This is a genomic window from Vibrio sp. 1069 (genome assembly GCF_033340555.1).
On sequence record NZ_JAWOWP010000006.1, the window covers coordinates 165,733 to 223,403 of the forward strand.

At 45.0% G+C, this 57,671-nt stretch carries 50 protein-coding genes and 2 pseudogenes (1 of these 52 running past the window's edge); 8 read left to right on the forward strand and 44 right to left on the reverse strand.

The window, feature by feature from the left end; genetic code table 11:
• From R7040_RS12255 to guaB, 5 genes are all read right to left on the reverse strand, one after another.
• Positions 1-573: the 5' portion of an acetate uptake transporter gene (locus tag R7040_RS12255; RefSeq protein WP_005381682.1), read on the reverse strand. Its footprint begins 18 nt before the window's first position; 573 of the gene's 591 nt are visible here — the first part of the coding sequence; its start codon is at positions 571-573; its stop codon lies off the left edge, out of view.
• Positions 574-755: 182 nt separating this feature from the next.
• Positions 756-2,438: a chitinase gene (locus tag R7040_RS12260; RefSeq protein WP_318081404.1), complete on the reverse strand. Its 1,683-nt coding sequence runs from the start codon at positions 2,436-2,438 to the stop codon at positions 756-758.
• A 212-nt stretch (positions 2,439-2,650) separates the two neighbouring features.
• Positions 2,651-4,174 carry a Na+/H+ antiporter NhaC family protein gene (locus R7040_RS12265; protein WP_064353653.1) on the reverse strand — a complete coding sequence of 508 codons (1,524 nt, stop codon included), beginning with the start codon at positions 4,172-4,174 and terminating at the stop codon, positions 2,651-2,653.
• Positions 4,175-4,339: 165 nt separating this feature from the next.
• Positions 4,340-5,893 (reverse strand): glutamine-hydrolyzing GMP synthase, encoded by a 1,554-nt coding sequence (guaA, locus tag R7040_RS12270; protein ID WP_005381685.1) that lies wholly within the window; start codon positions 5,891-5,893, stop codon positions 4,340-4,342.
• A 99-nt stretch (positions 5,894-5,992) separates the two neighbouring features.
• Positions 5,993-7,459 (reverse strand): IMP dehydrogenase, encoded by a 1,467-nt coding sequence (gene guaB / locus R7040_RS12275; RefSeq protein WP_042521181.1) that lies wholly within the window; start codon positions 7,457-7,459, stop codon positions 5,993-5,995.
• A gap of 231 nt (positions 7,460-7,690) precedes the next feature.
• Here guaB and xseA point away from each other — a divergent pair, with 231 nt between their 5' ends.
• On the forward strand, positions 7,691-9,022 hold the full coding sequence (gene xseA / locus R7040_RS12280; RefSeq protein WP_136976154.1) for an exodeoxyribonuclease VII large subunit: 1,332 nt from the start codon (positions 7,691-7,693) through the stop codon (positions 9,020-9,022).
• Positions 9,023-9,035: 13 nt separating this feature from the next.
• On the opposite strand, the gene R7040_RS12285 is transcribed toward xseA, so the two are convergent.
• From R7040_RS12285 to trmJ, 20 genes are all read right to left on the reverse strand, one after another.
• Complete coding sequence (locus R7040_RS12285; RefSeq protein WP_031780210.1) at positions 9,036-9,260, reverse strand: zinc ribbon domain-containing protein; 225 nt, start codon at positions 9,258-9,260, stop codon at positions 9,036-9,038.
• A 309-nt stretch (positions 9,261-9,569) separates the two neighbouring features.
• The gene (locus R7040_RS12290; protein ID WP_136976160.1) at positions 9,570-10,445 is read right to left on the reverse strand and encodes an alanyl-tRNA editing protein; all 876 of its coding nucleotides are present in this window, start codon (positions 10,443-10,445) and stop codon (positions 9,570-9,572) included.
• A gap of 59 nt (positions 10,446-10,504) precedes the next feature.
• Positions 10,505-12,001, reverse strand: a complete 1,497-nt coding sequence (gene der / locus R7040_RS12295; RefSeq protein ID WP_005381694.1) for a ribosome biogenesis GTPase Der — start codon at positions 11,999-12,001, stop codon at positions 10,505-10,507.
• Between the two features lie 167 nt (positions 12,002-12,168).
• Positions 12,169-13,329 carry an outer membrane protein assembly factor BamB gene (bamB, locus tag R7040_RS12300; protein WP_064353652.1) on the reverse strand — a complete coding sequence of 387 codons (1,161 nt, stop codon included), beginning with the start codon at positions 13,327-13,329 and terminating at the stop codon, positions 12,169-12,171.
• A gap of 12 nt (positions 13,330-13,341) precedes the next feature.
• Complete coding sequence (locus R7040_RS12305; RefSeq protein WP_005381697.1) at positions 13,342-13,956, reverse strand: YfgM family protein; 615 nt, start codon at positions 13,954-13,956, stop codon at positions 13,342-13,344.
• 126 nt (positions 13,957-14,082) lie between these two features.
• Positions 14,083-15,351 carry a histidine--tRNA ligase gene (hisS, locus tag R7040_RS12310; protein WP_005381698.1) on the reverse strand — a complete coding sequence of 423 codons (1,269 nt, stop codon included), beginning with the start codon at positions 15,349-15,351 and terminating at the stop codon, positions 14,083-14,085.
• A 26-nt stretch (positions 15,352-15,377) separates the two neighbouring features.
• Positions 15,378-16,496 (reverse strand): flavodoxin-dependent (E)-4-hydroxy-3-methylbut-2-enyl-diphosphate synthase, encoded by a 1,119-nt coding sequence (ispG, locus tag R7040_RS12315; protein ID WP_005381699.1) that lies wholly within the window; start codon positions 16,494-16,496, stop codon positions 15,378-15,380.
• Between the two features lie 6 nt (positions 16,497-16,502).
• Complete coding sequence (rodZ, locus tag R7040_RS12320; protein ID WP_005383707.1) at positions 16,503-17,453, reverse strand: cytoskeleton protein RodZ; 951 nt, start codon at positions 17,451-17,453, stop codon at positions 16,503-16,505.
• 435 nt (positions 17,454-17,888) lie between these two features.
• A complete protein-coding gene (locus R7040_RS12325; protein ID WP_017633913.1) occupies positions 17,889-19,016 on the reverse strand; it encodes a bifunctional tRNA (adenosine(37)-C2)-methyltransferase TrmG/ribosomal RNA large subunit methyltransferase RlmN in 1,128 nt (375 codons plus the stop codon).
• Positions 19,017-19,389: 373 nt separating this feature from the next.
• Positions 19,390-19,815 carry a nucleoside-diphosphate kinase gene (gene ndk / locus R7040_RS12330; protein WP_005381702.1) on the reverse strand — a complete coding sequence of 142 codons (426 nt, stop codon included), beginning with the start codon at positions 19,813-19,815 and terminating at the stop codon, positions 19,390-19,392.
• Positions 19,816-19,910: 95 nt separating this feature from the next.
• Positions 19,911-21,209, reverse strand: a complete 1,299-nt coding sequence (pepB, locus tag R7040_RS12335) for an aminopeptidase PepB (RefSeq protein ID WP_017633915.1) — start codon at positions 21,207-21,209, stop codon at positions 19,911-19,913.
• A gap of 161 nt (positions 21,210-21,370) precedes the next feature.
• Complete coding sequence (iscX, locus tag R7040_RS12340) at positions 21,371-21,565, reverse strand: Fe-S cluster assembly protein IscX (protein ID WP_005381711.1); 195 nt, start codon at positions 21,563-21,565, stop codon at positions 21,371-21,373.
• 44 nt (positions 21,566-21,609) lie between these two features.
• Positions 21,610-21,948, reverse strand: coding sequence for an ISC system 2Fe-2S type ferredoxin (gene fdx, locus R7040_RS12345; RefSeq protein WP_005381713.1), 339 nt, complete (start codon positions 21,946-21,948; stop codon positions 21,610-21,612).
• Positions 21,949-21,961: 13 nt separating this feature from the next.
• A complete protein-coding gene (hscA, locus tag R7040_RS12350) occupies positions 21,962-23,815 on the reverse strand; it encodes a Fe-S protein assembly chaperone HscA (RefSeq protein WP_053302969.1) in 1,854 nt (617 codons plus the stop codon).
• Positions 23,816-23,836: 21 nt separating this feature from the next.
• Positions 23,837-24,352: a co-chaperone HscB gene (gene hscB, locus R7040_RS12355; protein WP_005381716.1), complete on the reverse strand. Its 516-nt coding sequence runs from the start codon at positions 24,350-24,352 to the stop codon at positions 23,837-23,839.
• A 55-nt stretch (positions 24,353-24,407) separates the two neighbouring features.
• Positions 24,408-24,731 (reverse strand): iron-sulfur cluster assembly protein IscA, encoded by a 324-nt coding sequence (gene iscA / locus R7040_RS12360; protein WP_005381717.1) that lies wholly within the window; start codon positions 24,729-24,731, stop codon positions 24,408-24,410.
• Positions 24,732-24,801: 70 nt separating this feature from the next.
• On the reverse strand, positions 24,802-25,185 hold the full coding sequence (gene iscU, locus R7040_RS12365; RefSeq protein WP_005381718.1) for a Fe-S cluster assembly scaffold IscU: 384 nt from the start codon (positions 25,183-25,185) through the stop codon (positions 24,802-24,804).
• A gap of 38 nt (positions 25,186-25,223) precedes the next feature.
• The gene (locus R7040_RS12370; RefSeq protein ID WP_005381719.1) at positions 25,224-26,438 is read right to left on the reverse strand and encodes an IscS subfamily cysteine desulfurase; all 1,215 of its coding nucleotides are present in this window, start codon (positions 26,436-26,438) and stop codon (positions 25,224-25,226) included.
• Between the two features lie 28 nt (positions 26,439-26,466).
• Positions 26,467-26,973, reverse strand: coding sequence for a Fe-S cluster assembly transcriptional regulator IscR (gene iscR / locus R7040_RS12375; RefSeq protein ID WP_005381720.1), 507 nt, complete (start codon positions 26,971-26,973; stop codon positions 26,467-26,469).
• Positions 26,974-27,098: 125 nt separating this feature from the next.
• The gene (gene trmJ / locus R7040_RS12380; protein WP_017633919.1) at positions 27,099-27,818 is read right to left on the reverse strand and encodes a tRNA (cytosine(32)/uridine(32)-2'-O)-methyltransferase TrmJ; all 720 of its coding nucleotides are present in this window, start codon (positions 27,816-27,818) and stop codon (positions 27,099-27,101) included.
• Between the two features lie 231 nt (positions 27,819-28,049).
• On the opposite strand from trmJ, the gene suhB reads away from it, so the two are divergent.
• Positions 28,050-28,853 carry an inositol-1-monophosphatase gene (gene suhB, locus R7040_RS12385; RefSeq protein WP_005381722.1) on the forward strand — a complete coding sequence of 268 codons (804 nt, stop codon included), beginning with the start codon at positions 28,050-28,052 and terminating at the stop codon, positions 28,851-28,853.
• 70 nt (positions 28,854-28,923) lie between these two features.
• Here the strand turns inward: suhB and R7040_RS12390 are convergent, their stop codons facing one another.
• From R7040_RS12390 to R7040_RS12425, 8 genes are all read right to left on the reverse strand, one after another.
• Positions 28,924-29,235, reverse strand: coding sequence for a hypothetical protein (locus R7040_RS12390; protein WP_017633920.1), 312 nt, complete (start codon positions 29,233-29,235; stop codon positions 28,924-28,926).
• Positions 29,236-29,376: 141 nt separating this feature from the next.
• On the reverse strand, positions 29,377-29,793 hold the full coding sequence (locus R7040_RS12395; RefSeq protein WP_017633921.1) for a hypothetical protein: 417 nt from the start codon (positions 29,791-29,793) through the stop codon (positions 29,377-29,379).
• 164 nt (positions 29,794-29,957) lie between these two features.
• Complete coding sequence (gene secF, locus R7040_RS12400; protein ID WP_005383689.1) at positions 29,958-30,905, reverse strand: protein translocase subunit SecF; 948 nt, start codon at positions 30,903-30,905, stop codon at positions 29,958-29,960.
• Between the two features lie 14 nt (positions 30,906-30,919).
• Positions 30,920-32,776: a protein translocase subunit SecD gene (gene secD, locus R7040_RS12405; protein ID WP_080960089.1), complete on the reverse strand. Its 1,857-nt coding sequence runs from the start codon at positions 32,774-32,776 to the stop codon at positions 30,920-30,922.
• 21 nt (positions 32,777-32,797) lie between these two features.
• On the reverse strand, positions 32,798-33,127 hold the full coding sequence (gene yajC, locus R7040_RS12410; protein WP_005381725.1) for a preprotein translocase subunit YajC: 330 nt from the start codon (positions 33,125-33,127) through the stop codon (positions 32,798-32,800).
• A gap of 177 nt (positions 33,128-33,304) precedes the next feature.
• On the reverse strand, positions 33,305-34,441 hold the full coding sequence (gene tgt, locus R7040_RS12415; RefSeq protein WP_005381727.1) for a tRNA guanosine(34) transglycosylase Tgt: 1,137 nt from the start codon (positions 34,439-34,441) through the stop codon (positions 33,305-33,307).
• A 147-nt stretch (positions 34,442-34,588) separates the two neighbouring features.
• Positions 34,589-35,641: a tRNA preQ1(34) S-adenosylmethionine ribosyltransferase-isomerase QueA gene (gene queA / locus R7040_RS12420; RefSeq protein WP_005381728.1), complete on the reverse strand. Its 1,053-nt coding sequence runs from the start codon at positions 35,639-35,641 to the stop codon at positions 34,589-34,591.
• A 268-nt stretch (positions 35,642-35,909) separates the two neighbouring features.
• A complete protein-coding gene (locus tag R7040_RS12425; protein WP_017820563.1) occupies positions 35,910-37,076 on the reverse strand; it encodes a trypsin-like serine protease in 1,167 nt (388 codons plus the stop codon).
• A 312-nt stretch (positions 37,077-37,388) separates the two neighbouring features.
• Here R7040_RS12425 and R7040_RS12430 point away from each other — a divergent pair, with 312 nt between their 5' ends.
• Positions 37,389-37,838 carry a CBS domain-containing protein gene (locus R7040_RS12430; RefSeq protein WP_017820562.1) on the forward strand — a complete coding sequence of 150 codons (450 nt, stop codon included), beginning with the start codon at positions 37,389-37,391 and terminating at the stop codon, positions 37,836-37,838.
• Between the two features lie 123 nt (positions 37,839-37,961).
• Here the strand turns inward: R7040_RS12430 and aceA are convergent, their stop codons facing one another.
• The 3 genes from aceA to R7040_RS12445 form a co-directional block, all read right to left on the reverse strand.
• Positions 37,962-39,275 (reverse strand): isocitrate lyase, encoded by a 1,314-nt coding sequence (gene aceA / locus R7040_RS12435; protein ID WP_005381733.1) that lies wholly within the window; start codon positions 39,273-39,275, stop codon positions 37,962-37,964.
• A 120-nt stretch (positions 39,276-39,395) separates the two neighbouring features.
• The gene (aceB, locus tag R7040_RS12440; protein ID WP_256913784.1) at positions 39,396-41,024 is read right to left on the reverse strand and encodes a malate synthase A; all 1,629 of its coding nucleotides are present in this window, start codon (positions 41,022-41,024) and stop codon (positions 39,396-39,398) included.
• A gap of 606 nt (positions 41,025-41,630) precedes the next feature.
• Complete coding sequence (locus R7040_RS12445; RefSeq protein ID WP_005383681.1) at positions 41,631-42,536, reverse strand: hydrogen peroxide-inducible genes activator; 906 nt, start codon at positions 42,534-42,536, stop codon at positions 41,631-41,633.
• A 199-nt stretch (positions 42,537-42,735) separates the two neighbouring features.
• Here R7040_RS12445 and R7040_RS12450 point away from each other — a divergent pair, with 199 nt between their 5' ends.
• The 3 genes from R7040_RS12450 to ppk2 all read left to right on the forward strand — a co-directional run bounded on the left by R7040_RS12450 (position 42,736) and on the right by ppk2 (position 45,221).
• Positions 42,736-43,347, forward strand: coding sequence for a peroxiredoxin C (locus tag R7040_RS12450; RefSeq protein WP_005381738.1), 612 nt, complete (start codon positions 42,736-42,738; stop codon positions 43,345-43,347).
• 283 nt (positions 43,348-43,630) lie between these two features.
• A complete protein-coding gene (locus R7040_RS12455) occupies positions 43,631-44,374 on the forward strand; it encodes a copper homeostasis protein CutC (protein ID WP_395240857.1) in 744 nt (247 codons plus the stop codon).
• A 70-nt stretch (positions 44,375-44,444) separates the two neighbouring features.
• The gene (gene ppk2, locus R7040_RS12460; RefSeq protein WP_053306543.1) at positions 44,445-45,221 is read left to right on the forward strand and encodes a polyphosphate kinase 2; all 777 of its coding nucleotides are present in this window, start codon (positions 44,445-44,447) and stop codon (positions 45,219-45,221) included.
• A 62-nt stretch (positions 45,222-45,283) separates the two neighbouring features.
• On the opposite strand, the gene phoU is transcribed toward ppk2, so the two are convergent.
• The 5 genes and pseudogenes from phoU to R7040_RS12480 all read right to left on the reverse strand — a co-directional run bounded on the left by phoU (position 45,284) and on the right by R7040_RS12480 (position 50,742).
• Positions 45,284-45,982: a phosphate signaling complex protein PhoU gene (gene phoU, locus R7040_RS12465; RefSeq protein ID WP_005381744.1), complete on the reverse strand. Its 699-nt coding sequence runs from the start codon at positions 45,980-45,982 to the stop codon at positions 45,284-45,286.
• A 30-nt stretch (positions 45,983-46,012) separates the two neighbouring features.
• A complete protein-coding gene (pstB, locus tag R7040_RS12470) occupies positions 46,013-46,831 on the reverse strand; it encodes a phosphate ABC transporter ATP-binding protein PstB (RefSeq protein WP_005381745.1) in 819 nt (272 codons plus the stop codon).
• A 2-nt stretch (positions 46,832-46,833) separates the two neighbouring features.
• Positions 46,834-48,210: pseudogene (gene pstA / locus R7040_RS12475) on the reverse strand (phosphate ABC transporter permease PstA); the annotation flags it as partial.
• Between the two features lie 65 nt (positions 48,211-48,275).
• A pseudogene (locus R7040_RS30615) lies at positions 48,276-48,507 on the reverse strand (phosphate ABC transporter, permease protein PstA); the annotation flags it as partial.
• Between the two features lie 30 nt (positions 48,508-48,537).
• Positions 48,538-50,742, reverse strand: a complete 2,205-nt coding sequence (locus R7040_RS12480) for an ABC transporter permease subunit (RefSeq protein ID WP_318096877.1) — start codon at positions 50,740-50,742, stop codon at positions 48,538-48,540.
• Between the two features lie 207 nt (positions 50,743-50,949).
• Here R7040_RS12480 and ppk1 point away from each other — a divergent pair, with 207 nt between their 5' ends.
• A complete protein-coding gene (ppk1, locus tag R7040_RS12485; protein ID WP_005381748.1) occupies positions 50,950-53,040 on the forward strand; it encodes a polyphosphate kinase 1 in 2,091 nt (696 codons plus the stop codon).
• On the forward strand, positions 53,024-54,529 hold the full coding sequence (ppx, locus tag R7040_RS12490; protein WP_033905789.1) for an exopolyphosphatase: 1,506 nt from the start codon (positions 53,024-53,026) through the stop codon (positions 54,527-54,529). Before ppk1 ends, ppx begins: the two co-directional genes overlap by 17 nt.
• 34 nt (positions 54,530-54,563) lie before the next feature.
• Here the strand turns inward: ppx and R7040_RS12495 are convergent, their stop codons facing one another.
• The 3 genes from R7040_RS12495 to phoB are packed head-to-tail and all read right to left on the reverse strand — an operon-like array spanning position 54,564 to position 57,551.
• Positions 54,564-55,523, reverse strand: coding sequence for a PstS family phosphate ABC transporter substrate-binding protein (locus R7040_RS12495; RefSeq protein WP_025768852.1), 960 nt, complete (start codon positions 55,521-55,523; stop codon positions 54,564-54,566).
• Positions 55,523-56,821: a phosphate regulon sensor histidine kinase PhoR gene (phoR, locus tag R7040_RS12500; protein WP_005383667.1), complete on the reverse strand. Its 1,299-nt coding sequence runs from the start codon at positions 56,819-56,821 to the stop codon at positions 55,523-55,525. Before phoR ends, R7040_RS12495 begins: the two co-directional genes overlap by 1 nt.
• Before the next feature lie 40 nt (positions 56,822-56,861).
• Positions 56,862-57,551 (reverse strand): phosphate regulon transcriptional regulator PhoB, encoded by a 690-nt coding sequence (gene phoB, locus R7040_RS12505; protein WP_005381752.1) that lies wholly within the window; start codon positions 57,549-57,551, stop codon positions 56,862-56,864.
• Positions 57,552-57,671 lie beyond the last annotated feature (120 nt).

Sequence of the window (57,671 nt, forward strand, 5' to 3'; positions counted from 1 at the left end):
AACTTTACGAGCGATTTTTGCTTTACCTACAGGTAACACTTCACGACCAAATTCGTTGTTCAGTACTTGTGCCATTGCGAAGTAAATTGCACTTGCGCCACAGAAGATACCCTCGAAGCCAGCGATAGCACCGATCACTTCGCTACCAGTGAAATCACGAGCAGCAAGCAAGAAGAACAGGATAGTTAGAGAGCCAAATACCACTTGCTTCGCTGTTGGGTAACATAGAGAACCAATGAACATGAAACCAGTGAAGATGCCCCAAAGCGCTAGGTACCAACCCATAAAGCTTGCAGGGCTTGCAGGAAGACCCATGTGAGGCATTACGATTAGACCAACCAATGTTAGCCAAAATAGACCGTAAGAAGTAAACGCAGTTGTGCCGAATGTATCACCGCGTTTAAAGCACATGATGCCAACGATTACTTGGCTAAGGCCACCGTAAAAGATGCCCATCGCTAGAATCATAGAGTCAATTGGGAAAAATCCTGCATTATGAATATTGAGCAGAATAGTGGTCATACCGAAACCCATAAGACCTAGCGGTGCTGGGTTAGCCAGTTTTGTCGACATGTACAAATACCTTTTTTCAAAAATGTTGATAAAAAATGCGCGCGAATTTTAATGGGCTCCAGAACAAAAGAGAAAAGCTGTTATTGAAAACTTAGATTCCATAAATAAACCACTACATATATAAAAAAAGACCCTGCAAAAAAGCAGAGTCTTTATAGATGGTTAGGTTGTTTTTTACTCGATCACTGACAAGAAATCTCGTCCCAGAACCAGTTGCTTTGCGTTGGGCTTTCCCACACTCCTGAGCCATTTTTCGCAACAAAACATTTGTTTTGGTACGTCACTTTATCGCCGTTAGCGACTTGCGTTACACCCGGCTCCCACTGAATAAAATTGCCTGTCACTGGTGGTTCTGGCTCGGTTACTGGCGGCTCTGGCTCAGTCACCGGTGGTTCAGGTTCCGTTGTAGGCGGCTCCGTAGGAGTGCCTGAAACCAGCTTCCAAGGGTCTCCTTTCGTTGGCTCATTACCTTGTGACCACCATTTCGCTTCGTAAACAGCACCTTGGTAAGAAACTTGATCACCCGTGTTATATACTTTGCCAGAATCCCAAGCTGCCACACCACCTACAGGCGGATCGACCGGATCCACTGGGTCTAACTTGTCAACTACACGAACTTCTGGCCAACCCGCATGAGATTGGTAGAAGTTAGTTACACATTTCTCATAATCACCCGCAACTAGCGCAGAGTAAGCCGTTTGGAAACCAACAAGTTCACATTCAAAAGAGTGGCCTCCCGGACGATCTGAGTAGTATTTCCAGTTTCCATCCCAGTTGGTGTACAACACGTCTGTCGCACCATTCAGATTTAAGCTACCGTAAGGCGTCTGCTGCCAACAGGTATTGGTCTCATCGGCTTCAATTGGAATTTGATAATGGGCGGCAAGACCTTCCCAATAACGAATACGGTTAACAGGTTGACCTTTATCCTTGTTTTGCTCACCACACTCAATACCACCATTGATCACGTTGATGGTGGTACCAAAGCCGTAACCAATGCCAGCATCAAGCTCACGCTGTGAAGGCACCCAAGTACGGTCAATCACATGTAGCATTGCAGGTTTCGGTGCTTGTGGGGTTAGGAAGAACCAGATAGCCGATGCTAAGTTCAGCCACGAATCCGCAACCAAGCCTGGATTTTTTAGCAATACAGATGCATCACCATCAAACATCACTTCAGAGAACGCGCCATAGTTAAAATGGTAAGAAAGCTGTTTTGCACCACGTCCAAAGTAACCTTGTCCAGGTTCACATGGCCAGCGTTTGTTTTGCCAGTCATTTTGACCACAACCTGTTGTGTAACCTTCTTGCCCTTCAGACCATCCCATTTCTCGCACATGAACCAAAGCTTGCTGCCACTCTTCCAACCCTAGCGGATTATCCGATACGTTATCGATCGAAATATGGCCACCGGTTTCTTGTGCAAAGTGAGCAAACGCTGTCATGATCGATTTTTTACAAATTGCATCCGAATCACGACCGTCTGTGTACTCACCACAGAATGCAGGGAACTTACCAATTGCACGTAGGAAACGCGTGTAAGTGTATTCAGGTGCCGCCATTTGAGTCAGGAAGTCCCACTCACTTTCGGGGAATACACGCTCTACACGCTTCACGTTTTCTGGGTTGGTTGTCGCCCTTGGAACAATCGCTTCAACTACTGAGTTCGGGCGTGTCTCTAATGCTTGTGACCAAATGGCATACATAGGATCAGAAGTTTTGCTTTGCTCTACGGCTTGAACGTCACCACGAGCAATAACATAACCATTCGGATTTTGCGGATCGGGCTGAATATTCATACTCGCATTCACTTGTGCTGCTAAGACACAACTCAATGCAAGAGGAAGATGTTTGAGTGCAAACATGTCTAGTCTCCGGATTTCAACAATACAATATACGAGGAATAACTAGACATATAGTGGATCATATATACGAAACACCGAGCCAAGTACGTTGATTCTGCGAGACAAAATGAATAAATAGGTCCTCACACACATTTTGTCACAAGAAAAATGTTACCTTGACTCAAAAGAAAAGCGGAGACCCTGTGAGCCTCCGCTTTGTGATGTTTCTCTCTTTATTGATCTGCCGAAACCACCTCTAGCTTCGCGGTTGACTTTTGTTTAGACAGCACAAAATAAACCACACACTGAGAAATAATTGCGGCAAGCACAATCACTGGTGAGGCGTTGATTCCAGCTAAAAGAAAACACCCCAATGCGATCATTCCATTGAGTAATGCGTAAGGTAATTGTGTACGGAAGTGCTCATACTGTTCACACCCCGCTCCTGTCGACGACAAAATCGTAGTTTCAGAGATGGGAGAACAGTGATCGCCAAACAAGCCACCAGATAATACCGCACCAATACAAACCAACAGTGGTGCATCAATCGCGACGGCAGTTGGGATCACTAATGGCATCATGATGGCAAACGTCCCCCAAGATGATCCCGTAGCGAACGAGATAATACCGGCCAGTAAAAACGCAACCGCTGGCAATAACCAGTAAGGGAAACCGGCTTGAGCTTGTTCAGCAATGTATGCAGCTGCACCTAATTCTTTCCCAACCGAGCTAAGCGCCCAAGCCAATACCAGAATCACCGCCACTGACATCATGTTTGACATCCCTTTCAGATAAACCTGAATACCATCCGAAAGCTTTCTTACGCCATAAAACGCCATCAGCGCAATTAAAGTGAAGGCCGCGAAGAAATATGCAGAAGAAAGTGCAGCCCTAAACGTTGATCCTGCCACTTTTTGAAATGGAAAACCGTGTGGCACGAGGATGGTACATAGAACCACCAGCATAACGAGCAAAGGTGCCCATACAAAACTAGATTTTGCATTTTTATGCGTAAACACATTCATGGACTCCTGCACTTTCCCAAAGTCGGAGCCCTGCTCTGCTAGTTGCTCAGCCTTCGCCATCGGTCCGAAATCTAATTTGAAGAAAGAGACAATCGGCACAATCGCGATCGCAAGAAAGGCGTAAAACTGATACGGGATCGCACCAATGAAAGCATCCCAATCACTCATACTGACATTCAGGGCAGTAAACTCTTTTTGAATCAATCCCATGATGTAAACGCCCCATCCGATAAAAGGGATCAAGATTGCGACGGGAGAGGAAGTAGAGTCGATAATAAAAGCTAATTTTTGGCGTGATACTTTTAACTTATCAAATAAAGGGCGAAAAACAGGGCCAACAATCAGTGGTGTACCAAGGTCTGAGAAGAAAATAACCACACCACCGAACCATGCGGACAGTTGAGCTTGGCATTTACTCGCAACCCATTGAGTAACCTTTTTAGCAAACGCCACACCACCGCCAGATTTCTCCATCAAGGCAACAAAGCCACCAATAAAGACCAAGAGCAAAATGACGCCCGCATTGTAGCTGTCAGTTAATTGCGGCAGTAGATAGCTTTTCATCAATGCACTAAACGAGTCTAGTGGCCCTTTTTCGACAAATGTCCCTTCGAGCATAGCGACACCACTCACCACACCGGCGAATAAACCAACAACGACATTTCTTGTGGTCAGCGCGAGGAAAAGAGTAATAAGGATGGGAATGAGAGAGGTAACGTCAGCCTGTTCCATAGCAATACCATTTATGATAATCAAACAATTAAAATGAATATATATTTAATTTAACCGCATGTATATATCTCTCACGAAAAAGTTGAGCCTCCTCTTCACAAACTTGAAGTACAAAAAAACCAGCCCGAAGGCTGGTTCTTATAAACTCAACTGTCTAGAGGAAAATTATTCCCACTCGATAGTCGCTGGTGGCTTACCTGAAATGTCGTAAACAACACGAGAAATGCCATCAACTTCGTTGATAATACGGTTAGAAACCTTACCTAGGAAGTCATATGGTAGGTGTGCCCAATGAGCAGTCATGAAGTCGATAGTTTCTACCGCACGTAGAGACACAACCCAATCGTACTTACGACCATCGCCCATTACACCAACAGAACGTACAGGTAGGAATACCGTGAACGCTTGAGATACTTTGTTGTATAGATCAGCTGCGTGCAGTTCTTCAATAAAGATAGCATCAGCACGGCGTAGCAAGTCACAGTACTCTTTCTTGATTTCACCAAGAACACGAACACCTAGACCAGGACCTGGGAATGGGTGGCGGTAAAGCATGTTGTAAGGCAGGCCTAATTCTAGACCAATCTTACGAACTTCATCTTTGAACAGCTCACGTAGTGGCTCAACAAGACCCATTTCCATGTCATCTGGAAGACCGCCCACGTTGTGGTGCGATTTGATCACGTGCGCTTTACCAGTCTTAGATGCAGCTGACTCGATTACATCAGGATAAATCGTACCTTGAGCTAGCCATTTCGCGTTTTTCAGCTTCTTAGACTCTTCATCGAATACATCTACGAATACGTGACCGATAGTCTTACGCTTCTCTTCTGGGTCAGACTTGCCTTCAAGTGCTTTGAGGAAGCGTTCTTCAGCGTCAACTTTGATGATGTTCAAACCAAATTGGTCGCCGAACATATCCATTACTTGTTGACCTTCGTTTAGACGCAGTAGACCGTTATCAACAAATACACACGTTAGCTTGTCGCCGATTGCACGGTGAACCAGCATCGCAACTACCGATGAATCAACACCACCAGATAGACCTAGGATAACTTCGTCGTCACCCACTTGCTCTTTAATGCGAGCAACCGCGTCTTCGATGATAGATTCCGAAGTCCATAGACGCTCACAGCCACATACGCCAAGAACAAAGTTCTCAAGCATTTGTAGGCCACCTTTTGTGTGTGTCACTTCTGGGTGGAACTGAACACCGTAGTATTTCTTCTCTTCGTTCGCCATCGCAGCGTAAGGACAAGTGTCTGTCTCACCAACTTTTACGAAATCGGCTGGGATCTCTACTACTTTGTCGCCATGGCTCATCCAAACGTCTTGAGTTGCTTCAAGATCTTTAAATAGAGCACATTCACCAGAAACTTTAACCTGAGCGTAGCCAAACTCACGTTCGTTAGAGCCCGCCACTTTGCCTCCTAGCTGTTCCGCCATGGTTTGCATGCCGTAACATACGCCAAGCAAAGGAACACCAGAATCAAACACATATTGAGGCGCGCGTGGAGAGTTCTCTTCCGTTACGCTTTCTGGACCGCCAGATAGGATAATGCCATCTGGGTTGAATTCGCGAATATCCGCTTCTTCTACATCCCAGCTCCATAGTTCACAGTAAACGCCGATTTCACGTACGCGGCGTGCTACTAATTGAGTGTACTGAGAACCGAAGTCCAAGATCAGAATACGTTGGTCATGGATATTTTTAGTCATTTTGAGCAGTCTTTTTAAGGCTAAGTGATTAAAACCGAGGCGAGTGTACTCGCCTCTTCTTAATGCTTCAAGGAAAAAGCAAACGTTTCCGTTGGGTAATTAGTTCCCTAGACGGTAGTTCGGCGCTTCCTTAGTAATTTGAACATCGTGTACGTGAGATTCTTGCATACCTGCACCAGAGATACGTACAAATTCAGCTTTCGTACGCATATCTTCGATAGTTGCAGAACCAGTTAGACCCATGCTTGAACGTAGACCACCCATTTGTTGGTGTACGATCTCTTTTAGACGGCCTTTGTATGCGATACGACCTTCAATACCTTCTGGTACTAGCTTGTCCGCTGCGTTGTCAGACTGGAAGTAACGGTCAGAAGAACCTTGAGACATAGCACCAAGAGAACCCATGCCGCGGTAAGACTTGTAAGAACGGCCATTGTATAGAATCACTTCACCCGGCGCTTCTTCAGTACCAGCAAACATAGAACCAACCATCACACATGATGCGCCAGCTACGATTGCTTTACAGATATCACCTGAGAAACGGATACCACCGTCAGCAATAACCGGAATACCATAATCATTAGCCACTTCTGCCGCATCTGCGATTGCAGTGATTTGTGGAACTCCTACACCCGTTACAATACGAGTTGTACAGATAGAACCAGGGCCGATACCAACTTTCACTGCGCTTACGCCAGCTTCGATTAGTGCTTTAGCACCAGCACCTGTTGCTACGTTACCACCGATGATGTCTAGATCTGGGTAAGCTGCACGTGTTTCGCGAATGCGGTTTAGAACACCTTCAGAATGTCCGTGTGAAGAGTCGATAAGTAGAACGTCAACGCCTGCTTCAACTAGAGCAGCAACACGCTCTTCGTTACCAGCGCCAGCACCAACGGCTGCGCCAACACGTAGGCGACCACGCTCATCTTTACATGCGTTTGGTTTACGTTCTGCTTTGTGGAAGTCTTTCGCAGTAATCATACCGGTTAGTTGGAACTCATCATTCACAACCAATACTTTCTCTACACGAGCTTCGTGCATTTTCTCTTGCACTTCTTCTCGTGTTGCACCTTCTTTAACTGCTGCCAACTTCTCTTTTGGCGTCATTACTGAAGATACTTTCTTAGAAAGGTCCGTCACAAAACGAACGTCACGACCAGTGATAATACCAACAAGCTCATTGCTCTCAGTGACAACAGGGAAACCTGCAAAACCATGTTTTTCAGTGAGTGCAACAACATCAGCGATGGTCGCGTCAGGGTTTACAGTAACCGCGTCAGTCACCATACCAGCTTCGAACTTCTTAACTTTACGAACTTCGGCTGCCTGCTGCTCAATAGACATGTTCTTGTGGATAAAGCCAATGCCACCCTCTTGCGCTAGCGCAATCGCTAGACGAGCTTCAGTAACAGTGTCCATAGACGCTGAAATCATTGGGATGTTTAGGGTGATGTTCTTAGTCAACTGAGTGCGAAGATCAGCTGTGTTTGGGAGAACGGTGGAGTGAGCTGGCACGAGTAGTACGTCATCGAATGTCAGCGCTTCTTTGGCAATTCTTAGCATTTGCAATATCTCACAATTAGAGGAGTAAAAAGACAATCCAATCTCATCGTTTCGCATAATGAGGGTAACCAGTTTTAGGTTGTTGGCTACATTTGGATTAGATATTGCGGAGGGATTATACGGTTAACGCAATCGCTTGACCACAAGTTTTTTAATTTTTTTCTTGCAATTACCCCTTTGATATGTATTATATTGCCGCTAATTTCCATACTCACGTCTAAGAGATTAGCTGTGCTCTCCAAGACCAATCAAAACATCTTTACTGTTTCTCGTCTCAACGCAGAAGTTCGTTTACTCCTTGAAAACGAAATGGGGATCGTTTGGCTCGTCGGAGAGATATCCAACTTTTCAGCTCCTGTCTCTGGTCACTGGTACCTCACTCTTAAAGACTCTCGCGCTCAAGTTAAATGTGCCATGTTTCGTGGTAACAATCGCCGCGTTACTTTCAAGCCCGCTAACGGTAATCAAGTTCTAGTAAAAGCTCGTCTTTCTCTTTATGAGCCTCGCGGTGACTACCAATTGATCATCGAAAGCATGCAACCGGAAGGTGACGGCCGTCTTCAGCAAGAGTTTGAAGAGCTGAAAATGAAGCTTGCAGCAGAAGGGTTGTTCGCGCAAATCAATAAGCAATCTTTGCCTGAGCACCCTAAACGTGTTGGCGTCATCACATCGAAAACTGGTGCCGCGCTTTACGATATCTTAGACGTATTGAAACGTCGTGATCCTTCCCTACCTGTTGTGATTTATCCGACAGTGGTACAAGGTGAGGACGCAGCCATTCAAATTGCACAAGCCATTGGTCGCGCTAACAGCCGTGATGAATGTGATGTGCTAATTGTGGGCCGAGGTGGTGGTTCATTAGAAGACTTATGGTGCTTTAACAACGAGATATTAGCTCGCACGATTGCAGCAAGCCAAATTCCTATTATTAGCGCCGTTGGACATGAAGTTGACGTGACAATAGCTGATTTTGTCGCCGACGTACGCGCGCCTACTCCATCAGCAGCCGCTGAGCTAGTAAGCCGTGATAACAGCCACAAAGATCAAGCTTTAGTTACCCGCCAGCATAAGTTAGCGAGCGCGATGCGTTACTACCTAGCACAACAAAAGCAGCAATCTGCTCAATTAGTGCACCGTCTAGAGAGACAGCACCCAAGCTATCGCTTGCAACGTCAGACGCAACAGTTAGATGAGTTGGACATGCGCTTAAAGCGAGCGATGAGTCGTTTTATTGCCTTGCGTCAACAGCGAATCGAGCGTCAACATTATCGGCTGCAATTAAATTCTCCTGTAACACGCCTTGCCGAGCAGAAGTCGAAGCTAGAACGTGTTGAGCAAAAGCTCATGGATGCAATGGATCGCAAATTACTGACTATGCGCCATCAACTCGCGATTGCCGCAGAAAAGTTAGACACCGTCAGCCCACTAGCGACATTGAAACGAGGTTACTCAATTACTCAAACTGAGCAAGGTAAAGTGATTACTCAATCTTCAGATGTAAAATCGGGAGATGTATTGATTACTCGATTAGCCGAAGGCGACGTTCGCTCTACCGTTAACTGAATACAAACTCTGGTTAACTGATTTTCTGGAACTCAAATCGGACACGTGATTTTGACTTGAGTTCATTACACACATTGCAAAAGTAACTCGCAGCACCGCATGCTTGCAGCTTCTCCAGCTCCGCCTCACAATCAGGGCAAAAACCTACTTTTTTAAAATCCGATTCACACTGTTCACAATGGTATTGTCCTGTCCATTCCAGTTCGACATTGCAAGTCGGGCAAATGTTCTGCTGCATATCCCGTTCCTCTCTCTAAACTAAGCAATTTCGAGTAACGCATGCTACTCAAAATAACGAACAAGTATGTTGATCTTCATCACCGCCCTAACAAGTTTCACGAGGCGATAACCATACTTGATACGTAGGATCTTATACTGATCGTCTGATATTTACTCCTTGATCAGCGATCACCCCTTAAAAGAATATTTATATAACCACACACCGAAAGCATAAGTTACATATTCTGCATTCCAATTTAAGGCAGAATAAAAAACCTTATAGTAATTTAATTAAACGAAAAATTAGAATTTAATAAAAAGATCTTATTCAGAAAGCAGTGTTTACATTGGTGTGCATTTCGATAGTTTGAGCGTCGAGCTCAACGAGTTTAACTTGGATAAAAGCAAACTCATTTAAATGGCTCGCATGCGTTCCACCACAAGGGATTACCGCTAATTGACCTTCCCCTAAATCGCACTTCCAATAGCGAGAATCCGTTAATCTATCGCCGTGGCATTCCATGGTGATCATCGCATCTCTTTGAAGCCATTCAACCAGTTGGCCATTCACTTTTTCTGCAATCGCCTGGAGGTCATTCAGCATATCTGCACTGTTTAATCCTCTTTTACGGAGTGTTTTGCCTAAACGGTACGTATCGAGGCACTTGTCTGGAGTGACATAACTAGTAACTTGCGCATAGCTATTAAAGTCATAATAACCATGTGGGTCTTTGCGGTCTGCGTCTTTTCGCCAATAGTCTTCCGATAGTACTTTATTCAACGCCAAATACGCTAAGTGTCCTGCAGTGTGGCCTCGACTCACAGCATTTTGATAGTCTTTATCTACCGCTAATGTTACCAAGTCATTAATTGCAAATGATTCCGTACGTGATAAAACATGCACGACGACAAACACCCAACCTTCAGCATCACGCTTTACAGGGATGTCACTACCCACATACAAAGCACCACTCTCCTGCTCCACTGCTCCAACTTGGCAATCTACTACGTCATGCTCAGACCCATTCACCTTCAACGTTCCTTTATCTGCAGGGTGATCCGGCCATATGTGACTAACGGGATGGAACGGCGTGACATCTGTAATAACGTAAGTCACTTCTTCCGTAGATTGAACGAGCTGTATTTGTGCTTCTAATTGCCATGTTTGATGACAAAAACGAGTCTTTGTTGCTGTGATAGTCATTTTTACGATTACTTTTGATAAAAAAATACCCAAGTAGAAACTTGGGTATTCGAATTTCATTATTTATTGCGGTTTTTCACCATCGACATCATACGCTTACGTTTACGCTCTTGTGATAGCGTAAGCTTATTCGTACGGTTCTCGTATGGGTTATCACTGTTGTGGAAGTTAATGCGAATCGGTGTTCCCATAATTTCCAGAGACTTACGGAAGTAGTTCATCAGATAACGTTTATACGAATCTGGCAATTCACGAACCATGTTACCGTGGATAACAACGATCGGTGGGTTGTAACCACCTGCGTGTGCGTACTTGAGTTTGATACGACGACCACGAACCATTGGCGGCTGGTGATCATCCACTGCCATCTTCATGATACGCGTCAGTACTGACGTACCCACGCGCGTTGTCGCCGAGTTATATGCTTCTTGGATAGATTCAAACAAGTGACCAACGCCAGTACCGTGCAGCGCAGAGATAAAGTGGATACGCGCGAAGTCGACGAATCCTAGACGGCGGTCCAGTTCTTTCTTCACGCTTTCTTTCACGTCACTGTCTAGACCATCCCACTTGTTAACGGCGATGACAATTGAGCGGCCAGCATTCAGTGCAAAACCAAGCAAGCTTAGGTCTTGGTCTGAAATATTTTCACGTGCATCAATCACCAGTAGAACGACGTTTGCATCTTCTACCGCTTTCAGCGTCTTAACAACAGAGAACTTTTCAACCGTTTCATTGATACGACCACGACGACGAACACCTGCGGTGTCAATTAGTACGTATTCGCGTCCATCACGTTCCATCGGGATGTAGATAGAATCGCGCGTTGTACCTGGCATATCGTATACAACTACACGTTCTTCACCCAGAATACGGTTAGTCAGTGTCGATTTACCTACGTTAGGACGACCGATGATCGCCAACTTAATCGGCTGCTCTTGAAGGCGCTTGAATTCAGCTTCTGCGTCTTCTTCAGTGTAATCTTCAACAAGAGGCTCTTCGTCTTCGAATCCAGTCAGGTCTTCAATCTCACCGTCTTCAGATTCACTTGTTAATAGATCATCAAAGAATGGAGATAAAGCACGCTCAAGCAAAGCGGTCACACCACGGCCATGAGCAGCCGCAATCTGGTACATATCATCCACTCCGAGCTGCCAAAAATCAGCACACGCCGCATCGGCATCAATACCATCGATTTTGTTTACTACCAGCATCGCTGGCTTTTCAATTTTACGCAGATGCGCAGCAATTGCTTCATCTGAAGGTGTCAGACCAGCACGACCGTCAACAAGGAACAATACAACATCAGCCTCATCAATCGCGGCTAATGACTGTTCTGCCATCTTTGTTTCCACGCCTTCTTCTGTGCCATCGATACCACCAGTATCAATCACAATGAATTCGTGCTCTTCACCAAGTCTCGCCTGGCCATATTTACGGTCTCGCGTTAGGCCTGGAAAGTCCGCAACCAACGCGTCACGAGTGCGAGTCAATCGGTTAAATAGTGTAGATTTACCTACGTTCGGACGCCCTACTAGAGCTACAACAGGTACCATAACAACCTCTACAATAATCTTTCTTCTGTAGTTATAGGTAACGACTTGCTCGATGCCAAATCAAACCAGCTTTTTACCTATAACCACGTCAGGGTTAATAAATTCAAACAACAAAACGGCTCCTAGCTGTCACCAGCCAGGAGCCGAATGTGAATTATATCACGATATTATTCGTTAATGGTTAGTTTCTTTACATCGCCGTTGCGAGTTGTAATCACATAACCATCCGACAATAACGTCGGGCCAACAGCCAAGCCGCTATCATCGACAAACTGCTGCGCAACAAATTCGCCCGTTGAACGATCCATCCAGTGAAGGTAACCAAGCGTGTCACCGACAACGAGATAATTGCCAACAATAACTGGCGCTGTAAGTTGTCGGTGCTCAAGCAAGCTGTTTTCCCACAACTCAGTTCCGCTTCGTGAATCAACGGCAACAACATGATCTTTTTCCGTTATCACAAAGATGCGACTACCATCTGTAGAAATGTCTGTCGCAGATGAGTAATTACGCTTCCAAATCGGGTTCGCTGAACGCAAGTCAATAGCGATAAGTTGGCCATTGTATCCAATGGTGAAAAGAGTACCGCCTAGCACAATTGGCGATGAATCAACGTCAACCAAACGATCAATTTCTGTCGCGCCTTTTGGCGTACCAACAGGCTGTTGCCAAATCAACTGACCACGCTCAACGATAGCAGCTGCGAGTCGGCCATTTGCCGTTCCCCAAAATACACCGCCACCAATTGCAGTCGGAGTACTGTCGCCACGTAAAGTTAAGTTCGGCACTTCTGTACTCAATGCCCAGCGTTGCTCACCTGTACTCTCATTAAGGGCAATCAACATGCCTCGGCTAGTATTGATGATAATAAGGCCTGAATCTGCAACTGGCTTCGCCAGTACCTCACCACCAACTTTGACACGCCAAACAATTTCACCTGTTTCTTGGTCAAGAGAGATGACTTCACCATTCTCAGAGCCAATGTAAAGGTTTCCGTATGCCGCTGTGATACCACCAGAGAGACGAGCAATGACATCTTCTTCTAGGTCCGTTTGCCAACGTTGTTTACCGTTTTCAGGATCCAGCGCTTTTACTAAGCCATCACGACTTGCCACGAACAATGTATCATTCGCAAATACAGGGGATAGTTTTGAAAAGTAATGACCAACACCATCGCCAACCGATGTGCTCCACTCACTACTGGTTGTAAACTGACTGTCTACCTGAGGTAGTGGCGCCATTACAATGGTGTCTTTCTCACCTGCACAACCGACAAGTACTCCCATTGTTAACGCCCCTAGCAAGGCTTTCTTAAAGACTCTTTTCATCCAATGCGGTCCTTATTTCGCCAGATCGTCCAATTTCATTTGTAGTGTCGGGCTTGCATCTGCCGCTTGCTGAGCTTCAGTATACGCAGCGTACGCAGCATCTTTGTCACCTTGGCGAATCGCAATATCGCCACGAAGTTCAGCAATACGACCTGTCCATGCTGTATCAGTGACGTTACTTAGCTCTGCCGTTGCAGCGTCGAAGTTACCCATTTCCGTCTCAATACGCGCAATGCGGTAACTAATCAATGGTAACAACGCAGCATCTTGAGTGTTGCTTTGCGCCCACTTCAGTTGCTCCAATGCAGCAGAAAGGTCTTGAGCTTCAACTTGTGCTTTAGCAAGTTGTAGCGCAGCCAATACTGAATATTCTTTTACTTCATTTGACTCAATGAAAGCTTTCACGTCAGCTTGAGCATCAGTGCCTTTGTCTTGCAAAGCATTCATTGCTGTCGTGTAGCTTTGAGAAGCTGCTTCACTCGCCTGAATCACAGAATCCTGGTAGTAACGCCAGCCGAATAGACCACCTAAACCAACAACCGCACCGATGATGACGGCTTTGCCGTTTTCCTTCCACCAGTCTTTAATGGCTTCAACTTGTTGTTCTTCAGTATCGTAAAGTTCCACTTCCTGTCCTCTTAAAACATGTAAATGGCAGCTTAGCTGCCATTGTTCCTATTTCGTTTAAAGGCTCCACATTTGGGAGCCTTAGCTTACGAACTAGGATGTAATTTTGTTAGATTACTAAAAGACTTAAATCAGTGCTGCGATCTTTTCTGCAACTTCTGCTTGGTTGTAAGTCTCTTGCTCACCACCAGCTAAGTCTTTCAGTACTACGGTATTATCCGCAACTTCGTTTTCGCCCAGAACCAATGCTACAACAGCACCAACTTTGTCTGCGCGTTTAAACTGTTTCTTGAAGTTACCGCCACCGAAGTGATTCATCACACGAACGCCTGGAACAGACTCGCGAAGCTGTTCTGCTAGCTTCATTCCTGCCATCATGGTGCCTTCACCCGCTGTGACTACGTACACGTCAACACTGCGACGAACGTCTGTCAGTTCCAACGTTTCTAGCATCAGTACTAGACGCTCTAGGCCCATTGCAAAGCCAACCGCTGGTGTTGGTTTACCACCTAATTGCTCTACAAGGCCATCGTAACGACCACCGCCACATACAGTGCCTTGAGCACCTAGGCTCTCAGTGATCCACTCAAATACCGTGCGATTGTAGTAATCCAGACCACGAACTAGACGTTCGTTAACTGTGTATTTGATACCTGCGGCGTCTAAAAGTTCACATAGACCTGCGAAGTGTGCTTTAGACTCTTCACCCAAGTAATCTGAAAGGCGAGGTGCATCACCTAAAATAGCTTGAACGTCTGGGTTCTTCGTATCCAGAACACGCAGTGGATTCGTGTGCATGCGACGCTTACAATCTTCGTCTAGCACATCAATATGTTGCTCAAGGAATGCAACCAGTGCAGTACGGTAGTCTGCGCGGTCTTCTTGAGAACCGATAGAGTTCAGCTCAAGACGGACATGCTCATTGATACCTAGCTCACGCCATAGACGCGCCGTCATCATGATAAGCTCTGCATCAACATCTGGACCATTTAGACCAAACACCTCAACACCACACTGGTGGAATTGACGGTAACGACCTTTCTGCGGACGTTCATGGCGGAACATAGGCCCCATGTACCACAGACGCTGTTCATCACGGTTGATAAGGCTGTTTTGAATACATGAACGTACACAACCCGCCGTACCTTCAGGGCGAAGTGTTAGGCTGTCGCCGTTACGGTCATCAAAGGTGTACATTTCTTTTGAAACGACGTCTGTTTCTTCACCAACAGCGCGGCTGAATAGGTTTGTTTCTTCAACGATTGGCATGCGCACTTCGTTATAACCGTATGCGCTAATTACATTTTTCACTGTGTTTTCTAGTTTTTGCCACAGTGGCGACTGAGTTGGGAGGCAATCGTTCATGCCTCGAATTGCTTGAATTGTTTTTGCCACAATACTTACCGTAATTCTCGTTGAGATTAATCTTGTACTTTAACTTCGATGCGGTTTTCGCCATTCATCATAGCTGCTTTCGCACGGATCTTAGCTTCTAGCTTATTCACAAGGTCATCGTTATCAAAGCGCTCTTTCTGGCGTTTACCATCTTCGTAGAATGCGCTCTTCTTGTTACTACCTGCTAGACCTAAGTGAGAAACTTCTGCTTCACCAGGGCCGTTTACCACACAACCGATGATAGACACATCCATTGGCGTGATGATGTCTTCTAAACGTTGCTCCAGTGCATTCACCGTACCAATCACATCGAATTCTTGGCGTGAGCAGCTTGGGCACGCAATAAAGTTGATGCCTCGAGAGCGAATGCGCAGAGATTTAAGGATGTCGAAACCGACTTTGATTTCTTCAACTGGATCGGCAGCCAAAGAGATACGCAGCGTATCGCCTATCCCTTCAGATAACAGCATACCTAAGCCAACAGATGACTTAACAGCGCCAGCTCGAGCACCACCCGCCTCTGTGATACCTAAATGAAGAGGCTGATCGATTTTCTTCGCCAGCAGACGATATGAATCCACCGCAAGAAAAACGTCTGAAGCTTTCACGCTAACTTTAAATTGGTCAAAGTTAAGACGATCGAGATGATCTACGTGACGCATCGCCGATTCAACCAAGGCTTCTGGCGTAGGCTCACCGTATTTCATCTGTAGATCTTTTTCCAAAGATCCACCATTGACACCAATACGGATCGGGATATTTTTATCGCGAGCGCAATCAACAACAGCGCGAATGCGCTCTTCATTGCCGATGTTACCTGGGTTGATACGTAAACAGTCAACTCCGTACTCCGCCACTTTCAGCGCGATACGATAGTCGAAATGAATATCAGCCACTAATGGTACAGAAACTTGCTGTTTAATCAGTTTGAAAGCTTCTGCTGCGTCCATCGTAGGTACAGAAACTCGAACGATATCTGCGCCGACTTTTTCTAGTGCTCGGATTTGAGCGACTGTCGCTTCTACGTCAGTCGTGCGAGTGTTAGTCATTGACTGTACTGCAATTGGCGCACCATCACCAATTGGCACATCACCCACATAAATACGCGTCGATTTACGACGAATAATTGGAGATTCGTGTTGCATAATTTTTTATAACGGTAGAGTGAATCTAGCTACTTTGCCTGAAGTATACCCAGAAAGGTCGACAGGTTCACTTGCAAATGTCATTGTAACCCCTTCCGGTGCGCCTAATATCACTTTAAATGGCGCTTTTCCGGTAAGTTCTACATCTTGTCCTGGCTTATGAGTACCACTTACCAGCGTTTTACCATTGGTGTCTTTTACTTGAATCCAACAGTCCGCTTTAAACTTCATAGTAAGAAGTGTCATGCCTTCAGGTACTACTGGCGCAGGCTGTTCCTCTTCCGCCGCTTCAATCACGGCAACAGGTTCTTCAGAATCTACGCTTGTTGTATTTTCAGTTTCAGTCAGCAAAGGATCCGCCCCTTGCTCAACGGGTGCTTCAGTCAATTCAGCAACACCTTCATTAGTTGAAGCAACTTCTTCAGGAGTGCTTGCGATTAACTCTTCAGCCGTCATCAAATCGATATCAGCTAATTCTTGAGCAGTGGGCTGCGGCGCTTCAACACTTGAATCCGTTACTTCCTTAGTTAGGCTATTCTCTTGTTGGTTTTGCCACCACCATGCAGCTGAAATGCCAATAATGACTAGCCCGATAACCCAAGTAAGGAGCATAATACGGCTATTGTGCTTCTCGTCTTTTGTTTTACGAGAGAAGCTTTGCATTTCAATTTCTTGCTCTTGAGGCTGAGCATCGGCAGTCTGCTCTAACGCCGTCAAAACCACCTTCTCATCAAGACCTACGAATTTAGCGTAAGAGCGTAAGTAACCACGCGTAAATGTCGCGACTTGTTGAGATTCAAATCGGTTATTTTCAATATCTTCAATCACAGAAATGCGAAGCCTCAGGCGGTCGGCAACTTGCTTTTGGCTCATTCCCAAGGATTCACGTTTGTTTTTCAGTAATGTGCCAGCTTCAATAGAGAGTGGCACTTCATTCGTATTTTCGTGTTCTGTCATAATGGCGGTATTTAATCTGTTTTAGTGGCTAACGTGGTCATGTATTTTCGTTATTGTTCTTAAGCCTCTTTAAAGATAGCTAGCCTAAACGCGTTAACCAAAAATAATAATTTTAAGAAACTCTCAGCGATCTGAGTGCGAATACCCGTTTTGCAAAAATCAGCAAAACGTATGTGAGAAAGTGCTGAGAATTATCGGTGTCATCGTTAGTGTTACATATCATGATAAGCGAATGCGCAACGAAGACAAAAACTCTTTACACTCAAACTAACAGATAGCTCAAGCTTTTGTCCAAACTTTGACAAAGGAATTCGAAATTATACCCAAATAACCTTAGGTTGAAGAGTGATAGTCCCAAATCTTGGCGAAAATGTCCTAAACAATAAACAAAATAGCCAGAGCGAATGGCTCTGGCTATTTTTGAATTCCGGTCGTTTATACAGCTTTCACTTCAATGGTATCGGCACCGCGTGACGCTTTCAGCATTGCCGTACGTTTAGTTCGGTCAATTACATCACCGACCAACTGACCACATGCGGCATCAATGTCATCACCACGTGTTTTACGAACCGTAACTGTGTGCTCGTATTGCATCAATGTTTTTTGGAAGCGATCAATACGTGAGTTACTTGGTTTCTTGTAAGGTGAACCTGGGTACGGGTTAAACGGAATCAAGTTAATCTTACATGGTGTGTCTTTCATCAATTCAGCCAGTTCACGAGCATGGTCCATGTCATCGTTCACATGATCAAGCAACACGTACTCGACTGTTACCTTGCCACGGTTTGCATTCGATGAAGCAATGTAACGACGAACGGATGCTAGGAAATCTTGAATATCCCAACGATCGTTAATTGGCATGATTTCACTACGCAGCTTATCGTTTGGCGCATGAAGAGAGATCGCTAACGCAACGTCGATTTTGCCCGTCATCTGATCAAGACCAGAAACGACACCTGATGTTGATACGGTTACGCGACGCTTCGACAAACCAAAGCCAAGGTCATCCAACATTAACTCCAATGCAGGAATCAAGTTCTTCATATTAAGAAGCGGCTCACCCATGCCCATCATCACGACGTTCGTAATTGGGCGACGGCCTGTTTCTTTCTCAAGACCAATTTCACGTGCAGCACGCCACACCTGACCGATGATCTCTGAAACTTTCAAGTTACGGTTAAAGCCCTGCTGTGCTGTTGAGCAGAACTTACATTCCAATGCACAACCTACTTGAGAAGATACACAAAGCGTTGCGCGATCATCTTCTGGAATGTAAACCGTTTCTACATCCTGATCACCAACCTTCATTGCCCACTTGATCGTGCCGTCTGAAGAATGCTGAGCTTCTGCTACAGTTGGTGCTTTAATTTCACACTTGTGTAAAAGCTTTTCGCGCAGCTTCTTGTTGATGTTTGTCATTTTTTCGAAGTCATCTACACCGAAATGGTAGATCCACTTCATAACCTGATCGGCACGAAACGCTTTCTCGCCAAGTTCTTCCGCGAAAAACTGACGCATGCCTTTGCGATCAAAGTCGAGTAGATTGATTTTTTCAGTGGTCATGTTGCCTCTCAATGACTGAAACAAGAATAAGGGCGCGAATTGTACAGCCTTTATGCAGCTACAACAAGGGGTGTAAGACCCTGAGTTTGCTAAGGCATTAAAATAAAAACGATTAAATTTTAATCAGACTTTACGGTGAGAATAATGATTAGACAACCGACAACAAAAGCGTAGAAGTGGTACAGAGAAAACAGTGAGAACAAACACACGTAACTAAGCTTTCACCCCTGTAAGATGCTCAGATTAGCCAACATCTTCGCGAATAATTACGAATGAACTCGCAGGTGAAATGGAGAACGCGGAATAAAAAACCTCGGACAATTCCGAGGTTATTACGAACTAGATCATCACGCAAAAGTGATGCATGAACGAGTTAGCGAGAGAAAACTTCTGATTCAGGGAAGAAAAACTCAATTTCACGAGCGGCAGACTCAGGGCTATCTGAACCATGAACTGAATTGTGACGCATGCTGAGTGCGTAATCAGCACGCAAAGTGCCACATGCCGCGTCCTCTGGGTTGGTTTTACCCATTAGCTCGCGGTAACGTGCAATCGCATTTTCGCCTTCCAATACCTGAACCATAATAGGACCAGATGTCATGAACTCTTTTAGAGGAGGGAAAAACTCTTTACCTTCATGCTCTGCATAAAAGCCGCTTGCCTGATCTTCTGTCAGGTGAACCATTTTGGCAGCGATGATACGTAGGCCAGCCTTTTCAATACGATTGTAGATTTCACCAATTAGGTTTCGCTCTACAGCATCAGGCTTAATGATTGAAAATGTTCTTTCTAGAGCCATAAAATTTCCTTTCTGTACTTGTAATAATAGTTGTGCTTTTAAAGTGACTTACTGGGTAAGAGCAGCACTCAAACAAGAGAGTGCTGCAATCAATCTTATTTTCCAGCTTGCTCATTGAGGAAACGAGCAAGTGTACGAACACCCATACCCGTTGCTCCCGCAGCCCATTTATCAGAAGCGGCTTTACGATACGTACCCGCACAGTCGAAATGTAACCAGCCTTTTTTGTAGTCCTCAACGAAGTAAGACAAGAATGCAGCTGCAGTACTTGCACCCGGAGAATAATCACCAGAGCTGATATTCGATAAATCGGCAAAATTAGATGGCAGCATTTCTCGATGGAAATCAGCAAGTGGTAGCGGCCACAAGCCTTCTTTTTCCTGGTTTGCCGCCGTAAGCGCTTGATGCGATAGCTCATCATCAAAGCTCATTAGCGCATGGTAATCGTTACCTAACGCATTCTTCGCTGCGCCTGTTAGCGTCGCGCAGTCAATGATTAACTCAGGCTTTTGCTCACTAGCGTAGATAAGACCGTCTGCAAGCACCAAGCGACCTTCCGCGTCGGTATTCATAATCTCAACGGTTTTGCCGTTTTTGTAAGTGATGATGTCGCCAAGCTTAAGGGCACGGCCAGAAACCATGTTCTCAGCACAACACAAGATCAGCTTTACGCGCTTGTTTAAACCGCGCAAGATAGCTAATCCTAGGCCACCAGTTATAGTACCCGAGCCACCCATATCTGCTTTCATTGCACTCATGAAGGTAGAAGGCTTCAAGCTGTAACCACCGGAATCAAAGGTGATGCCTTTACCCACAAGACATGCGAATACAGGTGCGTTTTCGTCACCAGTTGGGTTGTAGTCTAACTGAAGCATCGCAGAAGTACGCTCAGAACCACGGCCTACTGCGTAAATACCTTCCCAACCTTCTGCCAACAAGTCTTTGTCTTTGACGATACGAGCTGTCACCGTGCCTTTCGGCGCAACAGATTTGATGAATTCAGCAGCCATTGTCGCTAGCTGACGAGGAGCAACTTCTTCTGCCGTTTTGTTGATAATATCGCGGGTAAAATCAGTCGAAGTAATACGAGCTTGAAGCTCTGCTTGCTCTTCATCAGACAATGCTGCCCACTCAACTGAGCCATGTTTTTTAGGGTTACGGAACCCTTGGTGGAAAGCCCATACGCTCTCTAGATCCCAGTTATCACCAGAAAGAAAAATAGAACGAATTCCTTGGCCATCTAGCTGACGAGCTGCACGTTGAATTGCGCCGAGATCATGACCTTCACCTAAGTGAATAGTTGCGCCGTTTTCAGCGAATGAAAGCAGTGCTTTTTCACCCCAATGTGGTGCTGCCGACTCTTGACTTAAAAATACAGACATCTGTGTAGACATGGTTTCTCCTTGTCTTATAGCAGCGTTGCCTACGCTGCTTCTTTTTAATAACTCACGGATGTTAGCATTATGTAGGGCAAAAATGTCAATTGGATAAAAAAACGGACCTAAAGGTCCGCTTTTTTTAGTAAGAATTGTTAACTAGGCTGTGTTTTACAGACTTAGTCTGCTTCGTCCATCCAGCACATGATAACGGCTTCTAGAATCTTTTCATTAGAACGGTTTGGCTCATCGTCAAACTCATCTAACTCCATGATCCATTGATGAAGATCGGTAAAACGCACTGTTTTTGGATCGACATCTGGAAACTTGTCACAAAGTTCAATCGCGATATCGCGAGAATCTGTCCATTTCATTGCTCATCTTCCTTTTGCTTCTTCCCTATATTGGGAAGATAGTTTTAGTGATCTTCTGAAGCGTGGTTGAGTGTGTATTTAGGAATTTCTACTACCAAGTCTTCATCAGCAATTCTCGCCTGACACCCTAGGCGTGACTCAGGCTCTAGACCCCACGCTTTATCTAGCATGTCGTCTTCTAGTTCTTCACTTTCTTCTAGTGAATCAAAACCTTCACGGATGATTACGTGGCAGGTAGTACACGCACATGACTTCTCACACGCATGTTCAATACCGATACCGTTTTTTAGCGCTACGTCTAGAACGGTGTCACCAGAGTTTGCTTCCAACACTGCACCTTCTGGGCACAAATCGTCGTGTGGTAATACAATAATCTTAGGCATAACTACTTATCTCTTATATATCGTCTACTGATTGACCTGACAACGCAGCTCGAATCGATTTATCCATACGGCGTGATGCGAAATCTTGGCTCGCTTTATCGGTATCTTTAATGCCCTGCTCTATCGCATCTGCATCATCACCATTACGCAGCTCAATCAAGGCTTCGATGGCTTTAATCAAGTTTTGTTTCTCTTGTTCTGATAGTAAGTCATCACCATCAGCTTGCATCGCTGCAATCAAACCTTCTATCACTCGGTCGGCTTCAACACGCTGTTCAGCTAAGGCACGAGCTTGCATGTCTTCTTTTGCGTGCGTCATTGAATCACGCAACATATCCGCCACTTCATTGTCACTTAAGCCGTAAGAAGGTTTTACTTGAATCTCTGATTGAACACCAGTGCTCTTCTCCATTGCCGTAACAGAAAGAAGGCCATCAGCGTCAACTTGGTAAGTCACGCGAATATGTGCCGCACCCGCTGCCATCGGAGGAATACCTTTTAACGAGAAGCGAGCAAGTGAACGACAGTCATCAACCATTTCACGTTCACCTTGTACCACATGAACACTCATCGCCGTTTGGCCATCTTTGAATGTGGTAAATTCTTGCGCACGCGCAACGGGAATCGTAGTGTTGCGGGGGATGATCTTCTCGACCAAACCACCCATGGTTTCAATACCGAGCGACAGTGGAATCACATCAAGAAGCAACATTTCAGAGTCAGGTTTGTTACCCGCGAGAATATCAGCTTGAATACCCGCACCGATTGCGACGACTTCATCTGGGTTAATGCTTGTCAGTGGTGTACGGCCAAAGAATTCGCCAACCATTTCTCGTACAAGCAATGTGCGTGTTGAGCCACCGACCATGACTACTTCAAGTACATCTTCCGCATCTACATCCGCATCTTTCAGCGCACGGCGGCAAGACATCAGGGTTTTCTTCACTAGCGGACGAATCAGATCTTCGAACTGCTCGCGAGTCACGGTGCCTTTCCAACCAAAAACGTCAACGTCAACACTGTCTTGCTCAGAGAAAGCAATCTTAGCTTCAGTAGCAATGTTCAACAGTGTACGGTTCTTTTCTGCAGAAAGCGGCGCTTCTAGACCCGCTTGCTCCATTAAATAATCGGCAAATAGATGGTCGAAGTCGTCACCGCCTAATGCAGAATCGCCACCTGTTGCTAATACTTCAAATACGCCTTTCGATAAACGTAGGATAGAGATATCAAAAGTACCGCCACCTAGATCGTAAACCGCAATCACACCTTCTTGACCAGAGTCTAGGCCATAAGCAATTGCCGCAGCGGTTGGTTCGTTAAGTAGACGGAGAACATGAAGACCAGCTAATTTCGCCGCATCTTTTGTACCTGCACGTTGCGCGTCATCAAAGTAAGCAGGAACGGTAATAACGACACCAGCTAACTCACCACCTAACGTATCTTCAGCTCGCTTACCCAATACTTTTAGGATGTCCGCAGATACTTCAATCGGGTTTTTGTCACCTTGAGGTGTTTGCAGAATTGGCAGGCCGTTTTCACTCTCTTTAAAACGATAAGGAAGTGAAGAGTAACGGGACTGAATGTCCTTTAATGAACGACCGATCAAACGTTTTACAGAGATAATCGTGTTCTCTGGTTCAAACTCTGCTTTGGCTTTGGCTTCGTGGCCGACCGTTAACGTTTCCTCAGCGTAATTAACGACTGAAGGTAAAATAGTACGGCCCTGCTCGTCCGCAAGTGGAGTTGCATCGCCGCTACGTACAGAAGCAACCAAAGAGTTGGTAGTACCTAAGTCGATACCCGCTGCTAACTTATGCTCATGAGGTGCCGAGCTTTGGCCCGGTTCTGCGATTTGAAGTAGTGCCATGATAGGTCCTTGTCACGCTTACTAGCCGAGGAGTTTGTCTTCGACTAGCTCAATTTCGTTCTTTAGTTTGGCAATGAATTTTAGCTTACGAACTCGGTCTGCGGCTTCAGTCCATAGACCATCATCAAGCTCTTGCTCGACGCTTGCCAGATGCTGTTTGTACATTTTGCTGACCTTAGAGTCGAAGTCAAAAAGCGCCGATTCAGGATCGGACTTGTCAGCAATCTCTTCCAGTTCTTCGCGCAGTTCCATTTGCTCCATTAAGAACATCGGATCTTGCATTGTTTGCTGTTCACCTCGGATCTCAACACCTTGCTCTGCGAGGATATACTCGGCGCGAGAAATAGGATTTTTCAGAACTTGATAGGCATCGTTGATTTGCGCCGCCTTTTGCACCGCCATCAAACGGTCACGTTCTGAGCCCGTTGCAAAGTTATCCGGGTGGAAGCGTTTTTGTAGTTCTCGGAACTGAGAAGAAAGAAGGCTACCATCCAGCTTAAACTGACTTGGTAGCCCAAATAATTCAAAGTGATTCATTAAGTTCGGGTCCTAGTAAAGCCTTCCGGACTCGTTTGCCCAGAAGGACAATCAATTAGACGTTGAAGCTTTCACCACAACCACATTCACTTTTCGCGTTAGGGTTGTTGAATTCAAAACCTTCATTCAACCCTTCTTTCACGTAATCCAATTCAGTACCATCTAGGTACACTAAGCTCTTTTGATCGATGATAATTTTCACTCCAGAGAGTTCAAATACTTCGTCTTCTTCATTGAGCTCATCAACAAACTCAAGTACGTATGCCATGCCGGAACAGCCAGTCGTCTTCACTCCAAGACGTAAACCGATACCTTTGCCTCGGTTATCTAGGAATGCTCTTACGCGACTTGCCGCTGATTCTGTCATTGTGATGGCCATACTGCACCTTAGTCTGTCTAAATTTCGATTGGAATGGGAGCGTCAAAGCTCCCATTATATTACGGAATAATTATTCTTGGTGTTTTTTCTTGTAGTCAGCAACCGCTGCTTTGATTGCATCTTCAGCAAGAATAGAACAGTGAACTTTCACTGGTGGAAGCTCTAGCTCTTCAGCAATCTCAGAGTTTTTAATTGCTGCCGCTTCATCAACTGACTTACCTTTTACCCACTCAGTTACTAGTGAGCTTGATGCGATTGCACTACCACAACCGTATGTTTTGAACTTCGCATCTTCGATGATACCTTCAGGTGTCACTTTGATTTGAAGCTTCATTACGTCACCACACGCAGGAGCGCCAACCATGCCGCTACCTACTGATGGATCTTCTTTATCGAATGAACCAACGTTACGTGGGTTCTCGTAGTGATCAATTACTTTTTCGCTGTATGCCATGATAAATTACCTCGAATCCTCTATTTCAATCCCTGAGATTAATGGTGAGCCCATTCAACAGTGCTCAAATCAATCCCTTCTTTGTACATATCCCATAGAGGAGACATGTCGCGTAGCTTAGTCACTGCAACGCGGATTTGTTCAATTGCGTAATCAATTTCTTCTTCAGTCGTGAAACGACCAAACGAGAAACGAACCGAGCTGTGAGCCAATTCGTCATCCATGCCTAGGGCACGAAGAACGTAAGAAGGCTCAAGGCTTGCAGACGTACAAGCACTACCAGAAGATACCGCTAGATCTTTAAGCGACATTAGTAGTGATTCACCTTCTACGAATGCGAAACTGATGTTTAGGTTGTGTGGTACACGCTGCTCAAAGTCACCGTTTACCGTCACTGCTTCTAAGTCTTTCACGCCATCAAAAAGACGGTTACGAAGCGCTAAAGCATGATCGTAATCTTTTTGCATGTCTTCTTTTGCAATGCGGAATGCTTCACCCATGCCTACGATTTGGTGAGTAGGTAGTGTACCAGAGCGGAAACCACGCTCATGACCGCCACCGTGCATTTGCGCTTCAAGACGAATACGAGGCTTACGACGTACGTAAAGTGCACCGATACCTTTAGGACCGTAAACTTTGTGAGCAGAAAGTGAAATTAGATCAACTTTCATCTCTTGAACGTCGATTGGTAATTTACCTGCAGATTGCGCAGCGTCCACGTGGAAAACAATTTTACGCTCACGGCACAGTTCGCCGATCGCTGTAATGTCTTGAACCACACCAATCTCGTTGTTTACATGCATAATAGACACAAGCACGGTGTCATCACGCATGGCTGCTCTAAGCTTCTCTAGATCGATCAAGCCATTTGATTCTGGCTCAAGGTAAGTCACTTCAAAGCCTTCACGCTCAAGTTGACGACATGGGTCAAGAACGGCTTTGTGCTCTGTTTTACAAGTGATTACGTGCTTGCCTTTCTTCGAGTAAAAGTGCGCTGCACCTTTAATCGCAAGGTTGTCTGATTCTGTCGCACCAGATGTAAATACGATTTCGCGAGGATCTGCATTTAGAAGGTCAGCAATTTGCTCACGAGCAGTATCGACCGCTTCTTCTGCCTGCCAGCCGTAACGGTGCGAACGTGACGCTGGGTTGCCAAATGTGCCATCCATTGTCATGTACTGAACCATTTTTTCAGCAACACGTGGATCAACTGGACATGTAGCGGAATAATCAAGATAAATCGGCAGTTTCATTCTCTACTCCAATGTAAAAAGCTGACCGCTAAGAGCGGACGTTTACACCGATGGGCGCGGCGGTTGTATTTTTGTTTGATAGCCCATGGGTTACCGCCAGATCAATGTCCTGACGATCAGAAATTTCGAGTACTTCATTGTCTGTCATCAACTCACCAAGAGTGATGTTATTCAAAAAGTCACTAATGCGAGAGCTTAGGTCACGCCACAGCGTGTGAGTAAGGCAACGTGTTCCACCTTGGCAATCTCCTTTACCTTGGCATTTGGTTGCATCTACTGACTCATCAACGGCAGCAATCACGGTACCAATAGCGATACTGTGAGCGTCGGCACCAAGTCGGTAACCACCACCAGGACCACGAACGCTGGCAACGAGACCTGCTTTACGCAATTTTGAAAATAGCTGCTCTAAGTAAGAGAGCGAGATCCCTTGACGCTCTGAAATATCAGCCAGAGGTACAGGGTTTTGTTGCGAATGCAGTGCCACATCCAGCATGGCTGTCACCGCATATCTTCCTTTAGATGTAAGTTTCATACCACACCGTATCCACATGGTTTGTAATGGTTAAGATTTTTCCATACCTGAGTAATTTGGTCAAGTATTTATTTGACCATTTTACTCAGGTATTCATCCTCACATCTAAAGTGGTTATTATTCACTCAGAACTTCTTTTCTATCGAAGTCAAAACGCCTCGTAGAATATTAAGTTCTTGGGTTTCTGGTCGAGCACGAGAGAACAAACGGCGCAACTTATTCATCACCTGTCCAGGTTGCTCTTTGTTAATAAACTGGGTCTCAACCATCACCTTTTCAAGATGCTCGAAGAACAATTCGAGTTCTCGATGACGCGGGTATTCTTCCGATTCATTTGGGGAAAACTGGCTTTGCTCTAAGTTCAAGTGTGCAACTCGCACTTCGTAACTGAGAGTTTGTACAGCCATCGCTAGGTTAAGCGAGCTGTACTCAGGATTAGCGGGAATACAAACATGGTAGTGGCACTTTTGTAGCTCTTCGTTTGTCAAACCAGTTCTTTCTCGGCCAAACACGAGCGCAACCGGATGCTTTCGGCCTTCAACTGCAAATTTCTCACCGCATTCACGTGGCTCGAGCATTGGCCATTCTAATGTACGAGAGCGGGCGCTAGAACCCACAACAAGGCCACAATCTTCAACCGCTTCTTCTAATGTGCCGACAATCTTTGCATTTTGAGCAATATCACCAGCACCCGCAGCTAAAGCAAGAGTTTGTTCATCCACTTCACATTGTGGATCGACTAATACTAGTTGGTTTAAACCCATCACTTTCATTGCTCGAGCTGCTGAGCCAATATTGCCTGAATGAGAGGTACCTACGAGTACAATTTTTACTTGATCCAACATCTGTGTTTGCTACCTAAATTAAAACCGCAGAATGTTATCATAGTTTTTTAAGACACCCTAGAGGCAAGCAGACCTCTCTTCTCATTCTTGGTTATTGTTCTCGTCCGCAGTATGATCTGTACACTCAGCCGGCCGCAATTAGAGTAAAAAATAACCACTTCCCTTTTTGATTATCTCTGGTATACTCGCCGCCGCTTTCATTTGTTCTTTAACATCCGTTGGGAAATTCGTATGCATCCAATGCTAAACATTGCTATTCGCGCTGCGCGAAAGGCAGGCAATCATATTGCTAAATCATTAGAAAACACTGATAAAGTAGAATCTACTCTTAAAGGCACTAATGACTTTGTCACTAACGTAGACAAAGAAGCAGAATACATCATCATCGATACTATCAAGCAGTCTTACCCTGAGCACTGTATCGTTGCTGAAGAACAAGGTCTTATCGAAGGTAAAGATAAAGACGTACAATGGATCATCGACCCACTGGATGGCACCACTAACTTTGTAAAAGGTTACCCAACTTTCGCGGTTTCTATCGCTGTTCGTATTAAGGGCAAAACTGAAGTTGCTTGTGTTTACGATCCAATGCAAAACGAGCTATTCACTGCACAACGCGGTGCCGGCGCTCAACTAAACAGTGCACGTATTCGTGTTGCTCAACTAAAAGACCTTCAAGGTACTGTTCTAGCAACAGGCTTCCCATTCAAGCAGAAACAACACGCTGAGTCTTACATCAAGATCGTTGGTGCGCTATTCACTGAATGTGCTGATTTCCGTCGTAGCGGCTCTGCTGCTCTTGACCTTTGTTACGTGGCTGCTGGCCGTGTTGATGGTTACTTCGAGCTAGGCCTAAAACCTTGGGATATGGCAGCAGGTGAGCTTATTGCTCGTGAAGCTGGCGCAATCCTAACAGACTTTGCTGGCGGCACTGACTACATGAAGTCTGGTAACATCGTTGCTTCAAGCGCTCGTGGCGTAAAATCTATCCTTAAGCACATCCGCGAAAACGGTAACAGCGCGATCCTTAAGTAAGATTTGAAAGTCATATATAGCCCGTCACGCTGATGACTTTAGAAAGCCCCGCTCATTGAGCGGGGCTTTTTTATTTCGAACAATCAGCCTGTTTGTAGAAACGGTCGTAGTCAGATAAGTGGTCTATTTTTACGTGCTTAACCTTCCATATTTGTTCCTTCATTAAAAACTGCAGCGAAACCGTGACTGGCTGGTATACATCACCAAAGCCGTTTACAGAAAGACATCCAACTCCTCCATCCTCACTGTACTCTTCAAAGTAAGACAGCTCTGTAACCAAACTTGATGGGATAGATGATAAAAATGGAAATTGATGACCAAATTTTATTGGGTGAGACTTAATACTGTTCAGCTCTTCAATCGATAGATTTGGTCCTGCCATAGCTTCTACCACCTCTATATACTGCATCTTGTATAAATTATTACGTATATCAAGGTAAGTATCGTGGAGTGGACTTGCGATGCAGGGCGTTGAAACACTTAGTAAAACCGGAATAGGTAGAATTCTATTTAGCATAACCAACTAAACCCCAGCTTCACGGAGCGCTTGATCAATTTTACTCGGCTTAAATCTGTACTTACAAAGCCCCCACTCGCACTGCTCTAAAAGCTCACGGACATTTACCTGCCCAGTAACTCCAAAGGAAACAACACCAAAAAGAGAAACACTCCCACTGTATGTCAAAACACCATCACGAGTAGTTTTAAAAGTAACAGAAACGGCTTTTAATTTTATGCCCAGCTCTTCAACCATTTCTTTTGAAACTTCAAACTTAGTAAATCCAAGCTCACCAGATAAAGTTACTTTACCTGACTCATCAACTGCTAACTTGAACCTTTTCCCTCCAGTAACTAGCTTGGTGGTAACACCTTTATTGTGCTTGTAAGAAATCTCTACAAACTTCAGTAACTGTACTTTTATTTCAGCTTGCCTTGACATTATTTCCTCCCGAAATTGTTGAACATACTTCCGATATTCAACTCAATCAAAAAACTACAATTCAAGCTGGAAGTACCTCAAAAAAAAATGAAACTTTCAAATCTATCAGGCATAAAAAAACCGCTGATTGTTCAGCGGTTTTTGTTTTCGGTTCTCAATCTGCCTTATGGCATTTCGTCGAACTCTGCACCCTCTTTTTCTACTTGAGGTGGCATCAAGTGCTCTTTCTGGATACCCAGTTTTAGAGCCAGTGCTGATGCTACGTAGATAGAAGAGTAAGTACCTACAGTGATACCGAGTAAAAGTGCGGTTGCAAAGCCGTGAATCATAGCACCACCCTGCATGAACAGTGCAATTACCACGAACAACGTCGTACCAGATGTAATCAATGTACGGCTCAACGTTTGAGTGATTGAGGCGTCCATAATGTCTGAAGGTTCACCCTTACGCATCTTACGGAAGTTTTCACGAATCCGGTCAAATACAACGATGGTATCGTTGAGTGAGTAGCCCACAACCGTCAGTAGCGCAGCTACGATAGTCAGGTCAACTTCAATTTGTAGAAACGAGAAGACACCTAGCGTGATAATTATATCGTGAGCCAATGCCATTACCGCACCAGCCGCTAGACGCCATTCAAATCGCATCGATACATAAAGCAGAATACAGATCAGCGATACCAAGATCGCTAGACCACCAGCTTCTGTTAGCTCATCACCAACGTTGGGACCTACGAACTCAATACGACGCATTTCTACGCTTTCGCCAGTACCATCTTTGATAGCACCAATGATTTGGTTACCTAGCGTTTCACCAGAAACGTCATCACGTGGACGAAGACGAACCATGACTTCACGAGCACTACCGAAGTTTTGTACTGTCGCATCGCCAAAGCCTTTTGAATCTAGTGCTGCACGAATCTCTTCAAGGTTTGCTGGCTGTTCAAAACCGACCTCGATAAGAGTACCGCCAGTGAAATCTAGACCCCAATTAAGCCACTTGGTTGACAAAGTGAAGATAGAAGCAGCAATCATTATAATTGAAAAAACGAATGCTACTTTCGACCAACGCATAAAGCCGATCGTCTTCTCTGCTTTTAGAATTTGAAACATATTAATTCCCAGCCTTAGATCGACAATTTATCAACGCGTTTGCCACCGTAGATCAGGTTCACGATACAACGTGTACCAATAATGGCGGTGAACATTGAAGTTAAGATACCGATAGATAGAGTAACTGCGAAACCTTTCACCGCACCTGTACCGACCGCAAATAGAATGATTGCAGTAATTAGTGTTGTGATGTTCGCATCAGCAATCGTGCTGAATGCATTCGCGTAACCTTGGTGAATCGCTTGTTGTGGACTACGTCCATCACGAATTTCTTCACGGATACGCTCGAAGATCAGTACGTTCGCATCAACTGCCATACCGACTGTTAACACGATACCGGCTATCCCCGGAAGCGTCATGGTAGCGCCTGGAATCATCGACATAACACCAATGATAAGCACTAAGTTTGCCATTAGAGCAATGTTTGCAATCAAACCAAAGCCGCGGTAGTAAAGCAGCGTAAATAGCATTACGGCAACCATACCCCAGATACATGCTTGGATACCCATATCGATGTTTTGCTGGCCCATTGATGGACCAATGGTACGTTCTTCAACGATAGAGATAGGTGCAATCAGTGCACCAGCACGTAGTAAAAGTGCTAGGTTGTGTGCTTCTGCAGCAGAGTCGATACCTGTGATACGGAAGTTACGACCAAGAGCCGATTGAATCGTTGCTTGGTTGATGACTTCTTCATGCTTATCCAGAATAACTTTGCCTTCAGGCGTACGACGGCCACTGTCTTTGTATTCTGCAAACACGGTAGCCATTAGCTTACCAATGTTCTTCTTAGAGAACGCAGACATCTTATTACCACCTTCGCTGTCTAGCGAGATGTTAACTTGTGGACGACCATATTCATCAACACTTGAGCTTGCATCTGTGATGCTTTGACCGCCAAGAATAACGCGCTTCTTAAGCACAACTGGGCGACCATCACGGTCCATCTTGATTTCACTACCTGCTGGCGCACGACCATTTGCCGCTGCCGATAGGTCAGCTTTATCATCAACTTCACGGAATTCAAGCGTTGCCGTAGCTCCGAGAATTTCTTTTGCACGAGCAGTGTCTTGAACACCAGGCAGTTCAACTACAATGCGACTAGCACCTTGACGTTGAACCAATGGTTCCGCAACACCTAGTTCGTTGACACGATTACGTAAAATCGTAATGTTTTGCTCAACAGCATAGTTACGGATCTCTTGTAAACGTTGCTCAGTAAAGGTTGCAGTAAGAGCGTAACGGCCATTTGAATCAGAATCGACAAAAATCATGTCCGGGTGATTCTTTTCTAGCGTTGCTTTCGCTTCTGCTAATTGCTCTTCGTTACGCAACAACACTTCTACCGCTTCTTTTCCAGAAGGGCGGATTGCACGGTAACGAATCTTGGCGTCACGAAGTTCGCTACGGAAAGCTTCTTCTTGTTGACCAATAAGCTTTTCCATCGCTGCATCCATATCCACTTCCATTAAGAAGTGAACACCACCGCGAAGGTCAAGACCTAGCTTCAATGGTGACGCGCCAATCGCTTCTAGCCAATCGGGTGTAGAAGGTGCAAGGTTAAGTGCAACAATTGTGTCTTTGCCTAGCGCTTCGCTGATGACATCACGAGCACTGATTTGTGTGTCAGTGTCGTTAAAACGAACAAGAATTGATCCATCTTCGAGAGCAATGGATTTATGAGAAAGTTGCTCTTTGTTAAGAGCAGTAGTGACAGCATCCAGCGTTGACATATCTACAGAGGCGCCACGCGCCCCTGTAACTTGAATAGCCGGATCTTCACCGTAGATATTTGGAAGTGCGTATAACGCAGCGGTGATGATGGCAAAAAGCACCATCAAGTACTTCCATAATGGATAACGGTTTAGCACAGCGAGGATCCTTTAGCTGTTTTATAGAGACTTAAGCGTACCTTTTGGTAGCACTGCAGTGATGAAGTCTTTCTTGATTACTACTTCATTGTTCGCGTTAAGCTCAATTGAAATGTAGTCATTGTCTTCAGCAATCTTAGTGATTTTACCCACTAGGCCACCGCTAGTTAAAACTTCGTCGCCTTTGCCCATAGAAGCCATTAGGTTTTTGTGTTCTTTTACGCGTTTCGCTTGTGGGCGGTAAATCATGAAGTAAAAGATCACTGCGAACATGCCAAGCATGATTAGCATTTCAAAACCACCGCCTGCTGGCGCGCCTTCTGCTGCTGCGTGAGCCTGAGAAATAAACATTAAAACATCCTCATTATATTTTATTGATAATCAAACAAATTGGGCTTTCGCATTTTAGATTCAAGTCTGAGAGTAACTAATAGAGATCGCTCTCTCAAAAATAACGTGCGTTAGCCTACTTTATTAGCAAAAGCCTCTGGCGACATGCCAAAGGCTTTAATTCTTTTAGTTTTTCAATTACTGCTCTTTTGCTAGTGGTGGCACTTCACGGCCACGACGCTCATAGAACTCAGTAACAAATTCATCGAAGCGATCTTCATCAATTGCTTTACGAATGCTTTCCATCAGACGTTGGTAGTAACGCAGGTTATGGATTGTATTCAAGCGAGCGCCTAAGATTTCATTACAACGCTCTAAATGGTGAAGGTACGACTTGCTGTAGTTTTGACAAGTGTAACAGTCACAATGCGGATCCAATGGTGTTGTATCCGTTTTATGTTTCGCATTACGGATCTTGATCACACCACCAGTCACAAATAAGTGACCATTACGTGCGTTACGCGTTGGCATTACACAGTCAAACATGTCGATACCACGACGAACACCTTCAACCAAGTCTTCTGGCTTACCTACGCCCATCAAGTAGCGAGGTTTGTCTTCAGGAAGTTGAGGACAAGTATGCTCAAGAATACGGTGCATGTCTTCTTTAGGCTCACCTACTGCCAAACCACCAACCGCGTAACCGTCAAAACCGATTTCCGTTAGACCTTTTACCGACACATCACGTAAATCTTCGTAAACACCACCTTGGACAATACCAAATAGGTTGTTCGGGTTTTCTAGCTTCTCGAAGTGGTCACGTGAACGCTGTGCCCAGCGTAATGACATTTCCATCGATTTCTTCGCTTCATCGTGTGTCGCTGGGTAAGGCGTACACTCGTCAAAAATCATAACGATGTCAGAGCCCAGGTCTTTTTGAATTTCCATCGACTTTTCTGCGTCCATGAAAATCTTGTCACCGTTTACTGGGTTACGAAAGTGAACACCTTCTTCAGTGATCGTACGCATCTTACCAAGGCTGAATACTTGAAAGCCGCCTGAATCAGTAAGAATAGGACCGTGCCAGTTCATAAAATCGTGCAGGTCACCGTGCATTTTCATCACTTCTTGACCAGGACGTAGCCACAGGTGGAAAGTATTACCTAGCAGAATTTCTGCACCAGTACCTTTTACTTCTTCTGGTGTCATACCTTTAACGGTACCGTAAGTACCTACTGGCATGAACGCAGGAGTTTGAACAGTGCCGCGTTCGAAAGTCAGTTGACCACGACGTGCATTGCCGTTTTTCTTCTTAAGATCGAATTTTAATTTCACGATGCCTCCGGGTGTCAGAGAAACAGTCTGACTGAGTGTTTAGGGCTCTACCCTACTTTAAGGAGCGGTCGCTTTTCCTTGCGAGAGACAAAGCAATGGATGCTTTATTTCCTAGCTTACTGCTAGCACTCGTAAATCTATTTTTAACTACGCCGTTTTCTTCTTGATGAACATTGAATCGCCATACGAGAAGAAACGGTATTTGTTTTCCACCGCATGTTTGTAAGCATTCATGGTGTTCTCGTATCCAGCAAATGCACTCACCAACATGATCAATGTTGATTCAGGCAAGTGGAAGTTGGTGATCAAGCAATCCACCAGCTGATATTCGTAACCAGGGAAAATAAAGATTTCAGTATCGCCAAAGAATGGGGCCAGCTCAGTCCCTTTTTGCAATGCGTCTTGCGCTGCACTTTCAAGTGAACGCACAGATGTGGTACCAACAGCAATAATTCGTCCGCCACGCGCTTTCGTCGCTTTAATTGCTTCGACGACTTCTTGTGGTACTTCTACGTACTCGGCATGCATGTGGTGATCGTTGATATTTTCCACTTTTACCGGCTGGAATGTACCCGCCCCAACGTGCAAAGTAACGTAAGCAAACTCTGCACCTTTCGCTTTGATTTTCTCCAAGAGAACATCATCAAAGTGAAGGCCCGCTGTCGGTGCCGCAACCGCACCTGGCTTTTGATTATATACCGTTTGGTAACGCTCTTTATCTGCATCTTCGTCTGGACGGTCGATGTAAGGAGGAAGCGGCATATGGCCGATTTCTTCCAGAATTTCTAGTACCGTCTTATCAGAACTAAATTTCAGTTCAAATAAAGCATCATGGCGTGCAACCATTTCTGCTGAATATTCATCATTCTCGCCAACAATAATGGTTGTACCTGGTTTTGGTGATTTAGAGCAACGAACGTGCGCGAGGATGCTTTTCTCATCCAACATGCGCTCCACCAGCACTTCTAATTTACCGCCCGATTCCTTGCGGCCAAAAAGACGAGCAGGAATAACACGAGTATTATTAAACACCACTAAGTCACCGGGTTGAACTTGGCCCAATACATCAGTAAATGTGCCATCAATGAGCTCTCCGGTATTGCCGTCCATTTGCAGCAGTCGGCTAGCGGTACGCTCTGGTTGAGGGTAGCGAGCGATGAGTTCATCTGGAAGGTCGAAATGGAAATCTGATACTTGCATGTTACTTGTCTTATCTATTGGTCAAATCACGTCTAGGCGACGATAAAATTGCGACGAGTTTTTCGCAGCAGACTAGTATATGTTTACATGCTGCAATAGCAAGCAAATCACCAGAATATAGCAGTAAAAGCCATGGTGAAGAGTGTAATAAAACGTGAAAAGCCTCGATTACTTGGCACTATTTTTAATTTGAGCCCCAAAGAGAGAACATGAAAAAAGCAAAGCAACGTATACCGCTGCTTATTAGTTTGGCATTCCAATCGCCCTATCAAACCTCACGCTTTCGCCACAAGAATAACGGCACGAATAAACCCAATAACCAAAACCCTAGACTGCCACCTTCATCATCTGAGCCTTTGAAATCACAGTTATTGGTCGCAATGCCATCGTGACACTCTTTATTGTCACCACTTTCATTGTTAGCACTTTTGATAAAATTCGGCGCAATGATGTAACGACTTGGTGGCGCATCGGCAGTGATGTAAGACTGTACCCAGTCGTAATAGTGGCTCACCTTGGTGTAGAAACTTGGGATCGTCAAAGAGCCACACGTTGGTAGAATAAGGGGGCCGCCACTAACAATACCAATTTGTTTGCCGGTCGCCACATCGACCAACGGGCCACCACTGTCACCTTTACATGCAGAGTTGCCATATTGAGTATGGCTATCTGGCTCCAATACATGGTTTTGTGTTGGTAGCGTACAAATTTTGGTTTGGTTGTCTCTTGAATCAATGATCCCCGGAAAACTGCTGCCAATTTCTAAACGCTCATAACATTTGTCGATGGGTAAAAATGTGCTAATGGTGGTTTTGAGCGTATTAGAAGGTTCAGAAGCATCCGGCTGAGTAGCCCCCCATCCAAACACTTGCACATTTTCGACACGTTGATTGGTCAGGTAATTATCGTTCCAATCCGCCACCAAACGTGCTTCGATACTCTCCATGTCAACTTTACTCGCTAGGTCAGCAAAGTTCGCGTTTGCCACTGGGCGCGTGAGATACAGCAACGCGATGTCTGAATCTAAACCGGTTTGGATAGGTTTCACGTTGCCATTACTGTCGGTCTCAGCTTTTGAAATCCGGGTGTAATCCGGATGAACCACAACATGAGACACCGGATAAAAGTTATCAAGCCCTGCAGAATTAAGTTCATACGCATTCGCATTCACCGACAGCTCACCCGGCGGGGTCACATAGTAGGTTGCTTCATTGGTTCCTTGTCCCATCACCACACAGTGCGCCGCAGTCAGTACCCATTGCTCTGTCAGCATCGTTCCACCACACAGCGGAAACTCTGCCATGTTACTTGCTCGCAAAGTAACGCGGTCAACAGGATCGGTTTGTTCATCTCCTAACACAATCGCCTGTGTTGATGGCACACTGAATGCCGCCACTGCCAGCGCAATAAGTTTGTTACACGTTGTTCGTTTCATCTAGGTTGCTGTCTTCAATTTGGTAAGCCTGGACGTATCTTCTTCGAGAGAAGAATCTTGGAAAATCCAGCGAATAAAAATGTGCGATTCAATTCATTGGATTACCTTGGGAACACATTCAATATCAACTAAAAATGCCAACTGACTCGCACACAAACCGACTTATTCAAATTAATAAAAACACCAATAAAACACAGATTACGCAGCCCATCAGCATTGTGCTATTTAATTGATGAAAAACGAGTTAGCTCCCAGATATACAGAAAAATATTCTCTATATTTAAGAGAAGGACAATGCCGCTGGAGGTCTCTATGATCAAGGTTGAAGACATGATGACTCGTAATCCTCATACCTTACTGCGCACGCACACCTTGCGTGATGCAAAAAGCATGATGGATGCGCTTGATATTCGACACATTCCGGTTGTTGATGCCAATAACCACTTACAAGGCTTGGTGACTCAACGCGACATTCTTGCTGCTCAAGAATCGAGCTTGCACCCAGATGAGGCTGAACAATCTTTTACTTTAGACACACCGCTCTACGAAATGATGCACACCAATATCATGACGGCAGAGCCTATCGCGGGGCTCAAAGAGAGCGCTATCTATATGCAAAAGCATAAAGTTGGCTGTCTACCTGTTGTCACCAAAGGTCGATTGGTCGGCATCATTACTGACAGTGACTTTGTGACCATTGCGATTAACTTATTGGAACTGCAAGAAGAAGTGGAACCTGAAGAAATCGAGCAGGAAGAGTAGTACGCAAGCGTATTCTCTTTGTTGTAAGTTTCGTTTTTACACCGGTTAAACGAAAAAAGAGCGGCAGGGTTGCCGCTCAAAATGCCATTACTGACGCTGATTAAGGAAGTGTTTCTCTGCCAATTAGAATTGGTCTTCTTCGGTCGAACCTGTCAATGCTGTCACTGAAGAGTTACCACCTTGGATAGTATTGGTCATTCTATCGAAGTAACCTGTACCTACTTCTTGTTGGTGCGCAACAAACGTATAACCTTTTTCAGCCGCTTGGAATTCAGGACGCTGAACTTTCTCAACATAATGACGCATACCTTCACCTTGAGCGTAAGCGTGTGCCAGTTCAAACATGTTGAACCACATGTTGTGAATGCCTGCTAGCGTGATGAATTGGTACTTGTAGCCCATGTCTGCAAGCTCTTGTTGGAACTTAGCAATGGTTTCTGCATCTAGGTTTTTCTCCCAGTTGAATGAAGGCGAGCAGTTGTACGCCAACAATTGATCTGGGTATTCAGCGTGAATTGCTTCTGCAAACTTACGTGCTTCTTCCAAACATGGCGTAGCCGTTTCACACCAAATCAAGTCTGCATATGGTGCGTAAGCCAGACCGCGAGAAATCGCTTGGTCGATACCCGCGCGAACGCGGTAGAAACCTTCTTGAGTGCGCTCACCTTCAATAAAGTCTTTATCATATGGGTCGCAATCTGAAGTAATGAGATCCGCCGCATTCGCATCAGTACGAGCAATAACTAATGTTGTTGTTCCCGCTACGTCAGCAGCCAAACGAGCTGCAACGAGCTTTTGTACCGCTTCTTGCGTAGGAACTAATACCTTACCACCCATATGACCACACTTTTTCACCGATGCTAACTGGTCTTCAAAGTGAACGCCCGCGGCACCGGCTTCGATCATCGATTTCATTAGTTCGTAAGCGTTAAGCACACCACCAAAGCCCGCTTCCGCATCCGCTACGATAGGTAGGAAGTAATCAATACCACCTTCATCTTCAGGCGTCTTACCAGCAGCCCACTGAATTTGGTCTGCACGACGGAATGAGTTGTTGATACGCTTTACTACTGACGGTACAGAATCTACTGGGTAAAGAGATTGGTCTGGATACATCGTCGAAGCGGTGTTGTTATCCGCCGCTACCTGCCAGCCTGACAGATAGATCGCTTCAATACCTGCCTTAGCTTGTTGAACGGCTTGACCACCCGTTAGCGCACCAAGACAGTTTACGTAACCTTTTTTCGCACTACCGTTGACCAGTGACCAAAGTTTGTCTGCACCACGTTGTGCAATTGTGTTTGCAGGCACCATAGAGCCACGCAGTTCCACCACTTCCTCGGCAGTGTAAGTACGCTTCACATTTTTCCAGCGTGGGTTAGTTGCCCAGTCTTTTTCCAGAGCTTCAATTTGTTGGCGGCGAGTTAAGTTAGTCATTGGTCTATCCCTCTTTATAATTTGCACTTTATGCGTGTGCGTTGAGTTTCCGTTCTCAGGCAGTACTTCCCTATCTGCCTTGAAAATCCTTCACGTTATTGGTGTTACAGTTATTCTTTATTAATCCAGGTAGTCATAACCAGGAACTGTCAAAAAGTTGGTCAGTTCATCGCTCGTCGTGAGCCTTGCCATTAAGTCTGCTGCTTCTTCAAATCGACCCGCATGGTAGCGCTGCTCGCCAATTTCTTGCTTCACGACTTCAATCTCCTCTTTGAGATAGAGCTCGAACAGCTCTTTAGTGACCTTTAATCCGTTGTCTAGCGACTTGCCGTGTTGAATCCATTGCCAGATAGAGGCGCGTGAGATTTCTGCCGTTGCTGCGTCTTCCATCAGTCCGTAAATCGGCACACAACCATTGCCAGAAATCCAAGCTTCGATGTATTGCAGCGCAACGCGAATATTGTGGCGCATTCCGCCTTCAGTGCGCTCGCCTTCACAAGGCTCAAGCAGTTCAGCTGCTGTAATAGGCGCATCCTCTGCACGGCTCACATCCAACTGGTTGGTGCGTTCACCCAGCACAGCACTAAAGACTTCCATAGCAGTGTCAGCCAAACCTGGATGAGCCACCCAAGTACCGTCGTGGCCGTTGTTAGCTTCTAACGATTTGTCAGTCTGGATCTTGTCTAATACTTTTTGATTCTCTTTCGGGTCTTTAGCTGGGATAAATGCGGCCATTCCTCCCATCGCGAAAGCACCTCGTTTATGGCAAGTACGTACCAATAATCGCGAGTAAGCGTTTAAGAATGGCTTGTCCATCGTTACCACTTGGCGATCTGGCAGTACTCGGTCTGAGTGTTTTTTCAATGTTTTGATGTAGCTAAAGATGTAATCCCAGCGACCACAGTTCAAACCAACGATGTGTTCTTTAAGCGAGAACAGAATCTCGTCCATTTCAAATACCGCTGGTAAGGTTTCAATCAGCACAGTCGCTTTGATGGTGCCTGTATCCAAACCGAAGTAGTCTTCCGTGAAATGGAACACTTCGCTCCACCACTTCGCTTCGTGATGCGATTGCAGTTTTGGAAGGTAGAAATAAGGGCCACTGCCTTTTTGAAGTAACGCTTTGTAGTTGTTATAGAAATACAGAGCGAAATCGAATAGCGCACCTGGAATGATCTGACCGTGCCACGTAACGTGTTTTTCTTTTAAATGAAGGCCGCGAACACGGCAGATCAACACCGCTGGGTCATCTTCCAGCTGATAATGTTTGCCATTGCTAGGATTGGTGTAACTGATGGTGCCATTAACAGCATCGCGCAAGTTAATTTGACCATCTAGCACTTTACTCCATGCAGGAGACATTGAATCTTCGAAGTCTGCCATGAACACTTTTACATTCGCATTCAGTGCGTTAATCACCATCTTGCGGTCAGTTGGTCCGGTAATCTCCACACGGCGATCTTGCAGATCTTGTGGGATTCCTAGGATCTTCCAACTTCCTTCACGGATGTCTTGTGTCTCTGGTAGAAAATCTGGTAGCTCACCAGCATCAATACGTGCTTGCTTCTCTTCTCTTGCTTCCAGCAACTGTTCAACACGTCCGGCAAATTTTTCACACAGTAGAGATAAAAAGGTTTGGGCTTCAACAGGGAAAATTGCTTGATGTTCTGGAGCAACGACTCCATTCACCTCAAGCATGCCTTGGGTTTGCTTTAGTTGTTGTGTTTTTTGTTCTGTCTGAGCAAGCATAATCATTCATCCTTAACGTGCTTTATCAATCTTGGGCAGTCAGCGTAAAGCTACATTTGTAAGTTATGAACAACAAATTACATCCTTTAACTTTGTGTTCAACTCGTCTAGCCATGCCGATAGATTGCGTAATGCTACGTGTATTTTCAATCTAGACATAAGTCGTATCGGCCTTTAAATAAGCTATATCAACAAAGGGTTTAGTGAAACCCCCAATATAAACAAAACAGAAAATTCAAAGTTTTATTCCGCAAGGTAAAAACCATCTATCAAGCGCCTTGTTTTGTAAGTTATTACGTAATAAAATTACATTAAATTTAAAGTCGTTTTATCATTTCAAACAAGCGTATGAATATAGACTGGTAAACAAACACCTTGTATTCACAAGGGCTGAAGAGATGGATTTAAACAGGGGTCAAACAAGGTATGCAGGGCTTTGTGTAAAATTAACATTGTGAAATTTCACTATTTTATGAAAGCTTCATCAAAGAAGAGCTGTAAAATTTTACAAGTCAAAGTTTACCAACAGAATAAAATACTAGAAAGCGCACTGTTTCCAGTGCGCTTTTAGATAAATAATGGAGAAGTAAGGGCTAATACTAATAGCTAAAGCAGCTCTGAAACGACTTCTGCAAGTTGATTAAATGTTTTCGTTCTTGACGAGCTCGGACGCCAAACTAAGCCGATTTCGCGATAAGCTTGTTTACCAGGAGGATCGATCACGACTAAATTCTGGTTATGCAGCAAGCCATGGTCGATAGCCATTTGAGGAATGAACGTTGTTCCCAAACCATTCGCAACCATTTGCACCAGTGTATGGAGGCTGGTTGCCGTAAACGGATTGATTTTTTCTTTGTCTGTTAATTTACACGCTGATACCGCATGTTCCGTTAAGCAATGTTCTTTCTCTAGTAGAAAGACGGATTCGTCAGGTAAATCCGCGTAACGAATCGGCACAGGGACCGATTGGGCTTGATTAGCGCTTATAACCATTCGAAACGGATCCTTACCCACTACTCGGCTTTCCATCCCATCAATTTCGACTGGTAACGCTAAAATAAGCACATCCAGCTCACCATGTCTGAGCGCTTGAAGTAAGTTTGTCGTCGTGTCTTCTCTTAATAAAAGATTCAGTTGTGGAAAACGGTAGTTCACCTCTTGTACCAAATCACACAGTAAAAACGGAGCAATTGTTGGTATACATCCTACTTTTAGCTGGCCTTGCATATCGTCGCCTTGGCACATACGTCCAAGTTCGACCAAATCTTGCCCTTTTGCTAACAGCTCTCGCCCCTGCTTTACTACCATTTCTCCTGTTTGAGTAAAAACCAGTGGACTTTTCTTATCTTTCTTTTCATATAAGGGACAACCTATCAATTCCTCTAAGTTTTGAATACCCTTACTTAAAGTCGACTGACTGACAAAACAACGCTCTGCAGCGTCACTAAAATGTCTTGTTTCATGCAGTGTGACTAAATAGTGTAACTGCTTCAAACTGGGCCATTTATTCATAATTGTATTTGTATCTACCGCCGTTCCAGTGATCGAGTTAAGAGTTTTGTTATTATCGTTTTTTTCGATTAACTCAATCTATTTATTTCGCTTTTTTCAATACTACAATCTGTACTATAGTTTGTCTCGTACAAACACGAACCAAACCGACACAACTGAATTCGGTTTGGAGCTAACCATACTTTTTAGGAGCAAAAAAATGGTACTAGTAGGTCGTCAAGCCCCTGATTTTACTGCAGCAGCTGTTCTAGGTAACGGTGAAATCGTTGAAAACTTCAACTTTGCAGAGTTCACTAAAGGTAAGAAAGCAGTAGTATTCTTCTACCCACTAGATTTCACTTTCGTTTGCCCATCTGAGCTAATCGCATTCGACAACCGTCTAGCTGACTTCCAAGCTAAAGGTGTTGAAGTAATCGGTGTTTCTATCGATTCTCAGTTCTCTCACAACGCATGGCGTAACACTGCTATCGAAGATGGCGGTATCGGTCAAGTTAAGTACCCACTAGTTGCTGACGTTAAGCACGAAATCTGTAAAGCTTACGACGTTGAGCACCCAGAAGCAGGCGTTGCTTTCCGTGGTTCTTTCCTAATCGACGAAGAAGGCGTTGTACGTCACCAAGTAGTTAACGACCTACCACTAGGCCGTAACATCGACGAAATGCTACGCATGGTTGACGCTCTTAACTTCCACCAGAAGCACGGCGAAGTATGTCCTGCACAATGGGAAGAAGGTAAAGCAGGTATGGACGCATCTCCAAAAGGTGTTGCAGCGTTCCTATCTGAGCACGCAGCTGACCTAGGCAAAAAATAATAGACCTTCACCCTAGCTCAACGGGTGTGATGGTTGGATGTATATAAAGCAATAAGCTAATGCGGAAAACCGCAAACGCCAATCAGTCTAAGTAAAGTCCTATCAAAGCCCAGAGCCTCTGCTCTGGGCTTTCTTTTTCCTTCAGATAAACCGCCAAAATGAGGTAACGCTTTAGCGTAAACTTTACCTCTATTTATCATCCCCTCCATACAGATTCTGCTTACTGGCCCTGTTAATATCTTAGCCACAACACTTATTTGTAACGTTAGCAGGATAAATGAACGTGGTTACTCACCTAGAAGTCTGTATTGATAATATTGAATCTCTGCACTACGCCATTGCTGGCGGCGCCACTCGGATTGAACTTTGCTCCTCTTTGGCTTTAGACGGACTAACACCCAGTTATGGCTTTATGCAGCAAGCGGCTAAGCTTTCTAGTGTTCCAGTTTATGCCATGATCCGCCCACGCCAAGGTGACTTCTTCTACAATGAAGAAGAGATCGAAATGATGCGTTGGGATATTGAAGCAGCTCACCAATCAGGCTTGAGCGGTGTCGTGTTCGGCGTGCTCACTCAAGACGGTGATATTCATATGCCTTACGCGGCTGCGCTGTGTGAATTTGCTCAAGCGCTTGGCTTAGGCGTGACCTTCCATCGTGCCTTTGACCAGTGTCGTGACGCTGAAAAAGCTTTGGAAGAAGTGATCAGCTTAGGTTGTGAACGTATTTTAACCTCCGGTCTTGCGCCTTCAGCACCACAAGGGATCGATGTGCTTAGAGCTTTGGTTAAGCAAGCCCAAGGACGCATAGCAATCATGGCGGGGGCTGGCGTTAATGCGAGTAACGCACGTGCGTTAGTAGAAGACACTCAAGTTCCTGAAATCCATCTGTCAGGCAAAACCACACGCCCTAGCCAAATGACCTTTGTTGCTGAACAAAGCAAAATGGGCGCATCCGATGTCGATGATTTTTTAATCCCCATCACAAGTACACAAGCCATTACCGATGTCGTAGCAGCTCTCAAATAGACGACCGTAACCTCACGCGCATAGCTTTTGAGTGCTAACATATTGTTTATCAAGGAGTGAGGAAAGGTGTATGTCTAAATTGAAGAAAAAGGAATACGAAAAGGAGCTCAAAAACCTTCAAGTTGAGCTCGTAAAACTTCAAGAGTGGGTCAAACACAAAGGGTTAAAAGTGGTGGTTCTGTTTGAAGGCCGTGATGCTGCGGGCAAAGGCGGAGTGATAAAGCGAATTACAGAAAAGCTAAACCCGCGTGTTTGTCGCGTAGTAGCTCTGCCTGCACCGACAGAAAAAGAAAAAACGCAATGGTACTTCCAACGTTACGTCGCTCATTTACCATCTGCTGGTGAAATCGTTTTATTTGACCGAAGTTGGTATAACCGAGCAGGTGTCGAAAAAGTCATGGGGTTCTGTACTCCAGACGAATACGAAGAGTTTTTACGCTCTTGTCCTGAATTCGAAAGAATGTTGCAACGCTCTGGGATTATTCTTATTAAGTATTGGTTTTCGGTTTCAGACGAAGAGCAGGAAAAACGTTTCCTAGGTCGAATTAATACGCCAATCAAACGTTGGAAATTCAGCCCAATGGATTTAGAGTCACGTCATCGCTGGGCGGAGTATTCGGAAGCAAAAGATAATATGTTTGCCTATACAGACACGAAAAACTGCCCTTGGTGGGTCGTCCCTTCTGATGACAAAAAGAAAGCGCGCTTGAACTGTATCAGTCATTTACTAAGCCAGATTGATTACAAAGCACTTGAGTACTCACCCATCGAATTACCTGAACTCAATAAAGAAGGTTACGTCAGAGCGCCCATTGATGATCAGACCTTCGTTCCTGATAAATATTGACGTGCTTTCCTTCTCTCTAATAAATAGACCAGCCTAAAAGCTGGTCTATTTATTGAAGTCAGTTACTTCAGTACGTCATCAATACTTTGATCACCTAGATGGCGTACATCTTTCCCTTTCACGAAGTAAATAATGTATTCACAGATGTTCTGGCAGCGGTCCCCCACACGTTCAATCGCGCGTGCCGACCACATCACTTGCAGAATGTTAGGGATATTTTTTGGATCTTCCATCATGTAAGTCATCAACTGACGAATCACCGCTTCATACTCGGCGTCTAGTTTGTCATCTTGTTTATGCACCTCTGCTGCCGCTTCTACATCCATGCGGGCAAACGCATCTAAAACCTGATGCAGCATATTAATTGCCTGACGGCAGAGAGGCTCTAACGACACTTGGAATTGTCGTTCTTTTGATGATGGGCTTTCGATGGCAACGTAAGCAATGCGTGTCGCCACATCACCGATGCGTTCTAAATCAGTGATCGTTTTGATGATAGCCATAATTAAGCGCAAGTCTTTTGCCGTTGGCTGACGCTTAGCAATAATGCGTGTACAAGCGTCATCGATCGAGACTTCCATCGCATTCACTTTATGATCGTCACGCACAACCTTACGCGCCAGTTCGATGTCTTCTTTATGCAAGGCTTGAATAGCATACGAAAGCTGCTGTTCTACCAAGCCCCCCATGGTTAATACATGAGTACGAATCGATTCTAGCTCTACGTTAAATTGTCCTGAAATATGACGTCCAAAGTGCATGATGTTCCTTATTCCGTATAGAGTCGCGACTTAACCGTAGCGACCCGTAATGTAATCTTCGGTCTGCTTCTTCATTGGCGAGGTGAAGATCGAGTCCGCGTCAGAGTATTCAATTAACTTACCCATATGAATGAATGCAGTATGATCACTCACTCGCGCCGCTTGTTGCATGTTATGGGTAACGATAACGACAGTATATTGAGTCTTCAGCTCATTGATAAGCTCTTCAATAGTTAAAGTTGAGATTGGATCCAACGCTGATGTTGGCTCGTCCAATAACAGGACTTCCGGCTCAATCGCCACCGCGCGCGCAATGACCAAGCGCTGTTGCTGCCCCCCAGATAAGCCAAATGCGTTCTCATGCAAGCGGTCTTTTACCTCATCCCACAACGCCGCCGAGCGCAAGGATCGCTCCACTGCGTCATCTAAACTGCGGCTGTTTTTTACACCTTGTAAGCGTAAGCCATAAACTACGTTTTCATAAATAGACTTAGGAAATGGATTGGGTCTTTGAAACACCATCCCCACTCGGCGTCGAAGTGTCGCAACATCGACATTAGGATGATAAACATTCTTGCCATGGAGACGCACTTTACCTGTGACTCGACACCCTTCCACTAAGTCGTTCATGCGATTGATGCAACGTAATAACGTCGACTTTCCACACCCTGAAGGACCGATAAAAGCGGTGACTCGCCCTTTGGGAATTCGCATCGAAATATCATGCAGCGCCTGAGTTTGACCATAGAACAGATTAAGGTTCTCGATTGAGATGGCTGTTTGTTCATCCGTTAAATTATGAACATCCAATGGTGGCTCATAACCTAATGTACTATCAAAATTAAACATACTTAATCTTGTCCTAACGTTCTGTATTTTTCTCGTAAATTATTGCGAATACTGATTGCTGTTAAGTTTAGCCCGACAATCACTGTCACGAGTAAGAAAGAGGTGGCATAAACTAATGGTCGCGCCGCTTCGATGTTGGAGGTTTGAAAGCCAACATCGTAAATGTGAAAACCTAAATGCATGAACTTTCTATCCAAATGCACATAAGGGAATTGTCCGTCAACCGGTAAACTGGATGCCAATTTCACGACCCCCACCAGCATCAGTGGCGCTACTTCGCCAGCTGCACGCGCAATCGCAAGGATCAAACCTGTGATAATAGCTGGCGTCGCCATAGGCAAAACCACGCGCCATAGCGTTTCGAACTGAGTTGCACCAAGTGCTAGAGAGCCATGTCGTACGGAGCTCGGAATTCGAGTTAAACCTTCTTCTGTCGTCACAATCACAACTGGAAGCGTCAGCACGGCAAGAGTTAGTGCTGACCATAACAAACCCGGCGTACCAAAGGTTGGTGCCGGTAGCTTCTCCGCATAGAATACGTTGTCGATAGAGGCACCAATCGTATAAACGAAGAAACCTAAACCAAACACGCCATAAACAATCGATGGAACACCCGCTAGGTTTATAACCGCAATACGAATAACTCTGGTTAGAGCGTTATTCTTAGCATATTCATGTAGATAGATAGCGGCGATCACCCCAAGTGGCATCACAATGATCGACATAATGAGTACTAAGAAAACCGTACCAAATATCGCAGGGAACACGCCTCCTTCGGAGTTAGACTCTCTTGGATCTTCAGATAAAAACTTCCAAACCTGTTTTCCCCAATGCATGACTTTATCAGGCAGTGACATTTGGTTTGGATACCAGTAGTCCAAAATGTCTTCGAGCGGAATCGATACTTGTGACCCCGTCATATCCTCGACAATCAAGGCATAGTCAGAGAGCTGAAGTCGTAAACCATCAAGTTGCAAATCTAACGTCGCAAGCGCTTTTTCTATCTGCTCTTTTTTCGTCTGGTTTTCGTTTAAGAAGCTTTCTGTCAGCGTGTCATTCAATTCATGCTTGCGCTTTTCTAATCGCAACTGCTCTAGCTTCCAACCAAGCTCTTTAAGCTGATCGACCACCAAAGAATCAATCTCATGGCGCAGAGTTTCTGCATCATCAAGCTTTTTATTTAGTACCGATTGAATATCACTGGTGTATATATTATCACCATCTTGAAACGCCACCAGCTTACCAAAGAAATAACCACCGCTACTGCGCTCTATCACCGCCCACTCTTTTGGCATCGTGGGCTCATCCAACTGCATTTGCAATACGGAGATAAAATCGGCGGGATACAACTCTCGGTTAGCGATTTTGATACTGAGTCGCGTGGCAAAATCTTCATCGTCTTCTAACTGTTGTGCTGCGCTTTCAGGCAAATAACTCTTCGGTACAAAGCTGCGCTCATACACTTGACCAATCAGAATAGTATTTTCATGTAGCACTTCGCCTTGTACAGGAGTCAGCGCTGCAACATTCCACTGATACAAAGGCGCTGGCCAAAAGTAAGTCAGGCCTTTCCAGCCGATAAGGAGTAACAACCCTAATACCGACAACAAACTGATGCTGACTGCACCGCCTGTTAGCCATATCCACGGTGCGCCAGAACGAATCCAATTTAACACGTTATTACTCGCTCTTTATTCAAACCATTATTACAACGCACGGTACTTATCTCTCAGTCTCTGACGAACCCACTCCGCAAGCGCGTTTACTGCAAACGTAAACACAAATAAAATCAATGCAGCTAGGAACAGCAGGCGATAATGCGAACTTCCAACTTCCGACTCTGGCAACTCAACGGCGATGGTCGCCGACAGGCTGCGCAATCCTTCCAAAATATTCCAATCCATTAATGGCGTATTGCCCGTTGCCATTAATACAATCATGGTTTCGCCAACAGCGCGTCCCAGGCCCATCATAATGGCAGAAAAAATACCTGGGCTTGCAGTAAGCAAGACAACATAGATTAAAGTTTGCCAAGGCGTGGCCCCTAATGCCAAAGAGCCATCCGATAAATGCTTCGGTACAGAGAAAATGGCATCTTCGGCAATGGTAAAAATCGTCGGGATAACAGCAAACCCCATCGCTAACCCCACCACCAATGCATTGCGTTGATCGTAACCAATACCATGCTCGGTTAAGAATAAGCGCATATCGCCACCAAAGAACGTCTGCTCAATCGTAGGCGAAATCCACACTCCAAGCCCAATCAGTACCAATATGACAGGCATGAGCACTAAAGCATGCCAACCATTAGGCAGACGATTCCGCAAAGGTTGCGGTATTAATGCCCATAGCCCGCCCATAATCATGGTGCTCAAGGGCAAAACAAACAGCATAACGACGATCGTAATCAAATGATCTTCGACAATAGGCGCGAACCACAATCCCGCGAGGAAACCTATGATCACCGTCGGCAGTGCTTCCATTAGCTCAATCGACGGTTTTACTACACGACGCATGCGTGGCGACATAAAGTAAGCCGTATAAATAGCACCTAGCACTGCGAGCGGTACTGAAAACAGCATCGCAAACATCGCCGCTTTTATCGTTCCAAACGCAATAGGTACTAGGCTGAACTTAGCCTCAAAGTTATCGCTCGCCGAAGTCGATTGCCACACAAATTCAGGCTCAGGATACCCTTCGTACCACACTTCTTGCCATAATGAAGACAATGAAACTTCCGGATAGGCATTGTCCACTTCCGCAACATTTAACGCATTATTTTGCCAAGTGATTAAGTAGCGTTCATTGTTAGACATTGCTGCGATTGCAGGCGCTTGATGGTACGCACGCTTAAACAACACCAGTTTTTCACTGGTTGTATAATGGCTTTGCAACGTGCCGTTGGTGTAAAAGCTATAAAATCCTTTTCGATGAGAATCCGGCAACAAATACTTAAGCTCTGATGCCAATTTAAAATCACGAATATGCGTTAACGTGCGTTTTTCTTCTTGCAGCGTATCAAACCATTGCGACACCCGACCATCGTTGTGCGTCACCAAAAGCGAGTAAGCACCAGCCAATAAGTCTATCGTACGAACGGAATGCTTCTTATCACCTTGAGTGAGATCGACCACCTCTCGCACAGCAAATTTACGTGCGGTTTTCTTTAACACGATCAACTCAGAGCCATCGCGCAAATAAAGCGTTTCACCGTCAGGTGTCAACAACATTTGCTGAGGCGTATTAAAGCCTGAAGAGAACGTAAAATCGATCGTTGTAGGAGACGTACCCAAAGACGAAGCCACTTGCCAGCGAGCTTTCACTTCACCACTTTGCGTCTGCCAAACAACCGTTGGTAAGGGCGTCGAAGCTGCAAATACAAACTGAGTCACAGGATCTTGAGGCGTACTTAGTGTCAGATCCATGCTGGTGTCTAGCTCAATCACTTCCGGAGGACGTGTATTTTCTCTCAATGTGGCATTAAATTCTGGCTTGAAAAGGTTCGCTTTACCCTGCCCATCAACAAATCCATACCAACCTAGCCCAGGAGCAGATTGAGAGAAAGCGACGGGTTTCTGGACGATTTGCTGTGTATACACCGCAGGTTTCGTAGGATCGTCCATCGACAAATATTGAATCTCACCACTTTGGGTTAGAACGAACGCGAGCTGAGCGTAATCATCCACTGAAATCGCAAGTGGTGTTTCAATATGAGTGGCTCGAATGGCTTGGTTGGTTTTGATCTCCGCATCAGAAAAAAGCGGAATGATCACCATGGCGAGGTAGACAAAGATCAAAATAAGCGCCGCGAGTACGCCGACACCACCGGATGTCACTGCAAGTCGAACTAAACGATCTTTTATCAGTCGTTTCTTATCTTTTTCCTGCAATGAAAACTCGGCTTGTGCCATTTATATCTCTACCTTTTTTGACTTAGTACTAGAATATGTCGTTAAGATGACAATTATATTACAGATCACATTAAACACCTGAAAAGAATACAACTCTTATGCAATGCGTGGTATGAAATAAATCTGTAATGAAAATCTCATAATGTTCTCACTCATCCATTTTTCCAAGATGAGTACGTAATACTTCACTTTTGGCTAGGTAAGGTTATGAGCGCAGAAAAACTATATATAGAAAAAGAGCTGAGTTGGTTGTCTTTCAACGAACGAGTATTACAAGAAGCTGCCGATAAAACCGTCCCTTTGATCGAACGTATTCGCTTTCTTGGGATCTTTTCCAACAATTTAGATGAATTTTACAAAGTACGCTTTGCGGACGTGAAGCGCAGAATCCTAATCAGCCAAGAGCGCGGTGGCAGTGATAGCCCTAAACGACTGTTAACCAAAATGCAGTCGAAAGCACTAAAGCTTAACGAACAATTTGATGAGCTTTACAGCGAGTTGATTCGAGAAATGGCGCGACGTCGCATTTTCTTGGTCAACGAGCAACAACTGGATGAATCGCAACAAAAGTGGATCGCGAAATACTTCCGTAGAGAGGTAATGCCGCATATCACTCCCCTCCTAATGAAAGACGAGATCGATGTTCTGCAATTTCTCAAAGACGAGTACGCTTACATCGCCGTGGAACTGCGTAAAGAAGAACATTACCAGTATGCTCTGATCGAAATTCCGACCGATCACCTTCCCCGCTTTGTGATGGTACCAGAACAGAAAGGAAAGCGTCGAAAAACCATCATCTTACTTGATAATATTATCCGCCACTGTTTGGACGAGCTGTTCAAAGGCTTTTTTGATTATGATGAGCTTAGCGGCTATGCGATGAAAATGACGCGTGACGCTGAATACGATTTACGCAATGAAATCGAGTACAGCTTGCTTGAACAAATGTCAGAGGGTGTCAATCAGCGACTGACAGCAAAGCCCGTTCGCTTCGTCTACGAACGCGATATGCCGCCTCAAATGTTAGAGTTTCTGTGTAACAAACTTAATATCTCTAACTACGATAACCTTATCCCCGGCGGACGCTATCACAACTTTAAAGACTTCATCGGCTTTCCAAATGTTGGACGAGAGTATCTTGAAAATAAACCTCTCCCGCCAATGAAATGTGCCGATTTCGAAGGTTATGCCAACAGCTTTGACGCGATTAAAGCGAAAGATATTCTGCTCTATTATCCCTACCACACTTTTGACCACATTAGTGAGTTAGTGCGCCAAGCCTCCTTCGATCCCAAAGTACTTAGTATCAAGATTAACATTTATCGCGTCGCGAAAGATTCTCGCTTGATGAACTCTTTAATTGATGCGGTGCACAACGGCAAAAATGTCACTGTGGTCGTCGAACTGCAAGCTCGCTTTGATGAAGAAGCCAATATCGAATGGTCAAAAGTATTAACCGAAGCGGGTGTGCACGTCATCTTTGGTGCGCCTGGTCTTAAGATTCACTCAAAGCTACTGATGATTAGCCGCCGCGAAGGTGAAGAAATTATTCGCTACGCACACATCGGCACAGGCAACTTCCATGAGAAGACGGCACGAATTTATACCGACTTCTCCCTGCTTACGGCAGATCAAGAAATCACTAATGAAGTCCGTAATGTCTTCGGTTACATTGAGAATCCATACCGACCAGTGAAGTTCAATCACCTTATGGTATCTCCTCGTAATTCTCGAACCCAAATCTACCGCTTAATCGATAATGAAATTGCGAATGCCAAGCTAGGGAAAAAAGCCGCTCTTACGATCAAGGTCAATAACCTAGTCGATAAAGGCATCGTCAATAAGCTTTATGGAGCAAGTACTTCCGGTGTAAAAATAAACATGATAATTCGAGGCATGTGCTCATTAGTACCGGGCATTGAGGGGATCAGCGACAATATTCGCATCATCAGTATTGTTGACCGCTTTCTTGAGCACCCTCGCGTGGTGATCACCCACAATGATGGCGATCCGCAAGTTTATATCTCCTCCGCAGACTGGATGACAAGAAATATTGATCACCGTATCGAGGTAGCAGTACCAGTCCGTGATCCACGTTTGAAACAGAGAATTATTGATATAACGAATATCCATTTTACCGATACAGTAAAGGCTCGTTTAATAGATAAAGAAATGAGTAACGCTTACGTACCACGAGGTAATCGCAAAAAAGTTCGCTCTCAAATCGCTATCTATGACTATCTTAAAAATATAGAAAAGCAAACTAGAAAACAAAATTCAGATGCCTCAAATACTTGAACAAGATACTCGCTACATTGCCGCGATAGACCTCGGCTCAAACAGTTTCCATATGGTGGTGGCCAAAGTTGTCGGCAGTGACCTACAACTGGTTAGTCGTCATAAACAACGTGTTCGCTTAGCATCAGGACTCGACAGTGAATTGAACTTAAGTCACGCCGCAATGGAGCGTGCGCTAGAATGCTTAGCCATGTTCGCTGAAAGGTTGCAAGGGCTTGATGAGTCAAATGTACGTATCGCCGCCACACACACACTAAGACGCGCTAAAAATGCCCACCTTTTCATCGAGCGTGCGAAAGAAGTGATGCCTTTCCCAATAGAAATTATCCCCGGAGAAGAAGAAGCCCGCCTGATTTACTTAGGCGTCGCGCACACTCAAGTAGAATCCAACTCCAAACTAGTCATCGATATCGGAGGCGGCAGTACCGAGATGATTATTGGACAAGAATTTGAGCCTGAGCTTCTCAACAGTAAACAGATGGGATGCGTCAGTTTTACAGAGCAATACTTTAAAAACGGCAAACTGTCAGGAAAAAACTTCAGCAAGGCGATGTTAGCGGCCGAACAAAAACTCGAGTCCATCGCTTCAACATATCGTAAAAAGGGCTGGGATATTGCTCTCGGCTCATCAGGAACCATCAAAGCGATTCAAGAAGTGCTAGTAGGATTAGGTTTTGAAGATGGCCTGATCACAGCGAGTCGACTGGATACACTTATCGAAACTCTGTGTAAATTTGATTCCATTGAAGATATTGAGCTGGCGGGTCTAACAGAAGAACGTAAACCCGTATTCGCAGCAGGCGTAGCGATTTTGTCCGCGATTTTCAAAGCGCTTCGCATTGAGCAAATGTTTTTCTCCGATGGTGCTCTACGCGAAGGCCTGTTGTACGAAATGGAAGAGCGTTTTGCACGCTCCGATATTCGCATGCGCACCACAGAAAATTTAGCCAACAAGCACCGAGTCGACTTAGAGCATGCCGCTCGTGTTAAGGGGCATGCACGTGAGATGTTATGTCAGGTACGCTCTGAACTAGGCATTAAGAAAAAGAGTGAATTATTTGACTTACTAGAGTGGGCAGCGTTGCTTCATGAAGTCGGATTAAGTATCAACTTGCGTAGTTTCCATCGCCACTCTTTTTATATTCTGTTGCACTCCACCCTACAAGGCTTCAACCGTGAGCAGCAATTAGTGCTTGCAACATTGGCTCGCTTCCAGCGTAAAGCGCTCAAATTGCAAGAACTACCAGATTTCAACCTCTATAAACAGAGTGACGTTATAAGCCTCATCAAAATATTACGACTTTCTATCGTATTAAATGGGCAGCGTAATGAAGATCCATTGCCTGATATCACCTTATCTATCAAAAATGACGAATGGATTCTCACATGCACAGATGAAGCATGGCTAGAAAACAATAAATTACTTCACGCGGATTTACAGGAAGAACAAGAACGTTGGGACAGCGCGAAGTGGACACTCACTTTCTGATCTCGTACTGCCCATACCTAAATAAAAAGTCGGCTTACAGGCCGACTTTTTTTAACTCTTCTTCTGCAAAGTCTGCCGTAATGGGCACATAACCATCTTTCTCAACCAACGCTTGTCCCTGAGCAGAAAAGATAAAGCGAATAAATTCAGCTTCAATTGGTGTTAATGGGTAATCAGGGTGCTTATTCACGTAAACATATAAGTAACGTGATAGTGGGTACTTACCACTAACAATATGTTCTCGCGTTGGAGTCACGTAGTCATTTCCCATTTTAGCCACAGGGACTAAGCGCACACCTGCCACTCGATAACCGACACCGGAATAACCAATTCCACTGATGGTTGACGCTACAGCTTGCACAACTGACGCGGAGCCTGGCTGCTCGTTAACTCGGGTCTTGAAATCGCCGCCACACAAGGCATTACTTTTGAAGTAACCATAAGTTCCAGAAACGGAGTTACGACCAAACAACTGTACGTTTCGCTTTGCCCACTGTGATTCAAGACCGAGTTGCTGCCAGTTTGTGACAAATTGACTTTCACCACAGCGTAGCGTGGCAGAAAACAAAGCATCTAATTGACTAAAGTTAAGACCTTGAATTGGATTATCTTGATGAACAAAAATACCGATTGCATCGATGGCTACCCTAAGCGCCGTTGGCTTGTAGCCATGTTCACGTTCAAACGCTTCAACCTCTCTTAAACGCATAGGGCGGCTCATGGGACCAAACTGAGCTGTTTGTTCGGTCAATGCTGGAGGGGCAGTAGAAGAGCCAGATGCTTGGACTTGCGCATTAATATTCGGGTAAATGGATTTAAACTCTTCAACCCAAAGCGTTGTCATACCCGCAAGTGTATCGGAGCCAACAGAGAGCAAGTTCCCGACAATCCCCGTCGTTTTATGATAACTCGGCAATGGTTTATCTTGAGCGGCAGCCATAAAAGAACAAACAAGCGCGAATAAACTGAATGTTTTTGCTAATCGTAAAGCCATTATTTCACCACCAAACGCTCAGGCAATACGAAAGAAAACTTACTACCCACGCCTACTTCACTGTGAATTTCTAAATGAGAGTCATGGTGACTCAGCGCGTGTTTTACAATGGCAAGCCCTAAACCACTTCCACCAGTATCACGTGATCTTGCTTTATCCACTCGATAAAAACGCTCAGTAAGTCGGTGGAGGTGCTGAGGTTCAATACCATCACCACTATCTTCCACCTCTAAGCATGCGCCTTGAGAGGTCTGGAACCAACGAACATTAATGTTCGCACCAGGCGGTGTGTATTTGACGGCATTATAAACGAGGTTAGAGATAGCACTACGTAACTGGTCATCATCGCCCAGCACGCGTAGGCTAGCATCAACATCAAATTTCAATTTATGTTGGTTGTCCCCACTAAGGCTAACCGCCTCTTTTTCTAACACTTCAAGCATCGCGGGCACATTCACGACTTCCTCAAGCTCATGCATAGGTGCCGCTTCAATTTTAGATAGTGTCAGTAGTTGGTTCACCAAACTGTTCATGCGGTTAAGCTGCTCCGTCATGACACCATGAGCTTTGCTCCACATAGGACCCACGACCATATCAGGATCTTCTGTCATCTCAAGATAACCTTGTAGCACCGTCATTGGTGTACGCAGTTCATGAGATACGTTGGCAAAGAAGTTGCGACGCATTCCCTCAAGTTGTTTTAACTGGCTAACATCACGCACCACCATCAAATGTTCACCTTCGGTATACGGTACGATACGTAGTTCTAGCATGCGTTCGACATTGAGTGGTGAACGCATTTCTAATGGCTCTGAAAAGTCTTTCTTGTTGAGGTACTTGATAAAATCAGGTGTACGAATGAGATTGGAGATAGGTTGACCTGAATCTTCTGGCCAATGGAAGCCCAGTAAGTGCTGAGCCAGCTTGTTGCACCAAACAATATTGCCTTCAGCACGGAATACCACTACCGCATCGGGTAGCGATTCTGCACCATTTCGGAATCGACGAATAAGATTAGTAAGCTCTTTTCGTTTGCGGCGTTGGCGCTGTTGTAAGCGATACAACCCATTGAACAAAGATTCCCAGTTACCGCTACCAGATGGTGGCGTGAGGCGTTTTTCATCCCATAACCAAGAAGATAAACGTACTTGGTTATGCAAATGCCACACAAGCTGCAATGCCGTAGCAGCCAAAAGCAACCACGGCATATAACCGAATATCCAACCTACTATCACCCATGGGGTGTAAAAAAAAGCCAGCTCCCAAGCCAGCTTTTTCCACGTTAATCTTTCAACCACTCATAACTCCAGAAATGGTACCGATAAGCTGCGTGTTAATTTATGCCTTCGTCGAGAAGCGGTATCCAGCACCACGAACAGTTTGGATCAGCTTATCATGCCCTGCAGCTTCCAATGCTTTACGCAGGCGGCGAATGTGAACATCAACCGTACGGTCTTCGACATACACGTTAGTGCCCCAAACATTGTTTAATAGCTGCTCACGGCTGTATACGCGTTCTTGATGCGTCATGAAAAAATGAAGCATCTTAAATTCTGTAGGGCCCATGTCTAATGGCGCATCATTAGCCGTAACACGGTGCGATACAGGGTCAAGCTTCAATCCCTGTACATCAATTACATCTTCTAGTGCAGTAGGGGTAACGCGACGAATCACCGCTTTTAGGCGTGCAACCAACTCTTTAGGAGAGAATGGCTTAGTAATGTAGTCATCCGCACCGACTTCTAAACCGCGCACTTTATCTTCTTCTTCACCACGAGCGGTAAGCATCACAACTGGAATGTTGCGCGTTAATTCCTCTCGCTTCATATGTTTGATGAAGTTAATGCCACTACCGCCTGGTAACATCCAATCCAGTAAAACTAAATCAGGGAAGGGTTCAGCCAGTTTGGTTACTGCAGTATCGTAATCTTCCGCTTCTACCGCTTGGTAACCTTTCTGCTCAAGTACGAAGCACAGCATTTCGCGAATAGGAGCTTCGTCTTCAACAACCAGAATCCTTCTAGACATAATTGAGTAACCTTATGTTCGTTGAGCTAATGAATTTAAGAGACAAAGCGCCTCTCTATGCATAAGCATTATCACTACCAATTATGACACTTTTGTGACCTTTGAAAACAAATTTTCATA

What these genes read in the sequence shown, in the direction of transcription:
- R7040_RS12265 (WP_064353653.1), bottom strand. Translation starts at nt 4,174, where the DNA reads ATGGAACAGGCTGACGTTACCTCTCTCATTCCCATCCTTATTACTCTT.
- R7040_RS12450 (WP_005381738.1), top strand. Translation starts at nt 42,736, where the DNA reads ATGGTACTAGTAGGTCGTCAAGCCCCTGATTTTACTGCAGCAGCTGTT.
- secF (WP_005383689.1), bottom strand. Translation starts at nt 30,905, where the DNA reads ATGTTTCAAATTCTAAAAGCAGAGAAGACGATCGGCTTTATGCGTTGG.
- R7040_RS12370 (WP_005381719.1), bottom strand. Translation starts at nt 26,438, where the DNA reads ATGAAACTGCCGATTTATCTTGATTATTCCGCTACATGTCCAGTTGAT.
- R7040_RS12495 (WP_025768852.1), bottom strand. Translation starts at nt 55,523, where the DNA reads ATGGCTTTACGATTAGCAAAAACATTCAGTTTATTCGCGCTTGTTTGT.
- suhB (WP_005381722.1), top strand. Translation starts at nt 28,050, where the DNA reads ATGCATCCAATGCTAAACATTGCTATTCGCGCTGCGCGAAAGGCAGGC.
- R7040_RS12390 (WP_017633920.1), bottom strand. Translation starts at nt 29,235, where the DNA reads ATGGCAGGACCAAATCTATCGATTGAAGAGCTGAACAGTATTAAGTCT.
- queA (WP_005381728.1), bottom strand. Translation starts at nt 35,641, where the DNA reads ATGCAAGTATCAGATTTCCATTTCGACCTTCCAGATGAACTCATCGCT.
- iscU (WP_005381718.1), bottom strand. Translation starts at nt 25,185, where the DNA reads ATGGCATACAGCGAAAAAGTAATTGATCACTACGAGAACCCACGTAAC.
- bamB (WP_064353652.1), bottom strand. Translation starts at nt 13,329, where the DNA reads ATGAAAAGAGTCTTTAAGAAAGCCTTGCTAGGGGCGTTAACAATGGGA.
- guaB (WP_042521181.1), bottom strand. Translation starts at nt 7,459, where the DNA reads ATGCTAAGAATTGCCAAAGAAGCGCTGACATTCGATGACGTACTACTC.
- ndk (WP_005381702.1), bottom strand. Translation starts at nt 19,815, where the DNA reads ATGGCTCTAGAAAGAACATTTTCAATCATTAAGCCTGATGCTGTAGAG.
- fdx (WP_005381713.1), bottom strand. Translation starts at nt 21,948, where the DNA reads ATGCCTAAGATTATTGTATTACCACACGACGATTTGTGCCCAGAAGGT.
- guaA (WP_005381685.1), bottom strand. Translation starts at nt 5,893, where the DNA reads ATGACTAAAAATATCCATGACCAACGTATTCTGATCTTGGACTTCGGT.
- pstB (WP_005381745.1), bottom strand. Translation starts at nt 46,831, where the DNA reads ATGTTTAATTTTGATAGTACATTAGGTTATGAGCCACCATTGGATGTT.
- aceB (WP_256913784.1), bottom strand. Translation starts at nt 41,024, where the DNA reads ATGCTTGCTCAGACAGAACAAAAAACACAACAACTAAAGCAAACCCAA.
- R7040_RS12285 (WP_031780210.1), bottom strand. Translation starts at nt 9,260, where the DNA reads ATGCAGCAGAACATTTGCCCGACTTGCAATGTCGAACTGGAATGGACA.
- ppx (WP_033905789.1), top strand. Translation starts at nt 53,024, where the DNA reads ATGCCTCAAATACTTGAACAAGATACTCGCTACATTGCCGCGATAGAC.
- rodZ (WP_005383707.1), bottom strand. Translation starts at nt 17,453, where the DNA reads ATGACAGAACACGAAAATACGAATGAAGTGCCACTCTCTATTGAAGCT.
- ispG (WP_005381699.1), bottom strand. Translation starts at nt 16,496, where the DNA reads ATGCAACACGAATCTCCAATTATTCGTCGTAAATCGACGCGTATTTAT.
- R7040_RS12325 (WP_017633913.1), bottom strand. Translation starts at nt 19,016, where the DNA reads ATGACCACTGAAAAAATCAATCTACTCGACTTTGATCGCAAAGGCATG.
- hscB (WP_005381716.1), bottom strand. Translation starts at nt 24,352, where the DNA reads ATGAATCACTTTGAATTATTTGGGCTACCAAGTCAGTTTAAGCTGGAT.
- R7040_RS12480 (WP_318096877.1), bottom strand. Translation starts at nt 50,742, where the DNA reads ATGGCACAAGCCGAGTTTTCATTGCAGGAAAAAGATAAGAAACGACTG.
- ppk1 (WP_005381748.1), top strand. Translation starts at nt 50,950, where the DNA reads ATGAGCGCAGAAAAACTATATATAGAAAAAGAGCTGAGTTGGTTGTCT.
- yajC (WP_005381725.1), bottom strand. Translation starts at nt 33,127, where the DNA reads ATGTTTATTTCTCAGGCTCACGCAGCAGCAGAAGGCGCGCCAGCAGGC.
- R7040_RS12290 (WP_136976160.1), bottom strand. Translation starts at nt 10,445, where the DNA reads ATGACTATCACAGCAACAAAGACTCGTTTTTGTCATCAAACATGGCAA.
- iscR (WP_005381720.1), bottom strand. Translation starts at nt 26,973, where the DNA reads ATGAAACTTACATCTAAAGGAAGATATGCGGTGACAGCCATGCTGGAT.
- R7040_RS12430 (WP_017820562.1), top strand. Translation starts at nt 37,389, where the DNA reads ATGATCAAGGTTGAAGACATGATGACTCGTAATCCTCATACCTTACTG.
- R7040_RS12445 (WP_005383681.1), bottom strand. Translation starts at nt 42,536, where the DNA reads ATGAATAAATGGCCCAGTTTGAAGCAGTTACACTATTTAGTCACACTG.
- pepB (WP_017633915.1), bottom strand. Translation starts at nt 21,209, where the DNA reads ATGTCTACACAGATGTCTGTATTTTTAAGTCAAGAGTCGGCAGCACCA.
- R7040_RS12260 (WP_318081404.1), bottom strand. Translation starts at nt 2,438, where the DNA reads ATGTTTGCACTCAAACATCTTCCTCTTGCATTGAGTTGTGTCTTAGCA.
- ppk2 (WP_053306543.1), top strand. Translation starts at nt 44,445, where the DNA reads ATGTCTAAATTGAAGAAAAAGGAATACGAAAAGGAGCTCAAAAACCTT.
- der (WP_005381694.1), bottom strand. Translation starts at nt 12,001, where the DNA reads ATGGTACCTGTTGTAGCTCTAGTAGGGCGTCCGAACGTAGGTAAATCT.
- phoB (WP_005381752.1), bottom strand. Translation starts at nt 57,551, where the DNA reads ATGTCTAGAAGGATTCTGGTTGTTGAAGACGAAGCTCCTATTCGCGAA.
- iscA (WP_005381717.1), bottom strand. Translation starts at nt 24,731, where the DNA reads ATGGCCATCACAATGACAGAATCAGCGGCAAGTCGCGTAAGAGCATTC.
- R7040_RS12425 (WP_017820563.1), bottom strand. Translation starts at nt 37,076, where the DNA reads ATGAAACGAACAACGTGTAACAAACTTATTGCGCTGGCAGTGGCGGCA.
- trmJ (WP_017633919.1), bottom strand. Translation starts at nt 27,818, where the DNA reads ATGTTGGATCAAGTAAAAATTGTACTCGTAGGTACCTCTCATTCAGGC.
- hscA (WP_053302969.1), bottom strand. Translation starts at nt 23,815, where the DNA reads ATGGCACTACTTCAAATCGCAGAACCGGGCCAAAGCTCGGCACCTCAT.
- iscX (WP_005381711.1), bottom strand. Translation starts at nt 21,565, where the DNA reads ATGAAATGGACAGATTCTCGCGATATCGCGATTGAACTTTGTGACAAG.
- phoU (WP_005381744.1), bottom strand. Translation starts at nt 45,982, where the DNA reads ATGCACTTTGGACGTCATATTTCAGGACAATTTAACGTAGAGCTAGAA.
- R7040_RS12395 (WP_017633921.1), bottom strand. Translation starts at nt 29,793, where the DNA reads ATGTCAAGGCAAGCTGAAATAAAAGTACAGTTACTGAAGTTTGTAGAG.
- aceA (WP_005381733.1), bottom strand. Translation starts at nt 39,275, where the DNA reads ATGACTAACTTAACTCGCCGCCAACAAATTGAAGCTCTGGAAAAAGAC.